General features: G+C 65.4%; 55 protein-coding genes, 1 tRNA gene and 4 pseudogenes (2 of these 60 running past the window's edge). 32 read left to right on the top strand and 28 right to left on the bottom strand.

Going from position 1 to position 57671, the window contains the following annotated elements; genetic code table 11:
- The 4 genes from drmA to ACOOGG_RS12430 all read left to right on the top strand — a co-directional run.
- Positions 1–1942 carry the 3' portion of a DISARM system helicase DrmA gene (gene drmA, locus ACOOGG_RS12445; RefSeq protein WP_420435483.1) on the top strand. The gene continues 1694 nt to the left of window position 1, outside the view, so the window shows 1942 of its 3636 coding nt (coding positions 1695–3636); its start codon lies off the left edge, out of view; its stop codon occupies positions 1940–1942.
- Positions 1939–3828 (top strand): DrmB family protein, encoded by a 1890-nt coding sequence (drmB, locus tag ACOOGG_RS12440; RefSeq protein ID WP_420435481.1) that lies wholly within the window; start codon positions 1939–1941, stop codon positions 3826–3828. Before drmA ends, drmB begins: the two co-directional genes overlap by 4 nt.
- A 131-nt stretch (positions 3829–3959) precedes the next feature.
- On the top strand, positions 3960–4652 hold the full coding sequence (locus ACOOGG_RS12435; RefSeq protein ID WP_420435479.1) for a DUF433 domain-containing protein: 693 nt from the start codon (positions 3960–3962) through the stop codon (positions 4650–4652).
- 43 nt (positions 4653–4695) lie between these two features.
- Positions 4696–5046: a hypothetical protein gene (locus ACOOGG_RS12430; RefSeq protein ID WP_420435477.1), complete on the top strand. Its 351-nt coding sequence runs from the start codon at positions 4696–4698 to the stop codon at positions 5044–5046.
- A gap of 31 nt (positions 5047–5077) precedes the next feature.
- Here ACOOGG_RS12430 and ACOOGG_RS12425 read toward each other — a convergent pair whose 3' ends face one another.
- Positions 5078–5509: a Zn-ribbon domain-containing OB-fold protein gene (locus tag ACOOGG_RS12425; protein WP_420435475.1), complete on the bottom strand. Its 432-nt coding sequence runs from the start codon at positions 5507–5509 to the stop codon at positions 5078–5080.
- An 87-nt stretch (positions 5510–5596) separates the two neighbouring features.
- Between ACOOGG_RS12425 and ACOOGG_RS12420 the strand changes: the two genes are divergently transcribed.
- Positions 5597–6862 carry an MFS transporter gene (locus tag ACOOGG_RS12420; RefSeq protein ID WP_420435473.1) on the top strand — a complete coding sequence of 422 codons (1266 nt, stop codon included), beginning with the start codon at positions 5597–5599 and terminating at the stop codon, positions 6860–6862.
- Here the strand turns inward: ACOOGG_RS12420 and ACOOGG_RS12415 are convergent.
- Positions 6840–8009, bottom strand: a complete 1170-nt coding sequence (locus ACOOGG_RS12415) for a thiolase C-terminal domain-containing protein (RefSeq protein ID WP_420435471.1) — start codon at positions 8007–8009, stop codon at positions 6840–6842. The genes ACOOGG_RS12420 and ACOOGG_RS12415 overlap by 23 nt on opposite strands.
- Before the next feature lie 38 nt (positions 8010–8047).
- Here ACOOGG_RS12415 and ACOOGG_RS12410 point away from each other — a divergent pair, with 38 nt between their 5' ends.
- Complete coding sequence (locus ACOOGG_RS12410; RefSeq protein WP_420435469.1) at positions 8048–8842, top strand: hypothetical protein; 795 nt, start codon at positions 8048–8050, stop codon at positions 8840–8842.
- A gap of 5 nt (positions 8843–8847) precedes the next feature.
- Here ACOOGG_RS12410 and ACOOGG_RS12405 read toward each other — a convergent pair whose 3' ends face one another.
- The gene (locus ACOOGG_RS12405) at positions 8848–10158 is read right to left on the bottom strand and encodes a hypothetical protein (protein ID WP_420435467.1); all 1311 of its coding nucleotides are present in this window, start codon (positions 10156–10158) and stop codon (positions 8848–8850) included.
- A 76-nt stretch (positions 10159–10234) separates the two neighbouring features.
- On the opposite strand from ACOOGG_RS12405, the gene ACOOGG_RS12400 reads away from it, so the two are divergent.
- Complete coding sequence (locus ACOOGG_RS12400) at positions 10235–10393, top strand: hypothetical protein (RefSeq protein WP_420435465.1); 159 nt, start codon at positions 10235–10237, stop codon at positions 10391–10393.
- Positions 10394–10544: 151 nt separating this feature from the next.
- On the opposite strand, the gene ACOOGG_RS12395 is transcribed toward ACOOGG_RS12400, so the two are convergent.
- The 3 genes from ACOOGG_RS12395 to rpmB form a co-directional block, all read right to left on the bottom strand.
- Positions 10545–11174, bottom strand: a complete 630-nt coding sequence (locus ACOOGG_RS12395; RefSeq protein ID WP_420437603.1) for an HDIG domain-containing metalloprotein — start codon at positions 11172–11174, stop codon at positions 10545–10547.
- Positions 11175–11320: 146 nt separating this feature from the next.
- Entirely contained in the window at positions 11321–11482 is a 162-nt protein-coding gene (rpmG, locus tag ACOOGG_RS12390) for a 50S ribosomal protein L33 (RefSeq protein ID WP_419847506.1), read from the bottom strand.
- 5 nt (positions 11483–11487) lie between these two features.
- A complete protein-coding gene (gene rpmB, locus ACOOGG_RS12385; RefSeq protein WP_420435463.1) occupies positions 11488–11724 on the bottom strand; it encodes a 50S ribosomal protein L28 in 237 nt (78 codons plus the stop codon).
- Between the two features lie 96 nt (positions 11725–11820).
- Here rpmB and ACOOGG_RS12380 point away from each other — a divergent pair, with 96 nt between their 5' ends.
- The 6 genes and pseudogenes from ACOOGG_RS12380 (at position 11821) to ACOOGG_RS12355 (ending at position 16798) form a co-directional block, all read left to right on the top strand.
- Positions 11821–12843 (top strand): LLM class F420-dependent oxidoreductase, encoded by a 1023-nt coding sequence (locus ACOOGG_RS12380; RefSeq protein ID WP_420435461.1) that lies wholly within the window; start codon positions 11821–11823, stop codon positions 12841–12843.
- A gap of 64 nt (positions 12844–12907) precedes the next feature.
- Positions 12908–13498 (top strand): annotated as a pseudogene (locus ACOOGG_RS12375) (hypothetical protein); the annotation flags it as partial.
- 76 nt (positions 13499–13574) lie between these two features.
- The gene (locus tag ACOOGG_RS12370) at positions 13575–13976 is read left to right on the top strand and encodes a hypothetical protein (protein WP_420435459.1); all 402 of its coding nucleotides are present in this window, start codon (positions 13575–13577) and stop codon (positions 13974–13976) included.
- Entirely contained in the window at positions 13973–15052 is a 1080-nt protein-coding gene (locus ACOOGG_RS12365) for an HTTM domain-containing protein (protein ID WP_420435457.1), read from the top strand. The genes ACOOGG_RS12370 and ACOOGG_RS12365 overlap by 4 nt, the downstream gene beginning before the upstream one ends.
- A gap of 14 nt (positions 15053–15066) precedes the next feature.
- Entirely contained in the window at positions 15067–16233 is a 1167-nt protein-coding gene (locus ACOOGG_RS12360; protein ID WP_420435455.1) for a hypothetical protein, read from the top strand.
- A gap of 13 nt (positions 16234–16246) precedes the next feature.
- On the top strand, positions 16247–16798 hold the full coding sequence (locus tag ACOOGG_RS12355; protein WP_420435453.1) for a hypothetical protein: 552 nt from the start codon (positions 16247–16249) through the stop codon (positions 16796–16798).
- Positions 16799–16816: 18 nt separating this feature from the next.
- Here ACOOGG_RS12355 and ACOOGG_RS12350 read toward each other — a convergent pair whose 3' ends face one another.
- A complete protein-coding gene (locus ACOOGG_RS12350; RefSeq protein ID WP_420435451.1) occupies positions 16817–17308 on the bottom strand; it encodes a pyridoxamine 5'-phosphate oxidase family protein in 492 nt (163 codons plus the stop codon).
- Positions 17309–17461: 153 nt separating this feature from the next.
- Here ACOOGG_RS12350 and ACOOGG_RS12345 point away from each other — a divergent pair, with 153 nt between their 5' ends.
- Genes ACOOGG_RS12345 through ACOOGG_RS12320 form a run of 6 tightly spaced genes read left to right on the top strand, consistent with a single transcriptional unit; the run spans position 17462 to position 25674 of the window.
- Entirely contained in the window at positions 17462–18898 is a 1437-nt protein-coding gene (locus tag ACOOGG_RS12345) for a DNA polymerase Y family protein (protein WP_420435449.1), read from the top strand.
- A gap of 52 nt (positions 18899–18950) precedes the next feature.
- The gene (locus tag ACOOGG_RS12340; protein ID WP_420435447.1) at positions 18951–22094 is read left to right on the top strand and encodes a DNA polymerase III subunit alpha; all 3144 of its coding nucleotides are present in this window, start codon (positions 18951–18953) and stop codon (positions 22092–22094) included.
- A gap of 53 nt (positions 22095–22147) precedes the next feature.
- Positions 22148–22813: an SOS response-associated peptidase gene (locus ACOOGG_RS12335; protein ID WP_420435445.1), complete on the top strand. Its 666-nt coding sequence runs from the start codon at positions 22148–22150 to the stop codon at positions 22811–22813.
- A 16-nt stretch (positions 22814–22829) separates the two neighbouring features.
- A complete protein-coding gene (locus ACOOGG_RS12330; RefSeq protein ID WP_420435443.1) occupies positions 22830–23429 on the top strand; it encodes a hypothetical protein in 600 nt (199 codons plus the stop codon).
- A gap of 7 nt (positions 23430–23436) precedes the next feature.
- Positions 23437–24771 carry a hypothetical protein gene (locus tag ACOOGG_RS12325; protein ID WP_420435441.1) on the top strand — a complete coding sequence of 445 codons (1335 nt, stop codon included), beginning with the start codon at positions 23437–23439 and terminating at the stop codon, positions 24769–24771.
- A gap of 42 nt (positions 24772–24813) precedes the next feature.
- Entirely contained in the window at positions 24814–25674 is an 861-nt protein-coding gene (locus ACOOGG_RS12320) for a phytanoyl-CoA dioxygenase family protein (protein WP_420435439.1), read from the top strand.
- Positions 25675–25712: 38 nt separating this feature from the next.
- Here the strand turns inward: ACOOGG_RS12320 and ACOOGG_RS12315 are convergent, their stop codons facing one another.
- The 5 genes from ACOOGG_RS12315 to ACOOGG_RS12295 all read right to left on the bottom strand — a co-directional run bounded on the left by ACOOGG_RS12315 (position 25713) and on the right by ACOOGG_RS12295 (position 30925).
- Entirely contained in the window at positions 25713–26546 is an 834-nt protein-coding gene (locus ACOOGG_RS12315; RefSeq protein ID WP_420435437.1) for an MOSC domain-containing protein, read from the bottom strand.
- Positions 26547–26566: 20 nt separating this feature from the next.
- Positions 26567–27736, bottom strand: a complete 1170-nt coding sequence (locus ACOOGG_RS12310) for an ATP-binding protein (RefSeq protein WP_420435435.1) — start codon at positions 27734–27736, stop codon at positions 26567–26569.
- A gap of 153 nt (positions 27737–27889) precedes the next feature.
- Positions 27890–28771 (bottom strand): SDR family NAD(P)-dependent oxidoreductase, encoded by an 882-nt coding sequence (locus ACOOGG_RS12305; RefSeq protein ID WP_420435433.1) that lies wholly within the window; start codon positions 28769–28771, stop codon positions 27890–27892.
- Between the two features lie 51 nt (positions 28772–28822).
- Positions 28823–30088, bottom strand: coding sequence for an alpha/beta fold hydrolase (locus tag ACOOGG_RS12300; RefSeq protein WP_420435431.1), 1266 nt, complete (start codon positions 30086–30088; stop codon positions 28823–28825).
- Between the two features lie 33 nt (positions 30089–30121).
- Positions 30122–30925: a maleylpyruvate isomerase family mycothiol-dependent enzyme gene (locus ACOOGG_RS12295; protein ID WP_420435429.1), complete on the bottom strand. Its 804-nt coding sequence runs from the start codon at positions 30923–30925 to the stop codon at positions 30122–30124.
- A 77-nt stretch (positions 30926–31002) separates the two neighbouring features.
- On the opposite strand from ACOOGG_RS12295, the gene ACOOGG_RS12290 reads away from it, so the two are divergent.
- From ACOOGG_RS12290 to ACOOGG_RS12275, 4 genes are read left to right on the top strand one after another with little or no spacing between them, the layout of a single operon-like run.
- Positions 31003–31278: a DUF1971 domain-containing protein gene (locus tag ACOOGG_RS12290; protein ID WP_420435428.1), complete on the top strand. Its 276-nt coding sequence runs from the start codon at positions 31003–31005 to the stop codon at positions 31276–31278.
- Complete coding sequence (locus ACOOGG_RS12285) at positions 31259–31762, top strand: MaoC family dehydratase (protein ID WP_420435426.1); 504 nt, start codon at positions 31259–31261, stop codon at positions 31760–31762. The genes ACOOGG_RS12290 and ACOOGG_RS12285 overlap by 20 nt, the downstream gene beginning before the upstream one ends.
- Before the next feature lie 2 nt (positions 31763–31764).
- Entirely contained in the window at positions 31765–32976 is a 1212-nt protein-coding gene (locus tag ACOOGG_RS12280) for an acyl-CoA dehydrogenase family protein (protein WP_420435424.1), read from the top strand.
- 9 nt (positions 32977–32985) lie between these two features.
- Positions 32986–33471: a MaoC family dehydratase gene (locus ACOOGG_RS12275; protein WP_420435422.1), complete on the top strand. Its 486-nt coding sequence runs from the start codon at positions 32986–32988 to the stop codon at positions 33469–33471.
- 25 nt (positions 33472–33496) lie between these two features.
- On the opposite strand, the gene ACOOGG_RS12270 is transcribed toward ACOOGG_RS12275, so the two are convergent.
- Entirely contained in the window at positions 33497–34444 is a 948-nt protein-coding gene (locus ACOOGG_RS12270) for an HpcH/HpaI aldolase/citrate lyase family protein (protein WP_420435420.1), read from the bottom strand.
- A gap of 35 nt (positions 34445–34479) precedes the next feature.
- Positions 34480–36072, bottom strand: a complete 1593-nt coding sequence (locus tag ACOOGG_RS12265; protein ID WP_420435418.1) for an FAD-dependent monooxygenase — start codon at positions 36070–36072, stop codon at positions 34480–34482.
- 94 nt (positions 36073–36166) lie between these two features.
- Here ACOOGG_RS12265 and ACOOGG_RS12260 point away from each other — a divergent pair, with 94 nt between their 5' ends.
- From ACOOGG_RS12260 to ACOOGG_RS12230, 7 genes are all read left to right on the top strand, one after another.
- Positions 36167–37732 carry an acetolactate synthase large subunit gene (locus ACOOGG_RS12260; RefSeq protein WP_420435416.1) on the top strand — a complete coding sequence of 522 codons (1566 nt, stop codon included), beginning with the start codon at positions 36167–36169 and terminating at the stop codon, positions 37730–37732.
- An 89-nt stretch (positions 37733–37821) separates the two neighbouring features.
- Complete coding sequence (locus ACOOGG_RS12255) at positions 37822–39075, top strand: cytochrome P450 (protein WP_420435414.1); 1254 nt, start codon at positions 37822–37824, stop codon at positions 39073–39075.
- A 3-nt stretch (positions 39076–39078) separates the two neighbouring features.
- Positions 39079–40671 (top strand): class I adenylate-forming enzyme family protein, encoded by a 1593-nt coding sequence (locus ACOOGG_RS12250; RefSeq protein ID WP_420435412.1) that lies wholly within the window; start codon positions 39079–39081, stop codon positions 40669–40671.
- A gap of 49 nt (positions 40672–40720) precedes the next feature.
- Positions 40721–41077: an aspartyl protease family protein gene (locus ACOOGG_RS12245; protein WP_420435410.1), complete on the top strand. Its 357-nt coding sequence runs from the start codon at positions 40721–40723 to the stop codon at positions 41075–41077.
- A 129-nt stretch (positions 41078–41206) separates the two neighbouring features.
- A complete protein-coding gene (locus ACOOGG_RS12240; protein ID WP_420435408.1) occupies positions 41207–43639 on the top strand; it encodes an efflux RND transporter permease subunit in 2433 nt (810 codons plus the stop codon).
- 127 nt (positions 43640–43766) lie between these two features.
- A complete protein-coding gene (locus ACOOGG_RS12235) occupies positions 43767–44060 on the top strand; it encodes a hypothetical protein (protein WP_420435406.1) in 294 nt (97 codons plus the stop codon).
- A gap of 93 nt (positions 44061–44153) precedes the next feature.
- Complete coding sequence (locus ACOOGG_RS12230; RefSeq protein ID WP_420435404.1) at positions 44154–45335, top strand: DUF1214 domain-containing protein; 1182 nt, start codon at positions 44154–44156, stop codon at positions 45333–45335.
- A gap of 50 nt (positions 45336–45385) precedes the next feature.
- On the opposite strand, the gene ACOOGG_RS12225 is transcribed toward ACOOGG_RS12230, so the two are convergent.
- Genes ACOOGG_RS12225 through ACOOGG_RS12210 form a run of 4 tightly spaced genes read right to left on the bottom strand, consistent with a single transcriptional unit; the run spans position 45386 to position 49748 of the window.
- Positions 45386–46051, bottom strand: a complete 666-nt coding sequence (locus ACOOGG_RS12225) for a potassium channel family protein (protein ID WP_420435402.1) — start codon at positions 46049–46051, stop codon at positions 45386–45388.
- A gap of 28 nt (positions 46052–46079) precedes the next feature.
- Positions 46080–46955, bottom strand: a complete 876-nt coding sequence (locus ACOOGG_RS12220) for an ABC transporter permease (RefSeq protein ID WP_420435401.1) — start codon at positions 46953–46955, stop codon at positions 46080–46082.
- On the bottom strand, positions 46952–47902 hold the full coding sequence (locus ACOOGG_RS12215) for an ABC transporter permease (protein ID WP_420435399.1): 951 nt from the start codon (positions 47900–47902) through the stop codon (positions 46952–46954). The genes ACOOGG_RS12220 and ACOOGG_RS12215 overlap by 4 nt, the downstream gene beginning before the upstream one ends.
- 46 nt (positions 47903–47948) lie before the next feature.
- Positions 47949–49748, bottom strand: a complete 1800-nt coding sequence (locus ACOOGG_RS12210; protein ID WP_420435397.1) for an ABC transporter substrate-binding protein — start codon at positions 49746–49748, stop codon at positions 47949–47951.
- A 1059-nt stretch (positions 49749–50807) separates the two neighbouring features.
- On the opposite strand from ACOOGG_RS12210, the gene ACOOGG_RS12205 reads away from it, so the two are divergent.
- Complete coding sequence (locus ACOOGG_RS12205; RefSeq protein ID WP_420435395.1) at positions 50808–51101, top strand: nucleotidyltransferase family protein; 294 nt, start codon at positions 50808–50810, stop codon at positions 51099–51101.
- Between the two features lie 101 nt (positions 51102–51202).
- Positions 51203–51466, top strand: a complete 264-nt coding sequence (locus ACOOGG_RS12200; RefSeq protein WP_420435393.1) for a DUF86 domain-containing protein — start codon at positions 51203–51205, stop codon at positions 51464–51466.
- Positions 51467–51500: 34 nt separating this feature from the next.
- Here ACOOGG_RS12200 and ACOOGG_RS12195 read toward each other — a convergent pair whose 3' ends face one another.
- The 10 genes and pseudogenes from ACOOGG_RS12195 to ACOOGG_RS12150 all read right to left on the bottom strand — a co-directional run.
- Positions 51501–51803: a hypothetical protein gene (locus ACOOGG_RS12195; protein ID WP_420435391.1), complete on the bottom strand. Its 303-nt coding sequence runs from the start codon at positions 51801–51803 to the stop codon at positions 51501–51503.
- A gap of 89 nt (positions 51804–51892) precedes the next feature.
- On the bottom strand, positions 51893–52552 hold the full coding sequence (locus ACOOGG_RS12190) for a hypothetical protein (RefSeq protein WP_420435389.1): 660 nt from the start codon (positions 52550–52552) through the stop codon (positions 51893–51895).
- A gap of 173 nt (positions 52553–52725) precedes the next feature.
- Positions 52726–53619, bottom strand: coding sequence for an IS3 family transposase (locus ACOOGG_RS12185; RefSeq protein WP_420435387.1), 894 nt, complete (start codon positions 53617–53619; stop codon positions 52726–52728).
- Positions 53616–53933 (bottom strand): transposase, encoded by a 318-nt coding sequence (locus tag ACOOGG_RS12180; protein WP_420435385.1) that lies wholly within the window; start codon positions 53931–53933, stop codon positions 53616–53618. The genes ACOOGG_RS12185 and ACOOGG_RS12180 overlap by 4 nt, the downstream gene beginning before the upstream one ends.
- 226 nt (positions 53934–54159) lie before the next feature.
- Complete coding sequence (locus ACOOGG_RS12175) at positions 54160–54945, bottom strand: hypothetical protein (protein WP_420435383.1); 786 nt, start codon at positions 54943–54945, stop codon at positions 54160–54162.
- 286 nt (positions 54946–55231) lie between these two features.
- Positions 55232–55366: pseudogene (locus tag ACOOGG_RS12170) on the bottom strand (IS3 family transposase); the annotation flags it as partial.
- Positions 55367–55380: 14 nt separating this feature from the next.
- Positions 55381–55965: a tyrosine-type recombinase/integrase gene (locus ACOOGG_RS12165; RefSeq protein WP_420435381.1), complete on the bottom strand. Its 585-nt coding sequence runs from the start codon at positions 55963–55965 to the stop codon at positions 55381–55383.
- A 171-nt stretch (positions 55966–56136) separates the two neighbouring features.
- Positions 56137–56211: transfer RNA gene (locus ACOOGG_RS12160), tRNA-Arg, on the bottom strand.
- Positions 56212–56595: 384 nt separating this feature from the next.
- Positions 56596–57177, bottom strand: a pseudogene (locus tag ACOOGG_RS12155) (thiamine pyrophosphate-binding protein); the annotation flags it as partial.
- A gap of 403 nt (positions 57178–57580) precedes the next feature.
- Positions 57581–57671 (bottom strand): annotated as a pseudogene (locus tag ACOOGG_RS12150) (4Fe-4S dicluster domain-containing protein); its annotated part runs 356 nt beyond the window's last position; the annotation flags it as partial.

Here is a 57671-nt window from a genome sequence, read left to right as displayed (position 1 = left end):
AGCCAAGGAATGGGTAGAGGCTCAGCGCAGCAAGAGCAAGGGCTTTAGCGGCGCCAGCACCCCGCTCCAGCTCACCGAGTGTCCGTGGTGCGGCTACGCGCTCAGCGGTGGCCAAGATTGCCGCTACGACGAGCCACACCAGCGCTTTCTGGTGTTCTGCGGTGATCTGGAGTGCTCGTTCACCGCCAAGCAAGCACCGGGCGAGGGCATTCCGGTGGTGACTGTGGATACCCAGGTGTACCGGCTGCTGCCCGCATTCGTGATCGCAACCATCGACAAGTTCGCGCAGCTTCCCTGGAACGGGGCCCTGGCCACCCTGTTCGGCCGCGTGGACCAGCGATGCGAGCGACACGGCTATCGCAATCCCGACCTCGACCAACGCCACCGGAATCACTGGCAAGAGGGCAACAAGCATGTGGCCCGCGGGGAATTGCCCGCGGCGTCGACTGTCGACGTTTCACCTCGCTTGCGACCCCCGGACTTGATCCTCCAAGACGAATTGCACCTGGTGACCGGACCGCTAGGCACGATGGCCGGGCTGTATGAGGCTGCCATCGACCGTTTGGCTACTTGGAACTACGAAGGCCGGAAGGTCCGGCCCAAGGTGGTGGCATCTACCGCGACCGTCCGGAGGGCCGGCCAGCAAGCCTGGGCGCTGTTCTGGCGGAAGCTGCGGGTATTCCCACCTCCCGTGCTCGATGTCCGGCGGTCATTCTTCGCCGAGCAGGTCGACCCTACCGATGAGGCACCGGGACGGCTTTATCTGGGCGTAAGCGCCCATGGGGAGCGGCTCAAGCAGGTGGAGTTGCGGGTCTTCGCCTCGCTCATGGCCTCAGCCCAGGCCATGTACGAAGAACTGGGCGATGAGGGTGAACGGGTGGATCCGTGGATGACTACCGTCGGCTACTTCAACGCCGTTCGAGAACTGGCAGGAATGCGCCGAATGGCCGAAGACGAGTTGCGGTCGAAGCTGCGGCGAACCCGATTCACCCCCGGTCTAGCTGATCGCACCCGGGTTATCTTGGAGGAGCTGACCTCTCGGGTTTCGTCGGAGGACATAAAGCAAATCCTCCGCCGACTCTTCAACACGTTTGATCCCAGGCGGGAGGACGAAGAGTATCCTCAGCGCCCACTCGACCTTTTGCTCGCCACAAACATGGTGTCGGTGGGGGTGGATGTGCCCCGGCTGGGCTCGATGGTGGTCGTGGGCCAGCCCAAGGCCACTGCCGAGTACATCCAGGCCACCTCTCGCGTTGGCCGCAGCGACGATGGACCTGGACTAGTCATAACCTTGTACAACTGGGCCCGACCGAGAGACCTATCTCACTACGAAACCTTTTCCCACTTTCACGCCACCTTCTATCGCCATGTGGAGCCGCTGTCTGTGACCCCGTTCTCCGAGCGAGCCTTGGACAAAGGCCTTACCGGCGTGCTGGTGGCGTCTATCCGCCAAAACGACACGATATGGAACCCCAACGACACCGCTCGCTTGCTCGAACAGGACGACCCCCGCATCTCCACCCACGTCGCCGACATATCCGAGCGAGCCGAAGCGGTGGCCAACAGCCCAAGCGCTGGTGAGTTGGTGCGGGTGATGGCCAGCCAGCGCCTGGATGAGTGGGAACGGGAAAAAACGCGTCGACCGTACCTTGCCTATCAGGCACGCCTGCGCGACGAAGTGTCGCTCCTGAAGGGGCCAGAGTCCGGCGGCTGGACCATTTGGACCTGCCCCAATTCATTGCGCGACACCGAGTCCCAGATCAATCTGCAAATCGAGACTGAAGACCCCACCTACGAGTCGGTAAGCCAGCCGGAGATCATCCTTGGCCAACCCGAGCCCACTGACCTTCAAGTCCGCAGCCCAGTGGCCGAGGATGATGAAGTAGATGAGTCTGTTGCCGCGGCGCAGCCCCTTGACGAATCCGCCAACGCTTCCCCATGAGCCAGACCCGCTCACCGTCAGGACGTGCGCCGGAGCCCACGCGGATCGGCAGCCTACGCCCCTCCCAGATGATCCACACCTTCGGCCCCGGTGCTGTGGTGGACCTTCCCTCCATGTCCGTTGTAGTTGGTGGAATCGACGGCTGGAACATTCACGACACCGCCCTCATCGCCGAAGCCCGGTTGCTGGACAGCGTCAGATCGTTGCCGGGGTGTGCCCGAGTGAGCGAGTTGCGGGGCCCGCCGTGGATGGAGGAGTCGCCGAATCCCTATCAGCAGTGGGCATGGGTCGGGGTACCTGTTTTCCCGTTCCCCCGCTGGATGCGATGCACGGGGTGCAGCCGACTAGCCCCAGTGGACTTTCGACTCTTCTCGCTGGAAGTGAACCGCTACCGGCCCGACCGCTCGTACTGGTACCACGACATGTGCCACGGCCGCCGCCCCCATGTCGTGCCCACCCGGTTCATGGTGGCCTGCACCAACGGGCATCTCGACGACTTCCCCTGGGTGGAGTACGTCCATCAAGGCAGGTCGTGTCCTAACGGTGCCCCAGTGTTGGAATTGCGGGAGGCCGGACAGGCCAACCGGGCTGCCGATGTTCGGGTGATCTGCAAGACCTGCGACGCCCAGCGGATGGCCCACGAGGCCTTCGGAGACCAAGCGTGGCGAAACCTTCCCCGCTGCCGGGGTCGCCACCCCCACCTCCACCAGTTTGAGGACGGCTGCCGGGAGCCGCCCCGGGCGCTATTGCTGGGCGCGTCCAACTCATGGTTCTCGATTTCGCGCTCCGCACTCACCATCCCGACCGATTCCAGTCAAACCGGCGAGATAGACCGGAAAGTAGAGGAGCGCTGGGACGATCTACTCGACATAGAAGAGCGGGTAGTGCTCGACTACGTGATCAACCGCCTTCGAGCGGGCCGGGGCGAGGAGCAGCGCCGCTGGCTGCTGGACTACGACCCCGACGATATCTGGGAGACCATTGAGCGCCGCCGCCTTCGTATGCCCGGAACCGAGGACAACGAGGACGAAACCGAGGAGGCAGACTTGCGGGGGCCGGAATGGCGGGCCTTCGCCGCCCTGGAGCCATTGCAGACAGACGATTTCAAGGTTCGACACCTTTCGGTGCCCGATGGGTTTAAGAGCACCTTGAACACGCCCATGGCGGTAGACCGGCTGCGGGAAGTGATCGCCCTGTGCGGATTCACCCGGATCGACGGGCCAGATGATGCTGGCGTTGCGAGACGTATCGCACCACTGTGGAACGAGTCTCCGACATGGCTTCCGGCTGCGGAAACCCGGGGGGAAGGGCTGCTGATCCGATTGTCTGAGCCGCAAGTTCAAGCCTGGGAAACCAGTCTTGAGAAGGATCGCCGCTACCAGCAGATTGTGGAAGCTCACCGGGGCTGGCGGGCACGTCGGGGGCTGGAACCCCAGCTAGCCGAGCCCCGGGCCCGCTTCCTGCTGCTGCACTCGCTGGCCCACATGCTGATCCACCAGGTTGCGCTGGACTGCGGCTACTCCACCGCATCGCTCCGCGAACGGCTCTACAGCTGCACACCCGACGAGGGCGACCCCATGGCTGGCGTGCTGCTATACACCGCCTCGCCCGACAGCGAGGGCACATTGGGCGGGCTGGTGGCGCTAGCCGAACCCGACCGCCTGGCCGCCACCTTGCGCGACGCCCTAAACCGAGGCGGGCTGTGCTCCACCGATCCCATGTGTGCCGACCATCTTGCTGACGAAGCCCAGGACACCCTCCACCACGCCGCGTGTCACGCCTGCATGTTCGTCCCCGAGACATCCTGCGAATACGGCAACCGCTACCTCGACCGCGCCACCGTCGTCCCTACCCTCAGCACTCCAAACCTGGCGTACTTCGCTTAGAAAGACTGGCGTATTGGGAGGTCCTGGCCACGAACTGGGAATCAACCCACCGCCATTCATCTGTCGGACTCCAATATGGTGGTTATGAAAGGAGGCAGGCCCTGAGACTCGTAAATGACACCCGTTTCGACGTGCCGCTGTACACCATCGGAGAGGCTGCACGGATTTTGGACGTCCCGACCTCGACTCTGGCTAGTTGGGCCAAGGGGTACGTCCGGCGCTTTATCGACCGGTCTGATGTGACCGGCGACCCTGTGCTCACCTACTTGCCGACCAAAACATTCCGGGGGCCCACGATTCCATTCATCGGCTTGGCGGAAGGACTAGTGCTCGCTGCCATCCGACGCAGTGGAGTACCAATGCAGAGAGTTCGTCCCGCGCTAGATGAGTTGCAGCGGCAGATGGGAGTTGACCATGCCTTGGCCTCTAAACGGCTATATACCGACGGTGCTGAACTTCTGTTCGACTACGCCGAGCAGAATCAGGAGGCTGGTCGAGGGCCAAGAACAGGAGACTTGGTGGTCGTCCGCAATGGCCAAAGAGTGTTCGCGGAGATCATCGAGCAGTACCTCAAACTCATTCGCTACGGATCGGACGGGTATGCCTCCATCATCCAAGTTCCGGCATACCGTGAAGCCGAAGTTGTAGCCGACCCTGGCCGGTCGTTCGGCTCTCCTGTCTTTAAGCGCGGTGGAGCGCGAGTTTCTGATGTGCTCGAACGATTCTGGGCCGGTGAATCCCTCAGTGAATTGAGTGAAGAGTTCGGCGTTCCGCCCCACCAGCTCGAGGACGTCGTCCGTGCCACATCCCGACGGGCTGCCTGACCTCTTTCTTGATCGAAGCTTGGGACGGATCAAAGTCCCTGATTTGCTGCGCGCCGCTGGCCTCCGGCTACTCACGCTGGCTGAGCACTATGGGATCCCAGCTGACGAGGATATCGACGACGAAGACTGGCTGAGGCTGGCTAGCTCGCAAGACTGGGTCGTGTTCATGAAGGACACTCGGATCCGCTATAACCGGCGAGAGCGTGATGTGGTAACGGCTCACTCGGTCCGCTGTTTCTGTCTGTCCAGCCAGCAGCTCAAGGCCGACGATATGGCGGCTCGTTACTTGGGCAACCTCGACGCGATAACCCAGGCCTGCCAAGAGCCCGGACCCTTCATCTACGCGGTCCACAAGAACCGGATTGAACGTCTCCCCTTGGGAACAGACAACTAGATTGGATGAGCCGGGGCTTCCCGTGGGCGGCTTAGGTAGGGCGCCAGGCTAGGAGGGTGAAGGGGCCGTCGTCGTCGGTGTGGGCTTCGAAGGCGATCTGGATGGACTGGCCGGGGGTGGGGTCGGCGTCGCTTTGCCAGGTGGCGGGCAGGCAGAGGTCGTCTTGTTCGTTGAGGCGGCCCAACACCACGGTGTAGGGGGAGGCGAATCCGGGCAGGAAGGCGTGGTGGTTCACCACCCAGCTCTCCACGGTGGCTCGGCCCGACAGCGGCACCCAGGTGAACTCGAAGGAGGCGCAGCGACCGCACATGGCCCGAGGAGGCCACCGCCACGCCTCGCACCGGTCGCAGCGCTGCAATTCGAAGCGGTGCTGGTTGACTCGCTCCCACCACGGCGCCGAGTCCCGTTCCGGATAGGGGCGGGGCTTGGGGACTTGGTCGGCGGAGCGGTCGACAACAGCCATCATCACCAGACTGTCACAGTCCCGACCTAAAGTGACCCGAGACCAGCCGACAAAGCTGGACACCTACAGAGCATGAGCAGGCCAGAGATGACGGTAGATCGAACAGTGGCCTTTCAGCGGGCAAGTAGGACGCTGATGGCCTCGGTGGTCCCCACTTCGGCCGCTATGGCCTCGGGATTCGCGGCGGCTGCGGTGCTAGCCAAGGAGATCACCGACAGCGAGACGTTGGCCGCCCTGGCTGCTGCCATGATGCAGGTGGGAAGCGTAGTGACCACGGTTCCTCTAGCTCGCCGGATGGCCCGTCTCGGTAGAAGGCGGGGCATGGTCGCGGGGTGGTCGATAGGAACAGTCGGGGCCACGCTGGCTTTCTTGGCCGCAGTGGCCGACTTCTATCCCCTGTTGGTGGTGGGAATCATCGGAATCGGCGCCGGCAACGCCACTAACTTGGCGGCCCGATTCGCCTGTGCCGACCTGGCCCCAGATGACCGCCGGGCCCGAGCCATCGGAATGCTGGTGTGGGCCACGACTTTTGGAGCAGCACTGGGACCGACCATCGCGCTGGGTCCCGCAGCGGCGGTGGCCCGGTTCTTGGGCCTTCCTGAGCTGTCCGGCCCCTACCTGCTGTCAACCATTCTTTTTATCATCGGCCTCACCACCACCCATGTGTGGTTGCGCCCCGACCCGCTGGAGGTGCTGGGCACGGTGGGCAAAGCCGCTGCCCGTCCGGCGTCGCTGCGAGTGGTGGGGAGCCGAATTGCCACTGTGCCCGCGGCCCGGCTGGCGGTGATCGCCATGCTCATGGGCCAGGCGGTGATGGTGGGAGTGATGACCATGACCCCGCTGCACATGGACAACGGCGACCACCAACTCCGAGTGATCGGCTGGGTGATCTCGGTCCACGTCATCGGGATGTTCGCCTTTTCGCCCATCGTGGGTTGGCTAGTCGACCGAATCGGCCCTTATCTAATGGTCGGGCTGGGTGGTGTGATTTTGTGCATCGGCGCGGAGACCGCGGCTCACAACAGCGCAGAAGACAGCGCCGGGATGTTCGCCGGCCTTTTGCTAGTTGGTTTGGGCTGGAGTTTCGGGCTGATCGCCGGGAGTGCGCTCTTGATCGGTGCCTTTCCGGTGGACCAGCGGGTGGAGGTACAGGGGGGTGCCGATCTCTTGATGACCGGTGGGGGGGCGATTGCCGGTCTGTCCTCCGGTGTGGTCATGGAGCGCTTCGGCTTTCACTCGCTGAGCCATTGGGCCGGGCTCAGCGCATTGGTGCTGGTGGTAGCCGCGGCAGCGGCCTGGTACAACGCCCGCCTCCGCCAAACTGAGCCGGTCAGCTATCGCGGCGCAGGATGATGGCCGACGAGTTGCCGGCCACATAACCGGGCTGGCCGGTGGACATGGCTAGCTCCGCATTGGGCACTTGGAAGCGCCCGGCAGTGCCCCTGACCTGGCGGACGGCCTCGTGCAGGTTGTTGAGGCCGTGGACATAGCCCTCCGACAAGAACCCGCCGTGGGTGTTAACCGGAATGCGGCCGCCGGGGGCGGTTCCACCGTCGGCAATGAACGCGGCGCCCTCGCCTTTGGGGGCGAACCCGTAATCCTCCACCTGGACCAGCACCAGATGGGTGAAGGCGTCGTACAGAGAGGCGTACTGGATGTCTTCAGGACCGACGCCGGCCATCTCATATAACCGGCGGGCCATTTTGGCGGCAATCGAGGTGGTCCAGTCGGCCTGCACCCGGTTGCTGTGCATCATGTGGCCACCACCCCAGGTCATCCCGGAGATCAGCACCGGGGGCTGGCGCAGATCGCGGGCCCGATGAGCGGTGGTGATAACCACTGCGGCGGCGGCGTCGGTCTCCAAGCAGCAGTCGAACAGCCGGAACGGCTCCACGATCCAACGGGAGGCCAGATAGTCGTCCATGGTCATGGGGGCCCGCATCATGGCCCGCTCGTTGTGCACGGCGTTGGCCCGCTGCTGCACCGCGATGCGGCCGAGATCCTCAGAGGTGGTGCCCCATTGGTTCATGTGAGAGCGGGCGAACATGGCATACCACTGCGGCGGGGTCACCCAGCCGATGGGGTGCTGGTATTGGGTCTCAACGATGGCCGGAGGCGGACGGCCGGTGCCGCCCATTCGGTGCTCGGAGCGGGCGTTGATCGACCGCCAAACCACTATGTGGCGGGCATGGCCCAGCGCGGCTGCGCCCGCGGCATGGCCGACCACCGAGTGAGAGGTGGAGCCGCCACCGAACTGGTCGCAGTACCACGACAGGTCGTCCACACCCAGGCATTGGGCCACGATGGAGGCGGTGACCGAATCTTGCACCTGATGGCAGGCCACCCCGTCGATGTCCTCCCGGCGCAGCCCGGCATCTTCTACCGCGGCCATGATGGCTCGCAGCGCCAGGGTGAGCGTGCTCGCACCCGAGTTCTTGGACAGCTCGGTGATGCCGATCCCCGCGATGGCCGCCTTGTCGCGAAAGGGATGTCCGCTCACCTTCGCGAGACTAGGGCGCTGCCGCTAAGTTCGGCGGCGTGAACGACTATCCCATCCACGTTGGCAGCATGCTCTTCACCCTGGTGGACCCGAATCCGGGCCACGAGAAGGAGTACAACCGCTGGTACGAGCGAGACCATTTCTACGCCGGGTGCATGATCGGCCCCTGGATGTTCGCCGGCTCCCGCTGGGTGGCCCCCCGAGCGCTGAAGGACATGCGCATAACCGACGGCAGCGGCGAGATTTCGCAGGCCGGCAATGGCTCGTTCCTGGCGGTCTATTGGGTGCTCGACGGCCACGACGAGGAGCACTGGGAGTGGGCCAGCGACCAGGTCCACTGGCTGTACACCAACGACCGGGGGTTCGCAGAGCGCACCCACCGCCACACCATATTGGCCGACGTGGGCTGGGCCGCCTACCGAGACGACGACCCGGTGCCCCTCGAGCTGGCCCTCGACCACTGCTACGCCGGGATAGGGGTGGTGGCCATGGACCGGGCCGACGGCGTGAGCGAAAACGAGCTGCACGCTTTCTTGCGGGACAAGGCAATGCCCGAGATGATGGCCGGCTCGCCGGTTGCCATCGGCTCGACTTGGAAGCCCCGCCAGCGCGATGAGATCACCTCCAACTCCCCTATGGACTTGGGCTCGGGTACCGGCACCGAAGCCCGCACCCTCCAGATCTTCTTCTGCGACGAGCAGCCCGACGGCTGCTGGGACTCATTCCAGTCGTACGTGGACGCCATCAACAGCTCTGGTCTGGCCAATGTCTGCTGGGCCGGGCCCTTCTACAAGACCGTGGTGGGCACCGACACCTACGTCGACCAGCTCTAGAAGCCCTACTGGAACGATACGAACACCGGCGTTGGATCAAGTCGCAATACTTGATCCGGGGTTGCGATGGTGAAGTCCTCGTCGAAGAAGTTCTTCCAACCCCAATAGAACTGATCGGCATCGGGCTGTCTGGTCAAGAAGTTCCAGGTGTTGATCTTATCGGGGACCGGGCCCTGGCCGTCCATATGGACCACCACCGCCAACTCGGGAGGAGTCTCGACCCGATGGCGGTTGGTGATCATCTCCAGACGGAACTGGTGGAGGATGAGCAGCTTCTGGGGAAGGGCTTCCTCGCGGACGATGCTGGCCAGCCAATCGACCACCTGGTTGATCTCCGCTGCGTCCACTGTGCCGATCTGGCGCATGTGGACTTCGTTCGGCCTGAGCCTCCACTCAGGGTCTAGCGCAAGTCCGACGTGGGGAAGGCGCAGGAACTCCTCGTAGATCTTGGCCTGCGACAGGTAGTGGGATCGCCCTGGTTGCAGGTCCAGCACCACGTAAACGTCGTTGGCGGCCGCTAGCTCTACCCATGGCCTGATCACATCCCGGGCGGTCTCAGCCGAATAGTCCCCGTCTTCGCCGGCACCGGCCGAGGCAACGGTGGTGATGATCTCGAAGGTGGGCAGCACGATCGAGCCGTCCGCATCGTAGCCCTCGGCGATGGACCGGAGCCGCACGACGCCCTCTTCGGCACTCTGTTCTCCCAGCACCCCGAGACCCGGCCCCGATGGATGGCCGTAAATGGCCACCAGGCGGCGGTTGATACCGCCATCGAACAGGAGCAGGCCGCCGCCGGGCAGTTCTTCGCCCCGGCGGACCACGTCCAGCTGCCAGGCAGCATCGCCGCCGAATTCTGAGAGCAATTCCACCTGGGGGGTGTCGGCGAGCGCACGGCGGACCTGCGGGGACAGGGCTCGGAGGTCGCCGGACAGGGCGTAGGTGCCTACTCCTATCTGGTGGCCGAGAGCTCCCAGCGCCACGCCCTGCTCAGCATCATCGACAAGCCACACGCGGCTGCTGGAGAGCCCCTCATGGGAGAAAGTTGCCTGCCCATCAACTGCGATCTGCTCGTAGGCGAAATCGGCCAGGGCATATCGAAGGGCAACCGGGTCGAATCCGGCGGTCACAATGCGGTCTGGAGCAAGGCGCCCAAGCTCGCCCATCAACGGTAAGTCGAACCAAGGGCCAACCAGCAGCAGCGGGCCTTTGATGCCGAGCGCCATCAGCGTGGAGATCGCCGCGGGATCGTCAGCGAAAGCCAGGCCGACTTCTTCGGCGCAGCCATACAGAGCCTGCGAAATCTCGATGCTGGTCACCGCAAGAGACGTGTGGGAAAGCTGAAGATCGTCGGGTATCAAAGGCGAGCATTCGCGCTCAGGCTCAGGAGTCGCGGTGGGCTCGGGAGTCGGGGTGGGCTCGGGAGTCGGGGTGGGCTCGGGAGTCGGGGTGGGCTCGGGAGTCGGGGTGGGCTCGGGTACCGGAGCGGCGGATGCAGTGGGAGTAGGACTCGATTCGGAGGGAACCGGAGTCTCAACGGCGCTAGTTGGCTGAGAGTCTGGTATATCCGCCGAGTTTTCAGAACAGGACGACACCAGCAGCAAGACCACCAAGAGAACAACGAATCGACCGGGCAATTGACAACTCCATGTCGGAGGCTAGCCCGACCGAAACTCTCTGTTGTGTCAGTCTCTGACCTGGGTATTTATCCCTTTTCGGCCCACCATTGGTCGAGTCGTACCTCGGTGGCGGCCCGGTCTAGCTCGGGCTCGGCCCGCTTTAGCTCCAAGAGGAACTTCAGCGCCGCACCCACTTCGGGACCGGGTCCGACGCCGTAGCGCTCCATCACCTCGTTGCCATCGATCAGCGGCCGTTCCGCCGCCCGGCGCTCCTCCTCGGCCAGCCGGGCGATCCGGGCCTCCATCTCGTCCACATGGTGTTGGAGGTCGGCCGCCTTCTGGCGATTCCTAGTGGTGCAGTCAGCTCGCACCAGCTCATTCAGATACCCCAGCAAGGGGCCGGCCTCACGGGCGTAGCGGCGCACGGCGGCATCGCTCCAGCCGTCGGCGTACCCCTTGAATCGGCCCGACAACCGCACCAGCTCGCTCACGTCGTCCACCAACTGCTCGGAATAGCCCAGCGCGGCAAGCCGCTTGCGGGTCATGCGGGCCCCCACCGCCTCGTGGTGGTAGAAGGTCACCGCGCCCTGCTCATAAGAACGGGTGCGGGGCTTGCCCACATCGTGGAACAGCGTGGCCAGCCGCAGAATCAGATCAGCGCGGGTCTTGGCCACCACCGCGATGGTGTGGGCCAGAACGTCCTTGTGGCGGTGGATGGGGTCTTGCTCCAGGCGGAGCGCGGGCAGCTCGGGAACTATCTCGTCGGCGAGGCCAGAGTCAACCAGATTCCATAGCGGCGGGGCAGGGTCCTCGGCCAGCAGAGCGGCCGTCAGAATCTCCCGGCGCTCGTCGACGGTGGCAGCTACCGCTCCTCCTTGAACACGACGTGCTTGCGGGCCACCGGGTCGTACTTCTTCAGCTCGATCCGCTCCCGGTCGTTGATCCGGTTCTTGGTGGTCACGTAGGTATAGCCGGTTCCCGCGGTGGACTTAAGCTTGATGATGGGACGCTTGTCGCTGGCCATGGCAATCAGACTTTCTCGCCGCGTTGGCGCATCTGGGCGATCACCTTCTCGATGCCGTGCTTGTTGATGGTCTTAAGGCCCTTGGCCGACACGTTGAGGGTTACCCAGCGCTTCTCCGACGGCAGCCAGAAGCGATGCTTGTGGACGTTCGGGTTCCACCGGCGCCGCGTCTTGCGGTGCGAGTGGGACACGTTATTGCCGAAGGATGGGCGACGACCGGTCACCTGGCAGACCTTGGACATAGGTGTCCATGTTACTGGCCCCGCTACGGCTACCGGCAAGCGGGATAAGCACTGACGACAAGGATCACGACAAAAGGTCGGGATAGGGTCGCCGCCATGAAACTCGGACTGGTCTGGGGATATTGGGGCCGCGGGATACCCGAGGGCTTCGTGCCGCTAACCCAAGAGGCAGAGCGTTTGGGCTACGACTCGGTGTGGACGGCGGAGTCGTGGGGCTCCGATGCGTTCTCGCCGCTGGTATGGCTGGCCGCCCACACCGAGCGAATCCGCTTGGGCACCGGCATCGTGCAATTGGCTGCCCGCACCCCCACCGCCACCGCAATGCACGCCGTCACCGCCGACCACCTCTCCAACCAGCGCCTCATTCTGGGGCTGGGAGTGTCCGGTCCCCAGGTGGTGGAGGGATGGTACGGCCAGCCCGGCAACCGCCCCCTGGCCCGCACCCGGGAGTACGTGGAGATCCTTCGTCGGGTGTTCGCCCGCGACGGCTATTTGACCTTCGAGGGCGACTACTACAACCACCCCTACAAGGGCGAGGGCGACACCGGCTTGGGCAAGGCGCTCAAGATCATGACCCATCCTCCCCGGGCCGACATCCCCATCTTCATCGGCGCCGAGGGTCCCAAGAACATCGCCCAGACGGTGGAGATCGCCGACGGCTGGCTGCCGCTGTACTACTCGCCGTTCCGCCCCGAGGTGTACGCCGATTCGATCGCCGGGCGATCAGACGACTTCGAGATCACCGTCCACACCACCATCAAGGTCACCGGCGACTCGCCCGAAGAACTGGCCGAGGCGCTGTTCCCCACCAAGGCCTCGCTGGGCTTCTACATCGGCGGGATGGGGGCCAAGGGCCAGAACTACCACACCAAGCTGATGGCCCGGATGGGCTTCGAGGAGGAAGCCCACCACATCCAAGACCTGTTCTTCGAGGGCCGGCGAGAGGAAGCCATCGCCGCGGTGCCCGACCAGTTCGCCGACGAGATCTCCCTGGTGGGCTCGCCCGAGCGAATCCGCGACCGGCTGGCGGGCTGGGAGGAGAGCCCGGTTACCGGCATCAATGTGGGGGCTCGCAGCGCAGAAGAACTTCGCACAATCGCCGAGGTCATCCTCGGTTAGGGATAATGACCCCATGAGCGAGCCCATCACCTTTTACTTCGACCCGCTTTGACCATGGTGCTGGCAGACAGCCCGTTGGGTTCGTCAGATTGAAGATGCCGGTGAGGTGAGCATCACCTGGGGTCTGTTCTCGTTGGCCATCGTTAACTTTGACAAGCCCATGGACGGGTTCGACCCCGACCGGGGCGTGGGGGTGCGCTCGCTGCGCACCGCGGTGAAGGCCCGCGAGGTGGGCGGCAACGACGGCATCGGCGCCTATTACCAGGCCATCGGTCGCCGGGCGTTTGACTTGGTGGAGTCGGTGGACGAGCTAGACACCATCCGGGCTGCCGCGGTGGACGCCGGATTCGACGCCAGCCTGGTGGACGACGCCCTGGCCGACGACAGCACCTGGGAGACGCTGAAGTCCGAGCACGCCGTCTTGTGCGACGAGACCCGCAGCTTCGGCGTGCCCACCATCCGCTTGGACGACGGCCAAGGCCCGGCGCTGTTCGGCCCAGTTATCAGCAACCCGCCGGAGTCCATCGAAGAGGCGGTGGAGTTGTGGCGCCATGTGCGCTGGCTGACCGCCTACGACAACTTCGCCGAGCTAAAGCGCGACCGTCTGCCGCCCGATCTGGAGGCCTATAGACGGAGGTACAGCGACGACGGCTGACGCTTCCCCGGAAGCGGCTGCGTCACCCCGCCCGCTTTGGCGGCGGCGGGGCGCGCGGTGGTTCGCTGCCGCAATAGTGGTTGCACAGCTCGGGCTGGTGGCCAACGGCTACCGGGACCCGCACAACTACTTCGCATTCCAGCCCTTCAACGAGTCGAGCACCTATGCGGTGGAGTTGGTGCGGGTGCTAGGTGACGGCGAGCGGTTGGCGGTTCCCCACGGGCGCTGGGAGGGCTACGACTGGGACGAGCTGATCGGTTGGCGGGCGTTGCAGGGGCCCTGGCGCCAGCGCCACGCCTTCTCCGGGGTGGACGCGGTGGTGGACTACCTGGACCACGCCCTGGACTGGATGGCCGACAACACCCCCAACGACACCCAGACCCTCTACCTTGAGGCCACCGTCACCTACTACCGCAACGCCCGCGGCCCCTACGTCACAGTGATCCACAGCCACAACCGGGATCTGGGTGGCCCATGACGGCTGCGGTTGCTCCCCCGGCGAGCGCCGATCGGCGAACCCGGTGCCGCCAATGGCTACAGGAGGCGTTCGACGAGCCAGCCAGCGTGCGGGGGGTGGCCATTGTGCGCATCGTGCTAGGGCCGTCGGTCATCTGGCACCTGCGACCCTTCCTGGCCGACGCGCTCAACGGCGTTACCTACCTCGATGTCTTCCAGCAGAAGTGGTGGCCGTGGGTGCCCAATGCGCCTGCCGGGCTGTATATGGCGCTGTTGTGGATCGGTGTGGCCGCCGCGGTGCTGATGACCGTGGGCCTGTGGTCGCGAGCCGCTACTTGGGTGACCTTGGCGGTGGTGGCCTACAACTTCTTCTTGTCGGAGACCCACTTCCGCCACAACCGGGCCTTTTTGATCATTCTCTTGGCCGGTGTGGCCCTGTGCGACAACGGCCGAGTGCTCTCGCTGGACGCCCGGCGCCGCCAACCTCTTGATGACCGGGCCTTGGTGTGGCCGGTGTGGCTGCTTCGGTTCGAGGCCGCCGCCATCTACTTCGCCTCGGGATTCTCCAAGTTGATCGACCCCGACTGGGTGGGTGGCCGGGTGATGCACGACCGCACCCTGCGCTACCAGGACGATGCCCGCGAGGTGTTGGGCGACACGCTGGGCGACCCCCTATTGGAGGTGTTGACGGCCCGGGCCTTCCAATGGGTTCTGTCGCCGGTGGCGGTGGCCACCGAGCTGTTCATCGCCTTCGGCCTCTGGTTCCGCCGCACCCGGCTGGCCGCTGTGTGGGTGGCGGTGGCTTTCCACGTGGGCATCGAGGTGAGCGCGCAGGTGGAGGTGTTCAGCGTGATCGCCATCGGAGCGCTGGCCATCTGGGCCACCCCGTCCACCCGCGACCGCACGCTGGTCACCCCCAGCCGCTGGGTTCGATGGCTCGATTGGACGGCCCGGTTCGACATCACCGTTGCGCCGGGGGCATCGTGGCGCATGGTCGATCGCGACGGCACCGTGCTTGAGGGCCAAGCCGCCCGCCAGTTTGTGAGGACCCGGCTGCCGGCCACGTTCTTGTTCTCCCGGTTCTGGCGGTACCCGTGAACACTCTGTCGTGGATGCGGTGGCTGCCATCTAGCAGGGCCACGCGCCGAGTCATCGCATGGGCGGTGCTGTGGGTGCTTGCTGCCGGGCTGTTGCGGGTGACGCTGGCCGCCCCCGAGGTGTGCCCTGCGTTCACTCGTGCCGATACACAACAGTCGATCGACGCGGCAGCCGATTGGATCGTCCGCACCCAGGAGCCCTCTGGGCGCTACCTGTATGAATACAACCGGAGCACCGAGTCTGCGGTGCCGGGCTACAACCTGGTCCGCCATGCCGGGGGAACGCTGTCGCTGTATCAGCTGGCCATAGTGCAAGAGGGCCACAACCACCAGGTGGTGGAGGCCGCCGACCGGGGCATGAACTACCTGCTGGATCGGGCGGTGGATACCGGAAATGGGGGCATGGGGCCGGCCCTGTCGCCCCGGGGGCCGGTGAAGACAGGGACTGCCTCGCTGACTCTGGTGTCGCTAGCTCACCGGCGCATCCTCACCGGCGACCAGAGCTTCGACGGGGAGATGCGAGCTCTGGGTCGGTTCCTCATGGGCCAGCAGCTGCCCGACGGCGGGATGCTCAATTTCTGGGACCCTAAAACGGGGGCTCCGACCCCGGATATAAGGTCTCGCTTCGCCACTGGCGAGGCAGCCTGGGGGCTGGCGCTGATGCACGAGGCCTTCCCCGACGAGGGATGGGACACCCCGGTTTGGGACATCATGGACTATCTGGCCACCGACCGGGACGAGTTGGAGGAGCTTTGGCCCCCTCCCTGGCCCGACCAATGGGCCGCCTACGCCTTGGCTGAGATGGCCGAGTGGGGCCTCGAAGAGCACCACCTCGACTACGCCCAGCGCCTGGCCGGGCGCTTCGGCCAGATGATCCGCTGGGACGCCCAGCGGGAGGGCGTGGCCGAGATAACCCACCTGCCCATGCCCCGGGGCGGCGGCTACGGGACCATCCTGGAGGGGCTGGGCGCACTGGAGTGGCTGTGGCTGAACGAGTCTCGCCTGGCCAGCGCCCCGCTGCGGGAGCGTTTGGAGTGCGGGGCGGTTCGCCTGGCCGAAGCCCAGGATGCCGACGGTGCTTGGTATTACGACGATCTGACCAGGGTGGACGACCAGCAGCACGCCGTCTCCGGCCTGTTGATGGCCGCGTATCAATTCGACCTGAGAGGAATGAAACCATGAAAGCAGAAACACCATGAGCGGGCTCGGACCGGTGATGTTGATGGTGCTGGCCGCGGCCAACCCGGCCGCGGGAGCGCTGAGCGTGGCCTGGCGCCCCTCCAATCGGGATCAATGGCGGCCCCGGGTGGCGCTGGCCGTGGCCGCCGCGGTGGGCGCACTGTGGGTGGTGGCCGCGCTGGCCGACCCCATCCTCGACGCCCTGTCGGTGACGACCGGCACCTGGCGACTGGCCACCGCCGTGCCGTTCGCAATAGCCGGAGTGCGGTGGATGGTATTCCCCGCCCGCCCCATCCACGACGAGCCCCGGGCCGGTACCCAGATGGCCCTCATCGCCCTAACCTTGCTGTTCACCCCCCAGTTGGTGGCCGTGGTGCTGGCCACCGCTGCCCAAGACGGAACCCTCCGCACCATGGCCGGAGTGATCCTCGCCGCCGCCCTCACCGCCGCCCTCCTCTGGTTCCGAGCCACCCCCACCCCCCTGCTGTCAGCAACCGCCCGCCTCCTCGGCGGCCTAGCCATTGTCCTCGCCATAGCCCTAGGAGTAGACGGCACCCAGACGATCTGAGCACCGCAGCCAGCCAATTCAGCTTTGGCGGAACTCTCGGAGGCCGTCGGCCGGGGTCCAGGTCTCGATCACCAGTTCTCGTCCCTCGACGCGGGTCAGCGTGGCGCGCGATATGCGAGCAGTGAACAGGGCCATCGTGTCGTGTGGGTTGTCGATGGGCATCCGGTGTCCGGCCACGAACAGGTCAACTTCCTCAGGGGTGGCAACCACCGCCTGGCCATCGATGCGGGCATCGCCGAGCGGCAATTCCTCGGTGTCCGGCGAACTGTGCAGCGAGAACCTCGGGTCGCGTAGCAGGTCCGCCGCCTTGCGCGAACCCGGCATCATCCCCAGCCACAGATGCCCGTCTCGGATCGGCACCTCCATCCCGGACAACCGAGGAGACCCATCCCGACGCAACGTGGCCATCACCGCATGAACATGGCTCTCGAACCGCAGCCGGATCCGCTCGGCCAACTCAGGAGCCTGCACCTCAATAAGATCCCAGGGAACGGGCATCGGATCGCTCACTGGCACCACGCTAGATGGCGTCGTCTGCCTGAGATGGCAAGCGCGCAAAGTACCGGGCATGCCATCTCGGGTCGAATGTGTCACTGGCGTCAATAAGGTTGTCCTGTGTAGTTGCAGCGAGCTTTGCACGGGTGCCCTGTGAGGGTTGCCTGTGTGCTGGCCACGCATTTGAGGGCAAAGGTGGAGATGAGCCGGCATCGCCATCTGGCCGACAGGCCCGTGCTGATCGTCGACGGCGATCCGTCGACGGCGAGGACTCTGGTTGTCGATCACTTCCCTGCCGCGGTTGGGGTGAGGGAGGGCATGACCCTGGAGGAGGCGATGTCGCACCACACCGGCGCCGTGGTGCTGGACGCCGACGAGCCCTGCTATCGCCAAGTTTTCAGCCGCATGGTTGCTGCGTTGCAGCAAGTGAGCGACCGGGTGGAGGCGGCTGATCTCGGCACGGCCTATGTCCGGTTGGACGGGCTGGAAGGGCTGTACGGCAGCGAAGCGGGCGCGGTCTCGGCGCTGATGAGCGCGGTTCCCGCCGAGCTGAGCCCTCGGGCGGGGACAGCAGACGCCAAGTTCCCCGCCTTCGTCGCGGCCCGCACCCGCCGCGGCCCGGGCGCCTGCGGAGTGGGCGACGATGTGGGCGCTTTCCTCGCCCCGCACAGCATCGACCTGCTTCCCGTCTCGGCCGCCATGAGGGGCGACCTGCACCGGTTCGGCCTGCACACTATGGGCGCTGTTGCATCGGTGAGCGGGCATTTGCTCTCCGACCGGTTCGGCCTCGAGGGCTTGCGGGCGTGGTCGCTGTGCAACGGCATCGACGACACCCCCGTGGTACCGACAACGTGCGAGGAGCCGGTAGTGGAGCGCATCTCGCTGCCGCTGCACTCCATAACCCTGGAGGCTCTGTTGATGGCGGTGGAGACCCTTTTGCTGCGGGCGTTCGCCCGGCCGGAGGTGAACGGCCGCCACGCCGGGTCGGCACACCTGCTGTGCGAGGCGCCGGGCTGGCCGGCGTGGGAGCACAGTGCCCGGTTCAAGCAGCCCGTCGGCGAGTGGGAGCGGGCCTCCGAATTGGTCCGGCACCGGTTGGAGGCCGATCCGCCCCGTCGTCCCGTCGAAGACGTGACGCTCACCCTGTCGGACTTCACCGGCCAATCGGTCGCCCAGCTGACGCTGCTGAAGGACGCTCGCCGCGACCGGCTGGGGCGGCTCGTAGAGGCCGATCGCCGGCTGCGACCGCTGATGGGAGGCGGCCATGCCCTGTACCGGATCGCCGGTGTGGCGCCGTGGCATCCGGTGCCGGAGATGCGGTTCCTCCAGATGCCCATCGACCCGTCGGCCCAGGACATCATCAGGCCGCTGCTGACGCCGAGACCGGTGGACGTGCGCGAGAACGCCGACGGCGAGCCGCGGTCGTTGCGGGCGGGCCGGTGCTGGACGGAGGTGGCCCGCATCGACGACCGGTGGACATTCGACCTGTGGTGGCTTCCCAAACCGGTGGCCCGCTCCTACTACCGGGTCGACCCCGGCGACGGGCAGTTGATCACCTTGTTCCAAGACTGCGTCGAGAGCCGCTGGTACCGGCAAAGCGTCTGATTGCGAGTTGATGGATTGAGGACTGGGCGGCTGATTGGATGAGCGACTTCTAATGGCGAACTGGGTGGAGCTTCGGGCCAAGAGCTTCTTCTCCTTCGGGGAGGGGGCGTCGCATGCCCACGAGCTGCTGGCGCAGGCCAAGCAGTTCGGCTATCCGGCCCTAGCCCTGACCGACACCAACCTTTGCGGGGCGCTGGAGTTCGCCCGCCTGGCCAAGAGCCTGGGCACCCAGCCCATCACCGGTGGGGAGCTCACGCTGACCGACGGCTCGAAGCTCGCCCTTTTGGCCGAGACCCGGGCCGGGTACTCCAACATCTCGCGCCTGTTAACCTTGGCCAACGCCGCCGACCGCCGGGACCCGAAGCTCGACCCCGCATACCTGCCCGACCACTGCGAGGGCGTGGTTCTTTTGACCGGCGGGCGCGACGGCCCGCTATCCCGGCTGGCAGAAAACGACCGCATCGGTGAGGCCCACGGCCTTTTGCGGCAATACCTCGACTGGTACGGGCCGAATTCGGTGTACGTCGAGCTCCAGCAGAACTTTTTGGCCGGCGACACCGACCGCAACCGCAAGCTGGTCAGGCTCGCCGCCGAGGCTGGCACCCGGGTGGTGGCCACCAACGACGTCTGCTACCACTCTCCGGAACGGGCCCGGCTCCAGCACGCGCTGGTCGCCGCCAAGCTCAACACCACCATCGATCAGGCCCTGCGGTACCTGCGGCCCAACCACCATCTGCACCTGAAGCCCCCGGCCGAGATGGAGCGGCTCTTCGCTGAGTGCCCGCAGGCGGTGGCCAATACCCTTCGCGTCGCCGAGCAGTGCTGCTTCGACCTCAGCACCGACCTGGGCTACGCCTTGCCCGATGCCGCAGTGCCCCCCGGCGACACGCCTTTGAGCTATCTGGAGCAACTCTGCCGGGAGGGTGCCGTCCGGCGGTACGGCAGCGTCACCTGGGAGGTGGAGCGCCGCCTGGCCGAGGAGTTCGGTTTGATCGAGCGGCTCAACCTGGCCGGGTTTCTGCTGCTCTACCGCCAGATCGCCCTTTTGGCCCAGCAGATCCTGGTGGAGCGGGGCGAAGTCAGCCCCGAGGTGTCGATCGAGGAGAGGCCGCCGGGACGGGGGCGGGGCTCGTCGGTGGCCCTGCTCGTCGGATACCTCATCGGCATCAGCCATGTGGACCCCCTGAAGTGGGACCTCACCCTGGAGCGCTTCATCTCCGAGGACATGACCACGCTGCCCGATATCGACCTCGACTTCCCCCGAGGGCTGCGCGACGAGCTGATCGAGCGGGTCCACGCCCATTTTGGGCCCGAGCACGCCGTGTTGGCCGGAGCCGTCACCACCTACAAGGTCAAGGGCATCATCCAAGACCTGGGCAAGGCCCTGGGACTGCCCCCAGAGCGCCTGTCGCTGCTGTCAAAGCGGCTGGGTTCCCACCACGCCGCCGACCTGCGCCAAGAGATGACTGAGCTGGCGGAGTTCAAAGACAAGGTGGGCGCCCCCCGATGGCGAGACCTGCTCGATCTCGCCCCCCAGCTGATGGGCGCCCCCCGGGGGCTGAGCCAGCACGTGGGCGGCATGGTGCTGAGCAGTTCGCCCATCCCGGAGATGGTCCCCATCCGGGCCGGGGCCACCGACGGCCGCTACATCATGGACTGGGACAAAGACAGCGTGGCCGACGCCAACTTTGCCAAGATCGACATCTTGTCGCTGCCGGTGCTCGACCAGATCGACGAGGCCCTCGACCTCATCGAGGACCGGGAGGGCCACCGGCCCGACCTGGGCCGGATCAGCCCGGAGGACCCCAGCGTCTACGACATGATCAACGCCGGCCTGTGCAAGGGGGTGTTCTTGCTCCAATCCCCCGCGCAGCTGAAGATGGCCCAGCGGCTGAAGTCGCGCAACCTCCTCGACCTGGCCTATCAAGTGGCCCTCATCCGCCCCGGCGTGGGCACCCAGGGCAGTGCGGTGTCCCAGTTCGTGGAGCGCTACCGCCACGGGGCGGAGTGGGGCTACGACCACCCGCTGGAAAAGCGCGCCCTGGAGCGGGGATACGGCATCATCGTCTGGCAGGAACAGGTGGTGCAGCTAATCGAGGACGTGGCCGGAATGACCGCGTCAGAGGCCGACGAGGTGCGCCGCTCCTTCGCCCGGCCCAACAACGAGCGCCTGATCGCCATGCACTGGGAGCGCTTCGCCGAGGGCGCCCGCCAAAACGGTGTCTCCGAAGCCGCCGCCGAAAGGATCTTCTCCAAGATCAACGGCCACTACATGTTCCCGGAGTCGCACTCCCACGCCTTCGCCGTGACCGCCTACCAGGCAGCATGGCTGAAGCGCTACCACCCGGTGGAGTTCTTTGTGGCGCTGATGAACAACCAGCCGATGGGCTTCTACCCCATGGAGACGCTGAAACAGGACGCCCGGCGCTTTGGCGTGGCGTTTCTGAACCCGTGCGTCAACCGGAGCCGAGCGGTGTGCTCGCCCGAGGGAGGCTCGGTGCGGCTGGGGCTTCAGTTCATCAAGGATGTGGGGGAGGAATCGGCAAAGCTCATCGTGGAGGAGAGGCAAAGGCAAGGCCCCTACGCCACCGCCGGGGATCTGGTGCGCCGGACAGGGTTGAAGCCCCAAGCCGTGCTCTCGCTGGTGGAGTCCGGGGCGTTCGACGCCATCGCGGCAAACCGAAGGGAGGCGCTGTGGGAGTCGGGGCTGCAAACCCGGCCCTCAAGAAACGGCCAAACTGCCCTTTCGCTGTCGACCGAAGACCGCGTGCCCCAGCTCGACGACTTCACCGAGGGGGAGAAGATGATGGGCGAGTACCGGGCCATGGGCATCTACCCCCGAGGCCACCTCATGGAGTTCCTCCGGCCGACCCTCGGCCCCGGTGTGCTCCCCACCGCCGCCGTGGAGAAGTGCCGCGAGGACGATCTGGTCACCGTCGCCGGCTGGCCGGTGGCCAGACAGCACCCTCAGGGGCGCGACGGCACGGTCTTCGTGACCATCGAGGACGAGACCGGCGACACCCAGGCGATCGTCTATTCCGACTTGTTCGCCCGCCGCCGCCGAGAGCTGAGCAGCCAGGTGGTCGTGATCACCGGGCGCGTTTCCACCTGGGACGGGACCGTGAACTTGGTGGCTACCGACCTGCGCGGCATCCACTCGGGCGTAGCCATGCCGCCGTCACACGACTGGCGATGAGACGGTGCCGGGGATTGGTCGGTGGTCCCGATCAGGCTCATAATGGGATCGAGATGTGCGGCCGGTACAGCCTGACCGCCAGCCTGCAAAAGCTTGCGGAGCGGTTTGAATTCGATAGCGAACAAGAGATCTTCCAGCCCAGATACAACATCGCCCCCACCCAGCAAGTCTTCACCGTCATCGGCGGCGAGACTCGTCGAGCCGGCTTCATACGCTGGGGGCTGATCCCATCGTGGTCGAAAGGCGGCCACCTCGGTCGTACCATCATCAACGCCAGAGCGGAAACGGTGGCCGAGAAGCCCACTTTCCGCGACTCGCTGGGGCGTCGGCGATGTCTCGTGCTGGCTGATGGCTTCTACGAGTGGCAGCAGGTCGGCAGCACCAAGCGCCCCATGCGGGTGACAATGCGGTCCGGTGAGCCCTTCGCCTTCGCCGGACTCTGGTCGATCACCAGCGACCCCGACGGCAACCGAATCTCTTCGTGCGCCATCATTACCACTGAGGCCAACGACCTGCTCAGACCCATCCACCATCGGATGCCGGTCATTCTGCCTGAAGAGGCGGAGGACATCTGGCTGGATCGCACCCTCGACGACTGCGACGCGTTGACACAACTCCTCGAGCCTTACCCAGACGACCCCATGGAGGCGTTTGAGGTCTCTAAGCTGATCAACTCGGCCTCCAACGACATCCCCGAGGTTGCTGCACCAGTCCAATGAGCACGAAGTCTCCCCTATGAGAACCGCCCAGAGTGGCACGACCCGGTTGGTTTGCCTGCTTGCCTCGATCGCCCTAGTCATGGCCGCTTGCGGTGGCGATGACACTGGGGTCTCGCCCTCCGCAACCGCTGAGGCCACGGCGGCTCCCACAGTCGAAGCCACCCCGATGGCCACCTCGTCGATCACTCCTTCGCCCACCGCGGAGCCGACTGCCGCGACCACGTCTCGGCCCACCGAAGCGCCGACACCCGAGCCCACGCGGCCTGAGCCGACTCAAGCACCCTCAGCCACTCCTGTTTCCACCCCCGATCCGACGCCCGAGCCCACCCCCGAACCCACGCCGACCGCCGATGCAGGCACCACCATCGAGTTGGAGGTGGCCGGAGGCAAGCCGGTGGACGGTGTGCAGCGCCATCGGATCGACGCCCGAGAATCCGTCACCATCATCGTGTTTGGCGATACCACCGACGAGCTCCACATCCACGGCTACGACCTGGTGGTGAGGTTCTCCCCCGGCCGGCCTGGAACTATCACCTTCGAGGCCGACATCCCCGGTATCTTCGAGGTGGAGACCCACCACCACGGAGATCTGGTGATGGAGCTCCAGGTGGGATAACTCTGGCGTGACCATGCTCAACACCGTCTTAGCCCACGGGGTGGGGTCGCGGGGCGATCTGCCCCTGCCGTTCTATCTGTTCGGCATCGGCGCGGCCGTGGCCCTCATGGCCACCTTCGTCAGCTTGAGCTTTTTCTGGCATCGGGCCTGGCTGCCGACGGCTGCCTCAGGCCGGAATCTGGGCATGGCCTTCGGTCGGGTGCTCGATGTGGTGGCGGTGCCGGCCCGTTTGGCCTCACTGGCGCTGTTCGTGCTGGCCCTGGCCAGCAGCGTCAGCGATTCGCAGGTCGGAAGCCAGCGGTTCGGACCCCTCACGGTATATGTGGCCCTTTGGGTGGGAATGGCGATGGTGGCCGCGGTGTTAGGCGACGTGTGGCGGGTGCTCAACCCCTTCGAAACCATCGCCGGAGCCATCGAGTGGGCCGCGGGAAAGCTGGGCCTGCCCCAGATCGACGACACCGGCGAGATCCCCGGCGGCTACTGGCCGGCGGTGGTGGCGCTGGGATGGTTCATGTTCTTCGAGCTCTGCTACCACGACGGCACCACCAACACCGCGGTCGGCGGGGCCATGATCGCCTACACGGTGGGGATGGTCGGAGGATCGGCAGTGTACGGTCGGCGCTGGCTGCGCCAAGCCGACGGGTTCGGAGTGCTGTTCTCGCTGCTGGCCCGAATGTCACCGCTGTACCGGGACGACACCGGTGCCATACGACTGAGGCCTCCCCTGTCGGGGCTGACGACCCTTGCCCCCCGCCTCGACCTGCTAGCCGTGCTGTTAGTGGTGCTGGGCGGGACCACGTTCGACTCGCTGGCCGGCAGCACCCTGTGGCCCGATCTGGTGGGCACCCACCGAGGATGGACCGCCACCGGGATCAACACCTTGGGGATGATCATCGTCATCGCCATCATGGCGGCGCTCTACTACCTGGGGTCGCTGGCTGTGGGCTGGTTCACCAACCAGACCGCAGCCGAGGTGGCCCGGCGCTTCGCCCACTCCCTGGTACCCATCGTGTTGGGATACACCGTGGCCCACTACTTCTCACTGCTAGTGCTCGACGGCGGCCAGAACTTCCTGCGCCTGCTGTCCAATCCGTTCGACCGCGGCTCCAACTGGTTCGGAACCGCCGACTGGGCGGTGAACTTCTTCCTGGTTTCCACCGATGCCATCGCCTGGGTGCAGTTCTCAGCCATTGTCGTTGGCCACATCGCCGCGGTGCTGGTGGCCCACGACCGCGCCGTGGAGACCAGTGACGCCAGTGAGGCCACCTGGGCCCAGCGGCCCATGCTCCTGGTCATGGTGTTTTACAGCGTGGTCGGCCTCTGGCTCCTCCAAAAGGCCTGAGCGAGCACGACCGAGGCGCCCAAACTCAGAATACAGTGGGGCATGGCAACCCAAGCCGAATTGGTCCACCTGAAAGACGATGAGCCGCTGGAGCACGTGCTGGAGGTGCTCGGTGCCGACGGAGCCGTGATTGTGGAGGAGTGCTTCAGCAACGAGGTGATCAATGAGATCCTCGCCGAGCTGATGCCCTATGTCGAGAAGCCCGACTCCAACCGGACTCACATCAGCCCGACAATCGCTGCTTTTTTCGGCGAACACACCCGCCACGTCACCGGGCTGGCCTCCAAATCGCCCACCTTCGTGGCCGAGGTGCTGTTGCACCCGCTGATGCTCGACGTCGCCGACGCGGTGCTGGGACCCAACTGCGCCGACATCCAAGTAAACGTGGCCCACATGCTGATGGTGGGACCGGGGGCCCAAGCCCAGTTTCCCCACCGGGACGAGGACGTGTGGGTACACATGCCCCAGCCCAGCCCGGAGATGGAGCTGTCGTCGGTGACCGCGCTGTGCGATTTCACCAAGGAAATCGGCGCCACCCGGGTGGTGCCCGGCAGCCACTGCTGGGAGATGGACCGCCAGCCCGAGCCCCACGAGTTCGCCGATGCTGAGATGCCCGCCGGCTCCCGGGTGATCTACCTGGGTTCGACCATCCACGGGGCCGGCACCAACTCCACTGCCAACCAGCACCGACCCGCCTTCCACCTGAGCTACATGCTGGGCTGGCTGCGCTCGGAGGAGAACAACTGTCTAGCCACACCCCCTGACATCGCCCGCACCCTCCCCCGCCGGGCCCAAGAGCTGCTCGGCTACGACGTTCACTATGCCATCAACGACGGTGGGGGCTACCTCGGCGCCCTAGACATGAAGATCCCCGCCGACATGCTCGCATCGGGAGAGCTCTAATCGCCCACCGAAGCAGGCGATTGTCACAGGACTAGCAATCAGTCGGGGACGGTGAGCGTGTCGCCGAGGCTGATGGTGCCCGCCATGGTGATCTCGGCGTTGGTACCGAAGCAGGCGAAGGCCCCGAAGTCGAATTCCTTGCGGGCGGTGGCAGCGAGCACTTGCAGGACGCCTTTTGCCTGTTCGTAGGCCGGCTGGGCCAAGGTGGTCATCACGCAGCGGGGGGTGGCGTCGCCGATCCGAAGCTCAGCGTCGCCGATCTTGATGTCGAGATCTCTCCAGGCCAGATCAGCGAACTCCCCAGAACCGGTGTCGTCGTGGGCGTCGAGCACGATGTTGGGGCGAAATCGCTCGACACCGAGCGTGACGCCGTCCAGCAGGGATGCAAGGTGCACCATCGACTGGTTGACGATGATGTGGACAGCGGCGGCGTCGACAAACGAGGTCTTCTCGGTGAGCGCAGCGACAGGCAGATCGATCTCCACATCGGAGAGGACAGTGCCTGGAATCTCCGGCCACTCGCTGGCGTAGGTCTCCTCGCGGCCTTCTTCGACTTCGACCACTTGGATGGGTTCACCGAGCGCCTCGCTCAATGCGGCATCAAGCTCACCGCTGCCCACGGCGAACTCCCGGCCGTCGGGCGCGACGGCAACCAGCCCGCCATCGGCCAGGGTCTTGGCGCTCCATGAGAGGAGATGGCCGTAAGGTCGGGGCCGTTTGGCACTGGCGATCTTGCCGGTTTCGGTATTGCGCACCGCCCACCGCCTATCCCCGACAACCGCGCTAGTCCGAAGCTCCAGGCTCTCCACCCTCTCCCCGCCCATCGACTTGACGGGATACCGCCACAGCTCAGATATCGAATAAGTCGTCATACAGAGCTTCCAGCAGGATTCTAAAGGTCTGCTTCGTGCAATTGTGCCCAGGGAACCAAGCTCTCCTCGCTTCGCTCTTGAAGCTGGTCACCTCCGTACACCGCAGTCAGGTCGCACGAGTGCAGGCCTTGAAGATGGGCAGCAACCCGACGGGCGGTCTTGAGAAAGCTGGTTGACGGAGTGGCAGCGGACTTTGCCTCGATCAGAGCGACTCGCTCAGGGTGCTCGATTACCAGGTCGACTTCGGTCCCGCTGCGATCGCGGTAGAACGACAGGCCCCGGGTCAGCCCTTGATGCGTACGCTGCTTGGCAATCTCTGAAACGGCCCACGTCTCGAAAATCGGACCCCTGAGCGGGTGCGAGACGAGCTGCAGGGGGGAGCGGATGCCCAGGAGGTGGCAGACGAGGCCAGTGTCGTAGAAATACATCTTGGGCATCTTGACCAGGCGCTTTCGCTGGTTGGAGTGAAACGGCGGGAGCAAGAACACCACGAAGCTGGCTTCCAAGATGCTGAGCCAGGCTTTTGCCGTCGGCTGGGACACCCCGCAGTCGTCGGCCAACGACGAGAGGTTGGCCAGCTGCGCGGTGCGACCGGCACAAAGCTGGACGAACCGTGCGAACGCTGAGAGGTCTCCCACGTTCCGCAACGTTCGCACGTCGCGCTCGAGGTAGGTGGCGATATACGAGCTGATCCACTCGGTTGGATCGAGGCCTCGGTCATAGATACGGGGATAGCCCCCGGTGATGAGCGCCTCCTCCAAGCTCTGGGGGTAGCGGGGAAAGCGGATCGCCTCGCCGCGGCTGAGCGGCAGCAGGTGGTGAACCGAAGTACGGCCAGCCAGCGACTGATTGACCGACTCAAGCAGAGAGAAATGCTGCGAACCGGTAAGGATCCAGCCTCCTGGTGCCGGATCGGCGTCGATGAGACCTTGGAGATACGACGGTAGGTCGGGTGCCCTCTGCACTTCGTCGATGATCGCCCCTGTTGGGTACTGGGCTAAGAACGCCCTGGGATCATCAGTCGCAAACGAGCGAACATCGGTCGCCTCCAGGCTGACATAGGGATGGTCGGGAAACACCGACCGGCAGAGGGTGGTCTTCCCGCTCTGGCGTGGACCCGTGAGCGTGATCGCTGGCGCATTCCGCGCTGCCTGCTCCAGTCTCGGGGCCAGATCCCGGTCGATCATCATGATCTCAAGTCTAAACAAAGTTGGCTGATTCAAAATTCAATTTTTAATCAGCCAACTAGACAGTGAGGTTCGCGCTGGACAAACAGCTTCGAGAGTCAGAACTGGACCTCCCTTCGAGGGCCACCACACTCCGTACTAGAGCTTGCTCTCGGGTCAGTCGGCTAGTTGCTCCAAGAACTGGGCGAAAGTTCTGTTGAGGTCGTAATCGGCGGTATCGATTTTGGACAGTCGGTCGTAGGCCTCGGCCATGTCGCTGGCCCGCTGCTCGGCGTAGGCGCGTGGGTGATAGTGGGTGGGAATCAGGAAATGTCCCTCCGCTAATCCGTCGAAGGCTCGCTGGGCGACGGTTTCTGCGCTCATGCCCATCTGCTCCATGAACGCCCCCACGCCCGGGTCGTTGTCTGCGCTGCCGCCCAAGTGATCGGGGCGCTGGCGGGTGGAGTTCCACAGAAGGCTCGAGGTGAGACCGGGGCAGACCAAGCTGACCCCGACGTGGTCGGGCAGCTCGGCGCGCAGCACGTCGCACAATCCCAGCAGTGCATGCTTCGAGGCGGTGTAAGCACCGGCATTGGGGTGGGGAACGCCTACGGAGTGCTCTGAGCCGGTGGTCATGAGCCAGCCCTGTTCTGAGCTGGCGGCCATGAGCCGGCCGAAGCTCTGGAGCGTGTTGACCGTGCCCAAAATGTTGACCCTGACCACCCACTCGACATCGCTCGAAGCGGTATCCAGCAGCGGCGCCAACGCCGACATCACCCCGGCATTGGCACACACCAGGCCTGGGACACCGTGGTCGGCGGCGATTGCCTGGGCCAGCTCTTCGGTTCCCGCAGTGTCGGTCACGTCGCACCGGAGGGCTGCCGCGGATCCTCCATTGGCGACAATGCTGTCGGCCACGGCCCCGGCAGCCTCGAGATCCACGTCTGCAACCGCGACATGGCCGGCGCCTCGGTTTGCGGCCTCCAGCGCCAAGGCCGCTCCGATGCCGCTTCCTCCGCCGGTGACCACCACCGGCCTTCCCTCGATTTGAGCTCCCAAGGACTCCTCCTGTTCTGCTGGTCCTGTTCTAGCGGTTTTATCCTGGCGGCGTCAGTTCTCCAGAGCTTCGATCTGATCCAGTATTGGCAGCAGATACCGCAGAAATGCCTCAGGGTTCTCCTGCATCGGGAAGTGTCCCACATCGGCCATCTCGGTGTGGGTGGATCCGGCGATGGCCAGATGGGCCTCCCGGCCAGCCTCGACGGTGCCGGTGTAGTCGTATGCGCCGTTCATGATGTGGACCGCGGTGGCTGAGGTGTCTATCTCGCCGGCCCGGTCGCGGATGTCGTAGTCCTCCATGTAGTAGAAGAGGTCGCCCGAGAACGCCGGCGGCCACCCGGCGGAATACACCTGCGACACCTCCTTGACGTACGGCTCAGGCGAGGTGGGCGAGCACAGCCCCTCCATCATTCGGGCCTTGGAGTGGTTGCTCACTTGCGGGTGCCAGAAGCCGAAGAAGTCCTCCCGGTTGCCGCCGATGTGAAGCGTCCCTTCGAGGGCGATGACTGCCCGGAACTCGCCGGGATGGCGAAGCGCCAGCTCCAGGGCCAAAAGCCCTCCCACCGAGCAGCCCATGAACACCGGCTGATGCAGCCCCAGGGCCTGGGCCAGCGCCAAGGGCACCTGTCGCAGGAACTCACCGCGCAGCTCATACTCTTGCTCCCACCACCGGGGCTGCACAGGCGGCACCGACTTGCCGTGGTAGGGAAGGTCGTAGGCGATCAGGCGGAAGCGGTCGGTGATCTCAGCCGCCTCGAACAGATGCCGGTACTGGAGGCTGTTGGCCCCTGCGGTGTGCTGGCACAGCAGGGGGATGCCCGAACCCGCCTCCTCGTAGTAGATGCGGTGGTCGACACCGTCGATCTCAAGATGGATGTATCTGCCCACGGGGCTGTCGTGTCGGGGCAGGGGGCCGCTCTCGTCTACCTTCGTCGGCCGGTCGCCGCCGGGCGCCCGCAACAGCTCGCTGGCCCGCTCCACCGCAGGCAGGTACTGCCACAGCAAAAGCGGGTCGGTCTGGCCCCGCTGGAGACCCATATCGCCGAGGGCCAGCAACACCGAGATCTGGGCGTACCTGGGCGGCACAGGCTCCATAAGGGGGGCCCAAAGCTCCGCCGGCCCCGTGATGGCGATCACCCCGTCACCCTCGGCGGGCACCCCTGCGGTGATCTCGCCGTCCGCCACCGTGAAGCCGGTCCACGCCTCGCCGATGCCCAACCGCAGCCCGCCCGTCCAGTAGCGGACAGCCAAGCGCATCTCGCCATCGGCTGCACAGGCCGCAGCGAATTCAATCGGGTCAGGGGCGATGGTGCTCATCAGACTGGTACTCCGGCTGCTTCTAAAGAGCTGTTAAACGATGTCCAGGGTAGACAAGAAGGCTGTCGCCGCCGCCATGTTGCCCTCCACTTCGCATGCGGTGTGCCACGCTGAGCGACCCGTGCCCCACGATACGAAATCGACTGCGGTCGAGGTGACGACCACCTCACCGCCGCCACCGGATTCCACCACCAACCCGCCCGCCGGGTCGGGCCGTCGCACAGTCCACTCGCTCGCGCCGGGGCCTGTAAGGCAGATGGTGGTCGGCGCCAACAGCGAGTCGTCTAGCTCGGGCCCCTGCATCTGGGGCAGTCCCCACATCATCCACTGCACCACCGGCAGCATCTCTTCGTGGGTCGGTGCGGCCAGCTCCCGCTGGATCGGGCCAGCGGGCCCAACAATGTCGTGGTAGAGGTGGCAGAAGCAGTCGAAGGCCAACCCATTGGCCACAGCGTGCATGGGATAGGTGCCCAGCCCCGGAACCTCAATCTCGGTGGAGGCCAGCGGTTCCTCTTGAAGCCCCGGTAGGCGCTCCAGCCGCTCGGCGCCGAACCGCTCGAACTCGTCCATCACCTCGGCGACCGTCCAGCTTCGGCGGATGTCCACATGCACATCGTGCTCCCGTTCCCGGTTGGCGGGCAGCGGCAGTCGCTCCTCGGGCATCGGGAGCGGATCGATGATGCTGCGCGCCCCCGCCCCGATGTGGGCGATCACATCGCGCACTCGCCACCCTGGGCAGGCCGAGGGCGCCATCCACTCTTCCTCCGAGAACGTCTGGGCAACCTCGACGATCCTGTTATGGAAAGTCCGTAGTGCGGCAACACCCTCTATGGTCACCGGCTTATGCTTTACCTCTAATCGCTGCCTGTCAAGAGGCAGGGCGGCCAGTTCGGCAACGGGAGGCGGCATCGGTCGTGACTGCGGATCCAATCGAAGTGCCCCAGGCGGCCGTTCCCGGCCGGCGCACCCCGAGTTTCACGGCGGAATCGATGCCGCCCGCGCTCGGCCGTGCGCACCTCACCTCGGTGTGGGCCGAGCTGGTCGTCGAAGAGGGATCGGTAGAATTCGCCGACGAGGCGTCTAGAAGTGTGACTGTGACCGCGGGGCGGCGCGTCGCCATACCTCCCGATGTCAGCCACCATGTCGAGCCAGCACAAGATGCGGTGTTCCATGTCCAGTTCTACTCCTGACTTCGACAGCTTTCCCGCGGTTGTCCACGGCCATCAGTTCGAGGACTTCCCCGAGGGGCGGGAGTTCGCCCACCACTGGGGCCGCACCATCACCGCCGGCGACAACGCCTTGTTCTCCACGGCGACGTGCAACTGGAACCCCATGCACCTCAATGCCGAGTTCGCCAAGGCCCACGGCCACCCCGATGTGGTGGTCAACCCGATGCTGGTGCTGTGTACAGCAGTCGGCCTGTCGGTGGAGGACTTGAGCGAGATCGGCGGGCCGTTCTTGGGCATGGAAAACGTGAGATTCCACCACCCGGTGCATCCCGGCGACACGCTCACAGCCTCCTCCCGGGTGATCGAGGCCCGCAGCTCTGACAGCAGGCCCCAGACCGGTATCGTCACCTGGCAGACCGAGGCCCGCAACCAAAACGGCGAGTTGGTGGTCGAGTTCCAGCGCACCAACCTGGTGGCCAAAAGGCGCCCCCCGAGGAGCGATTGACGGTGCCCCGCACTCTGGTCGACCCCCGTCCGCCAATCCCGGCGCCCTACCGCACCGAAGATCGGGTGGCGATTCAGGAGATGGCCCGCGACTTCGCCATGAGCCGGGTTCTCCCCGTCGCCAACCGCCTCGACCCCGAACACGGTCTCATACCCGACGAGCTGCGCCAACAGCTTGGCGAGCTGGGGTTCTTCGGCATCATGGTGCCTGAGCGCTACGGCGGCCTCGGTCTCGGCGTGTTCGAGTACGCCCTCATCACCGAGGAGCTGTCCCGAGCGTGGTTGAGCGTGGCCAGCATCATCGCCCGCTCCGGGATGGCCCTGTCATTGGATCCCACCCAGCGCGAGAAGTACCTGCCGCTCGCCGCCAAGGGCGAATGGCTGGGCTGCTTTGCGATGTCGGAGCCCGGCGCCGGATCCGACATCGCCTCGATTCGCACTCGGGCCCAAAAGACCGACGGCGGCTGGCTGCTCACCGGCCAGAAGATGTGGTGTACCTTCGCCGACCAGGCCGACTGCATCCTGGTGGTGGCCCGCAACAAGCCTTACGACCCCGCCCACCGCCACTCCGGCATCCGCCAGTTCGCCGTCCACAAGGCGCCGGGGGCGTTTCCCGAGGGGGTGTCGGGCAGCCCCATCAGAAAGATCGGCTATCACGGGTGGCGAACTTTCGAGCTGTCATTCGACGAGTGCTTTGTGCCCGACGACTGCCTGGTGGGCTCCCAGAAGGCCGAAACGGCTGACGATGTCGGCTTCAAGCAGACCGCAGCGGCCATGACCACCCCGCGCATTCACACCGCGGCCCGCTCGATCGGCCTGGCCCGGGGCGCGCTGGAAGACTCCATTGCCTACGCCCAGCAGCGGGAGCAGTTCGGGCGGCCCATCGGCGACTTCCAGGTGACCCGCTTCAAGATCGCCAAGATGGCCTCGGAAATCGAGGCATGCCGGGCACTCATGTACCAAGTAGCGGCCAACGCCGACGCCGGTGAGAAGTCCGACATGGGCGGGGCGATGGCCAAGTACCTGGCATCGGAGATGTCGGAGAAGGTGACCTCAGAGGCCCTCCAAATCCACGGCGGCGCCGGCTACACCACCGACTTCCCCATAGAGCGCTACTGGCGCGACGCCAGGCTCACCAAGATCTTCGAGGGCACCAGCGAGATTATGCAGCGGATCATCTCCGACCACCTGCTTCCCTCCTCGCCGTTGCGCTAGAACTGGGCAATGGCCGCACCCTCCGATCTCACCGGCTCGAATAACTACTTCGAGGATTTCACGGTGGGCCAGCGGATGCGCCACGCCCGCTCGGCCACCATTGACGAGGTGGAGAACAACTACATCTCCAAGCAGGTGATGAACACCGCGCAGTCGCATTGGAACGAGGAGTATCTGGCCGGATCACCACTGGGCGACGGCCGACTGGTGTTCGGGCTCATCACAGGCTCGATGACAGTGGGGCTCACCAGCCAGGACACCGCCGAGAACGCGCTCTGCGAACTCGGGCTCGACGCGGTGCGGTTCAAAAAGCCGGTGCATCACGGAGACACCATCACCGCCTACACCGAGGTGCTGGAAGCCTCCGACGCGCCCGACCGAGACGATGCTGGAATCGTGCGCTTCAAGCACTGGGGCCGCAACCAGCACGGCGATGTGGTGTGCGAACTGGAGCGCCTGGTGCTGATCAAGCGCGCCAGCCACTGGCAAGCGTGAGGCCGCAGAACCGACAGAAACTGTTTCAGTCGATGAGCCCGCATTGGCGGGCGCGGTCGAGGGTTACCTCGAACAGGCGGGTGGTGGCGGCGTCGATCATCATGCCCTTGTAGTTGGCCGCTCCCTGGCCCTCGGCCTCGGCGGCGCGCACTGCGTCCACCACCCCCTGGGCTTCGGCGATCTCCTCGGTACTGGGGGCGAACACCCGGTTGGCCACCTCGATCTGGCTGGGGTGGATGCACCACTTGCCCACCCCGCCCAGCATTGAGAACGTGGCCGCGCTCCGCTCATAGCCGTCCGGGTTGGCGAAGTTGGCGTAAGGACCGTCGATGGCATCGAGCCCCGCAGAACGGCAGGCCACGATCATCCGGGTGCGGGCGTAGTGCCACACATCTCCCGGATAGCGCAGGGCGGCGTCGCCGTCGGTCACCCCGATGTGGCCCAGGCGCATCCCCTGGCTGGCCGACAAGTCGCCCACCCCCAAGGTGAGGGCTTCGAGGCGGGGGCTGCACCGGGCGACCTCGTCCACGGTCTGGAGGGCCTCCACCTCCTCCACCAGGCACTCGATGCCGATGCGGCCCACCTCCAGGCCCAGCTTCAGCTCCAGCTGGGTCAACATGTCGTCCACGAACCACACCTCGCGGGGCCCTTTGATCTTGGGCACCATGATCACGTCGATGTTGGCCCCGGCGCCGGTCACCACCTCGGCGATGTCGTCGCAGCACCACTGGGTGTGGACGCCGTTGATCCGGTAGGAGCGGATCTTGTCGCCCCAGTCCAGCTCGTTCAGCCCGGCGATGATGTTGCGGCGGGCGTCCACCTTGGCCGAAGGTGCCACCGCGTCCTCAAGATCCAAGAACACCATGTCGGCGTCGCTCTGCGCCGCCTTGGCGATCATCTTCTCGGAGTGGCCTGGAGTGGAGAGCTCCGACCGCCGCACCCGCACCGGCCTCTCCCTCTCATAACTGCTCATGTATCCTCCTTTGATAATTGGCGCGCGCCGACAGATCAGCCGGTGCGATTCGGCAGATAGGCCGGGAGCTCCGAGGGGTCGGGCGAACCGCCGGAGTCCGTCCCGTGGCAAGCGATGATCCCGTCGGGCCGCACAAGCACCCAGGCGTCGGCTTCGTACGGGCCGGAGGAGATGCCGGCTGGGAGCTGGCGCACCGCAACCGGCACGCCGCCCGATGGCAAATCGGCGAGGGCGGCTTGCGATGCGGTAAGGGAGCACTCCGCCCCAACCAGCAGCACGTAGGACGATCCGTACCAGTCGAGCACGGACTCGGACTGATCGGCGTCGACCCACACATGGGGGGCGCGGCGTCCCGAGCGCACCAGCGGGGTGAAGCCGGTTTTCGGGTCTTCGAGTTGCGGTGCGGGCTCGGCGTTGGGGGCGATGAGATCAGACGACATCTCGAAGCCGAGCAGCAAATGGTCGTAGTCGGCGTACTGATGGGTCGCCTGGATGTGCTCGGTGATGTCCTCTCCTCGCCGGCGGCCGGCCATCATCAGGCCCATGTAGTCGGTGGTGCTGACCCCCCAGTCGATTCGCTCGACCGCGATGGGCCGATGCTCGGCTTCGTAGGTCTCCAGAATCGACTCGGGCGCCAGACCCCGCACGACATAGGCCAGCTTCCAGGCCAGGTTGCGGATACCGGCGAATCCGGTGTTGTTGCCCATCCCCCCCGTGGGAACCGAGACATGGGCGGCGTCGCCGGCCAAGAAGATGCGGCCTTGCGAGAACCGGGTCACACATCCCGGAGTGGGCTGCCACATGCGCATGCTGATGATCTCGAACCCGACATCGTCCTCGGTGCCCAGAGCCGCACGGATGCGATCGCTGACCGCCTCCTCGGAGATCAGATTCTCGTCGCCCACAACGATCTGACAGCGCCAACGCCGACGCCCGTCGAGAGCTTGGAAGATCACGAGGCCCTTGGGGTTCGTGGTGTACAGCAGCGAACCCTTGCGCTCCCCCACATAGGCATCTAAGTCGGCGTGGAAGATCACATCTTGGGAGTGGATCGGCCGCGGCTCGGCCTCGAGATGGGTGCCGATCACCTCGCGGGTTCCGCTGCCCGGCCCGTCGGCGCCAATGGTGTACTGCGCCGTCACCGGCTGTCGCTCATCGGTTCTGGTGTCGCGCAGGGTCAGCTGGGTGGCGTCGTCGGTCTGGGCGAGGTCGATGGCCTCGGTGTCGAACCGGACCGTGATCATCGGGTCCTCCACAACCCGGGTCATCAGCGCGGCCTCCACCTCGTCCTGCACCGTCATCACGGGGATGCACGGGCTGTTCGGCCCCGGAACGCTGAGGAAGGTGGGGCTTGGAATGTTCGCGTACGGCTCGTCGGCCAAGGTGTCGGACCACCGGTTGTAGGCCGTCCAGGCCGGCCCGAGGCCGGTGGCCTCGACCGCTTTCTCGATGCCGAACTCGCGGAACAGCTCCATGGTGTTGGTGTCGACGAAGCGGGATCGGGGGTGGTTGTTGAGCTCGCTGCGCCGCTCCACCAACAGCGACGGCACGCCATGGCGCGACAGCAGCAGCGCTCCGGTGAGCCCGATCGGGCCGCAGCCGATGATGCAAACAGGAACCTCAGCCATCGCTCTCCCCGATCCAACGCCTCATTGCATGACTCTACGTCACGATACAATCATCGCTTGGCCAGTGGTCCGCCATGGCAGAAAAGGAGTGGTCATGCAGCCTTCTGCGTCTTTGACCGGTGCCCAGGCCCTCGTTGGCACCCTGGCCGACCACGGCGTCACCGCGTGCTTCGCCAACCCGGGCACCTCCGAGATGCATACGGTCACCGCGCTTGACGGCGAACCGCGGATCCGCTCGATCCTCGGACTGTTCGAAGGCGTCGTGACTGGGGCGGCCGATGGCTATGCCCGCTTGGGCGGCAACCCGTCGATGACGCTTTTGCACCTCGGCAGCGGCTATCTCAACGGGGGCGCGAACATCCACAATGCCCGGCGGGCCCGGTCCCCGATGATCAATGTGATCGGCGATCACGCCACTTACCACCTCACCAACGACGCGCCGCTGACTTCCAACATCGGGGCGATGGCCGAGCCGAACTCCACATGGCTGAGAACCGCAGCAGCCCCTGAGGACGCGGGGCCACTGGCGGCCGAGGCATGGCATGCCAGCCTCAGCGCCCCTGCCGGGCCGGTCTCACTGATCCTGCCGGCCGACGTGGCCTGGCAGTCTGGAGCGTTGATCTCCGAGCAGCTCTCCGCGCCAGTGCGTCGCGGACCCGGCGCCGGCGCGGTCGAGCGCGCCGCCAGAGCCGTGCGCTCCGCCCGAAGCCCCGCTGTGTTGACGACCGGCTCGGCGCTGACCGGCGCTGGCCTAGAAGCAGCCCGGCGCCTCGCCGGCACCGGTGTGCGAGTGCTGTTCGAGTTCTTCTTCCCCCGGCTCCAGCGCGGCGCCGGTCGCTACGCCCCCGAGCGCATGCAGTACTTCGCTGAGCGTGTCGTTGAGAGCCTGGACGGCACCGATGTGATCGTTCTCGCCGAGGCCCAATCGCCGGTCGCGTTCTTCGCCTATCCGAACCATCCCTGCGAGCTGACCCCTGACAGCTGCGAGGTGATCTCGCTGGGCGGCCCCGAAACCGACAGCGCCGAGTGCCTGGCCCAATTGGCCGACGCTCTCGGCGCCACCGAAGCCGATGGTGCTCGCGTTTCTGATCTCGTCATACCCGACGCGCCCTCGGGCGAGCTGACCATGCAGAGCATCGGGCTGTCGATCGCCCGCCACCTCCCGGAGAACGCGTTCGTGTCCGACGAGGCCGGCACCAGCGTAGGCCCGACCTGGGCAGCCACCGCATCGGCCGCCCCGCACGACTGGATGCCCTTGACCGGCGGAGCACTCGGCCAGGGGCTCCCAGTCGCCCTCGGGGCGGCCATCGCCGCTCCTGAGCGCAAGGGCCTCTGCCTGGTTGGCGACGGCTCTGCCATGTACACCAATCAGGCGCTGTGGACGATGGCGCGCGAGGGCGCCGACGTGGTCACGGTCGTGTTCGTCAACCGGTCCTACCGCATCCTCAACATCGAGCTTGCCCGCACCGGCGCCGGCGCTCCCGGCCCAACCGCACAGCACCTGCTGTCGCTGAGCGACCCGCCGATCGATTACACCGGGATGGCCCGCTCGATGGGCGTGCCCGCCACCACCGCCAACACCGCCCACGGGTTCGACGACGCCCTGGCCGCGGCCTTCGCCGACGACGGTCCGCACCTGATCGCCGCAGAGATCGCATAGCGCCGAGCGCGATAGGCTCCCGCCGATGCGGGGTGGTCAAATGCGCCCTGGCCCATTACAGCAACTCATGACAGCGATTGGAGATTGCCTTGACGCTCAACCCCGGTGACATCAACCTCGCCAGCAGCGGCGACATGGTAAAGGCCGGCGGAGTGCCCTTCGAATACTTCGCGGTGCTTCGCCGAGAGGCGCCGGTGTTCTGGAATCCTCCCCCGGCCGACGGGGCCTACCTCCGAGACGTGGAGAAGTACGAGCCCTGCGGCTTCTGGGTGCTCAGCAAATACGAGGATGTCGCGGCAGTGTCCAAGGACACGGCGCGCTTCTCCTGTTGGGAGAACACCATCTTGTGGATTGACGTCAAGCAAAGCCCGATGGCCTTGGCGGCCCAGCGAGCGGGCTTGATGGGCATGGACCCGCCCCAGCACACCCAGTTCCGGCGACTGGTCCAGCCGGGCTTCACCCCCCGGTCGGTGGCGGCGATGGAGCCCCACATCCGCGAGGAGGCCGCGAAGGTGGTCAGCGAGTTAGCCGAGCGCGACCGGGCGGAATTCGTGTTCGACGTTGCCGCCGAGCTACCCATGATCCTTTTGTGCGAGCTGATGGGCGTGCCCCAAGACCGGCGCAACGAGTACCTAGAGCTAGGCAACGCAACGGCCAGCTTCGAGTTCAACGACGACTTCGTCGAGGATCAGATCAACCTGTTCCTGCTGCTCGACGATATTGTCAAATCCCGCAAAGACGCTCCCGACGAAACGCTGATCTCCAAGTACGTCCACGGCGAGGTGGACGGCCGCAAGCTCAGCGAGGGCGAGATCACCCAGTTCTTCCAGACCTTGTCGATTGCGGGCCACGAGACCACCCGCAACACAACCGCCCACTTCGTGAGGCTCATGGACGAGCACCCCGACCAGAAGGCTCTTCTGCTCGAAGACCTAGAGGGCCGGCTGCCGAATGCCATCGAAGAGGTGCTCCGGTACTCGCCGCCGGTCATGCAGTTCTGCCGCACAGCCACAGAAGACGTCGCCATCCGCGGCGTCGACATCGCCAAGGGCGAAAAGGTCTACATGTCCTACATCTCCGCCAACCGCGACGAAGACGTCTTCGAAGATCCGGAGAGGTTCGACATCCTGCGGCCCAACGCCGACAAGCACCTCGCCTTCGGCACCGGCGCCCACTTCTGCCTCGGCGCCAGCCTGGCACGGCTCCAACTGCGGTGCATCCTCCAGGAGCTATACGCCCGGCTTCCCGACATCGCGCTCGCCGATAAGCCGACGCCGATGTACAGCTCCTGGTTCAATGCGCTGAACGAGATGCCGGTCCTCACCTGCCCTGTGGCCCACTAGGCGATGGCGTCGGCGTTCGATCCGGCCGACTTCGACCGGTCGTTCCTTCCCTTCATTGACGAGGCATTCCAAGAGCACGCCGACAAGGTCTGCGCGGTCTTCGAGGGCCACCAGCTCACCTACGCCGAGCTCGATGCCATGTCTGCCCGCACCGCCAACGCGCTGCTGCGCGACGGATTCGCCCCCGGCGACCTCGGAGGGGTCTACAGCGCCAACAGCATCACCGCGTTCGCCGTCGCGCTCGGCATCCTGCGGGCCGGTGGGGTGTGGGTCCCCCTCAACCCGCGCAACACACCGGCCGCCAACGTCGAGATCCTGTCGCGCTTCGGTTGCCGGGCACTGTTCCACCAGCCGGTGTTCGCCGATGCCGCGGCCGAGATGGGCGAGATGGCCGAGACTATCGGCAACGCGATCCTCGTCCCCACCGACGATGCACCGGCCAACTCGCTGCAAGCCTGGCTCGACGACGTCTCCCCGATTGCGCCGAGCGTCGAGCGCGACGGCCGCGACACTCTCATGCTCCCCCAGACCGGCGGCACCACCGGAACCCCGAAGGGGGTGATGCTCAGCCACCGGAACTTCGTGGCCATGGCGTGGGCCGGCCGCCAGCGCTGGCGCGGCGGGACCCGCGTGGTGCTGTGCGCCGCGCCGATGACCCACGTCGGCGGGCGGGCCGCGGTCATCTCGCTGGGCACCGGCACCCGGCTGGTCATCTTGGGCGCGCCCGACCCAGCCTCGATACTCCAAGCGATCGAGCAAGAGCGCGTCACCGACGTCTTCCTCCCTCCGACCGCCATCTACAGCTTGCTCGACCACCCGGACGCGCCGGCCACCGACTTCAGCTCCCTGCGCCGCTTCAGCTACGGATCGGCGCCGATGTCGATCCCGCGCCTGCGCCAGGCCTTCGACATGTTCGGCCCGGTCATGGTAGGCGGGTTCGGACAAACCGAGAGCCCCATCTTCATCGCGCAGCGCGAGACCGCCGACCATTTTGTGGACGGCGACGTCAACGGCGAGCTCCTCAACGACGCCGCCCTGCGCTCGGTGGGCCGGAGCACGGTCTTGTCCACCGTCGCCATCGTCGACGACGACGCTAACCCGCTCCCGGCCGGCGCCCGCGGCGAGATCGCGGTCAAGGGACCCATGGTGTCGGAGGGCTACTACCAGAACCCGGAGGAAACGGCGAAAATCCGGCGCAACGGCTGGCACCTCACCGGCGACATAGGCGTGATGGACGACGACGGACGCATATACGTGATCGACCGCAAGAAAGACATGATCATCACCGGCGGGTACAACGTCTACTCCAGTGAAGTCGAGCAGGCCCTCCAGAACATCGACGGCATCGCCGAAGCAGCGGTCATCGGGGTGCCCAGCGACCGCTGGGGCGAAGAGGTGAAGGCCGTCGTCTGCCTTCACCCAGGCGCGGGCCTCGCCGAAGCCGACATCATCGCCCAGACAAAGCAGGCGGTCGGGTCGGTCATGGCCCCCAAGTCGGTGGACATCGTCGGCGAACTGCCCCGAACCCCCATCGGCAAGATCGACAAGAAAGCCCTGCGCGCCCCCTACTGGGACAACGCCGACCGCACCATTTGAACCCCGCCCGCCCCCGTTGATCCGCATATCCGCCGGGTAGGGTTGGACTATGGGAACGTTCACATGGCCGATAAGGCTCACGCCAATGGGCGGCGGTCGATCGCTTGAGACCGAGGCCATGGTTGACACTGGTGCCACCTACACCACCTTGCCGCGCCGCAAGCTCCAAGAGCTGGGAATCGAGCCCATTGCCCGACGCCGGTTCCTGCTGGCCGACGGGAAGCCGGTGGACATGGAAGTTGGCCAGGCTTGGATAGAGATCGACGGCGAGAGCGTGGTGACCGTGGTGGCTTTTGGCGCCGACAACGCCCCGGCCCTTCTGGGCGCCTATACGCTGGAGGGCCTCGCCCTGGCCGCAGACCCCACTTCCCAGCGACTCGTTCCCACCAACCTCATCATGTACTAAAGGTCTTGGCCGTACTCACCCGCACCGGTACGTGACTGCACCCGGTTCCCGAACATGGGGCCTGATCCATTAGCCTGAGCTAGTGCTGAAGGCGTTTGGCAGGACTCGACAGGTGGAAGGCGGGCGGGTGTGAGCAGATTTTTCGGCGTGTACGGGCGCTGGGTGGGCAACCGGCCGTGGACGGCGCTGGCGGCAATGCTGGTGGTGACCGTGGTGGCGGTGGTGGGTTTCACCAGAACCACCGACACCGCGGACGTGGCTGATGCGTTCCTGCCCGAGGGCAGCGAGCTGGTGGAGGCCATCGACAACTTGGCCGAGAGCTTCCCCGACTCCGCAGAGCTCGAGGTGATGCAGGTGGTGCTGCGGGGCGATGTGCTGAGCCCCGCGGGCGCCTCTGACGCCCTAGCGGCGACCGGTGCCGCAGCAGGCCATCCCGATCTGGCCGGCTTCCGGTTCCAGGATCGGCCGCCCACTTCGCCGGGCCACGTGCTGGCCGCCATGCTGGCCGGCCCCGGCGGCGACCCCCGCAGCGTCGATCTGGCAGCGGCATCCCAAGGCGAGATAGACGCAGCCATCGCCGACGAGTCCAACGCCGCACTGGCCGAGCTTCTGGACGAGATCTTGGCCCGCGACACGGCGGGCAACGTGATCGGAGGCATCGGCATCGTCACGGTGAACGCGTACGGCGATCCCGACGGGCTGGCCGAGGCGCAACTGGCCGTGGACGAGGCGGTGAAGCAGGTGCCGCTGGCCGAGCTGGAATCAGCCCGCGCCGCCTCTCTGGGCAAGAGCGACAAGGAGTCCGACGATTCCAGCCAGAGCTCCACCCGCAACCTCATGCTGGCCGCGTTTCTGGTGATCGCTGTGCTGCTGGTGCTGTTCTTCCGCCAGTTGTCCGATGTTCTGCTGTCGATGGGCGGGCTGATCCTCACCATCGTGTGGGCGCTCGGCTTCCAAGGCCTGCTCGGCCCCGACGGGCTCGACCTCATCGGCGCGCCCAGCGTTTTGGCCCAGATGGTGCCGGTGATGCTCATCGGCCTGTGTGTGGACTACGGCATACAAGTCACCTCCCGCTATCGAGAGGTGCGCGCCGGGGGCGCCGACACCACCGAGGGCATCTCCAAGTCGGTGGCCGGCGTGATGCTGCCGCTCGGCTTGGCCGGGGTGACCACCATCGTCAGCTTCCTGACCAACCTGTTCGGCGACATCTCGGGGCTGGCCGACTTCGGCGTTGTGGCCGCGGTGGGCGTGTTCAGCGGCCTGGCCGTGTTTTTGACCGCGGTGCCAGCGGCGCGCTCGCTGTTGGACCGCCGAGGCGAGGCCAAGGGCAAGACGCCCCAGATCCGGCCCATCGACCAGGCCATTCCCGGCGCGGGCAAGCTGGTGCAGTCCATCGGCGGCGCCACCGTGCGCCGCCCCTCGGTCATCTTGGCGGCCACCGGCATCGTCACCGTGTTCTTCATGGCGCTCACCACTCAGCTCGGCACCGAGTTCAACTCCTCCGACTTCATCCCCGACGGCACCGAGAGCAAAGAAGACGCGGTGTTCATGGCCGAGAACCTCGGCGGCAACACCGAGCCGGTGACCGTGCTGGTGGAAGCAGACATGTCGAACGACCGCACACTGCGCAACATATTGGACTTCTCCGCCGCCATCGAAGACCCCTCTCAGCGGCCCGAGGCGGTCAGCAGCGCCATCACCAACTCGATTGGCACCTACTTCGCCGACTTGCCCGCCGACGTTCAGGCCCAAATCCAACAAGAGCTGGCCCTCGGCCAGACCGGCCCACTGGTAATCGAAGACGCCGCCATCGACCGGGTGCTCGAGCTGATGCGCAGCTATGACCCAGAGCGCTTCGACTCGGTGGTGGCATTGGGCGCGGCAGGCAGCGACGACCGCACCATCTTGCAGTTCAACGCCCTCACCGGCAACGCCGACCGCACCCGAGAGCTGTTCTCCGACGTGGACGGGCTTTGGTTCGGCGACGACCAAGACATCACCCCGGTGGCCAACGAGATCACCTCGCTGGAGGTCACCGACAGCCTCACCGAGAGCCAGGTCACCTCCATCATGTTGACCATCGTGGCCGCTTTGGTGGTGCTGGTCTTGTTCTTCTGGATCACCGAGTTCCGGCCCATGCTGGCCATATTGTCGGTGCTGCCCATATTGATGGTGCTGGTGTGGGTGCTGGGCACCATGGTGCTCTTCGGCTACAGCTACAACGTGATCACCGCCCTCATCACCGCGCTCTCCATCGGGATCGGGGTGGATTACACCATCCACGTCACCCACCGCTTTATCGAAGAGGTGGACCACGGCAAGTCGATCAGCGAGGCCATCAACACCACCATGAGCACCACCGGCGGAGCCCTTATCGGCTCTGCTCTCACCACGGCTCTGGGATTCATGGTGCTGATGTTCAGCCCGATCGCACCGATGGGCCAGTTCGGCCTGCTCACCGCGGTCACCGTCATCTACTCCCTGATCGCAGCGGTAGTGGTTCTGCCCCCCATGCTGGTTATCTGGGCCGCCTACCACCGCTGGCGCCAAGAAGCCCACTGAGGCCGCCCTGGCTGGATGTCGCCCCTTGAGGGGTGGGATAGTGCGTTTTGGGGCGGGTACGCTGTTGTGAGGGGATCAGCAAGCACTCGCACCCCCCCCCCGGTCGGGACTGTCGGGGCCGCTGACCTTGAGCGTGACCGACGCCTCGGCCAACGAAGGCGACTCCCACGGGCTGCGCTTCGTCGCGACCCTCTCCAGGGCCAGCGACCAGGAAATCAAGCTGGGATACGGCGCGTTCGACATCACCGCCGAATACAGCCAGGACTTCACGATCCCCTACCGGGTGTTCACGATCAGCCCGGGCGAAACCGAAGTCGAGATCGTCGTGCCGTTCGTCGACGACAACACCGCCGAAGGTCCCGAGACGCTCAGAATGTACGCGTACAACAGCACCTTCACCGCCATCTCGGGCTTCACATAAGCCACCGGTACCATCACCGACAACGACTAGCGGGGTGTCACGGCGCCTCAAGTCCATAGGGGAAGGGGCGGCAGAATTCGGTACCGTTGCTGTGTGGACCATGAACAAACAGTGGGGCCAGCCGCGGCATGGCGGGAGTTTTGCGACCGGCTGAAGGCGTCGGGAGACCGCCTTGTGGGAGATGGTTTTCCCAGCGGGGCCTCCGACCAGGCCGAGGGCTATCGGCACTTGAGCCGACTGCTTATCCGGGGGCTGCTGGAGCAGGTGGAGTTTGCCGATCCGGCGTTGCCCTCCTTCTACCGCCACAACGACGACGTGATGTGCTGGGGCGGCCCCAACGTGGACAACACCTACTGGCGGGCACCGGTCAGCGCTGATCACGTCTACCGGATTGACGGGTGGCTGCCGCCCGGGGCGCTGTTTGTGGTCCAAAGCGCTCACGGGGAGATGCACCAGGGCACCATGGGGATCACCGCGGAGCGCTCCAGCGACGACTTCGATGTGGAAGCCGACGGCAGCTTCAGCTTCGAGGTCAGCGCCACCCACCGAGACGGCAACTGGCTGCCCATAGATGCCCACACCGACCACATCTCGATCCGGGAGTATGTGGCGGACTGGGCCAATGACGAGCCCGGGCGATTCTTGATCGAGCGCTTGGGCAGCAATGGACAGCACTCCGAGCCGCCGGTACCCGGCGAGCTGGCCGAAGCACTCCTGCGGGCCGCGGCCTGGGCTGACGATGGCCTGGTGTTCTGGAACCAGCTCATGGAGGGCGGCCGCCAGAACTCGACTCCCAACGAGTTCTACGGCCCGTTCTCGTCGGCCGAAGGGGCGGCGGCTGTCGGATACGGCGGGTGCGACTTCAAGCTATGCCCCGACGAGGCGATGGTCGTCACCTGCGATGTGCCCGAGGCCCGGTACTGGTCGTTTGTCGTCTACAGCTATGGGTGGTTCGAGTCGCTCGATTTCGCCAACCGCACGGTGAGCCTCAACAGCGCCCAGATTGCCGCTGATCCCGACGGCCGGTTCCGGCTGGTGGTGGCCCACCGCGACCCCGGTGTGCATAACTGGCTCGACACCGAGGGCCGCTCAGAGGCATTCATCGCCTTCCGCTGGGTGATGAGCGCCACCATGCCCACCCCCGAGGCCCTAATGGTGCCTTTCGCTGAGATCGACCAGCACCTCCCGGAGTCAACCGCGCGATCCACCCCCCGACAGCGGGCCGACCAAATCGCCGTCCGCCGCCGATCCCGAGCACTCCGCTTCCGCCGCTAGGGACGTTTCTTGGGCTTCGCTCCCGTGGATTGCGACCGCGGTGGGATTGTTCAGTCGTCTTTCTTGGCGGTGGCCATTCCGGCTACCAGGCGGGCGACGGCGATGGCGATGTAGAACTGTCCGGACATGGCTTCGAGGGTTACCAGCGTTCTGCCGCTCGACGCCGCGGGGGTGAGGTCGCCGAAGCCGAGCGTGGTCAGGGTGACGAAGCTGAAGTAGACGGCCGACTCCGGTGTGAGCGCCTCGCCCGACGACAAGAACGCGTCGGCGGCGATGCGGTCGATCAGCATGTAGAGGCTGGCGAACGAGTACCCGATCAGCAGGTAAGCGCACGCTGAGGCCGCTATAGAGGTGGTGTCGGGCAAGGGCCGCGACAGCACCTGCCTGCTTATGGTGATCACGGCAACGATGCCTATGGCCGTGACGATCGCCGGGCTGACGCGGGCATCGTCTGGGCCTACCACCGCGAGCTCTATCGCAGTGGCGCACCCCAGCCCGGCCAGCAGCGCCCACGCCTTGGCCCGGCTGACGGCCAGCGCAGACGACTCGATGAGCGTGCCGGTGATGAGGGCTAGGCCGACGATGCCTGAAGCGGCCGTCAGGGCGTCGATGCCTGCGGCCGACAGCGTCACCATGGCCACGCACAAGGCCAAGATGACGTCGTAACGTTCCTCGGCGAGAATGCGAACGAGGCGGCGAACGGGAGTCCTCAACATTGTCTCAAGTTAGCGGTGCGCCGCAGGGTCAGATGCGGGCTTCGCGGACGTCGAGGCGGCGGAGCAGGTCGTCGCCTACGAAGTTGAGCGCCATCAAAGTGGCGAACATCACCCCGCCGGTGGTCAGGGCAATGTGGGGGGACTCTTCGAGCCTTCCCCGCCCGGCAGCCAAGATGTTGCCCCAGGTGATGCTGGGCGAGCCCACGCTCACCCCGATGAACGACAGGCTTCCCTCGGCGATGATCACGATTCCCATGGCCAAAAAGGCGATCGAGGCCAACGAAGGCACCACATTGGGGAGCACTTCTCTGAACAGCAGGCGGGGCCAGCGCGCACCCATCACGTTGGCCACGATCACGAACTCCCGGGCGGCGAACCGCAGCGCCTGAGCCCGGGCAATGCGGGCGATGGCGGGGATGGTGAGGATGGTCACCGCGATGGTGACGTTCCAGAAGCTTTGGCCCAGCATGGTCACGATGAACAGGGCGAACACCAGCGTAGGCAGCGCCAGCGCCACATTGACCACGCTGCTCACCGCGAGGTCGACCCATTTCCCGAAGTAGCCGGCGACCACCCCCAGCACACCGCCAATCACAACCCCCATGCCCACCGCCGGTCCGGCAATGGACAGCGACAGCCGACCGCCCCACACCGAGCGGGCGAACATGTCCCGGCCGAGTTGGTCGGTGCCGAACCAATGCGACCACGATGGGCCTTCCTCGGGCTGTCCTGACAATGGCTGGTGAGGATCGTCGAGGAAGCTCAGCCAGGGGGCCAAAACGGCGCTAGCCACCACCAAGAACAGCCATCCAAACGACAGATACAGGGCGAGATGGGGGCGGGGGCGACGGGACGCGGCCGCCCTGCGGCTGGCGCGGGTCAACGTGGTCATGGCGGCGGTCATCGTCGTCGCACCCGGGGGTCGAGCGCGGAATACACCAGATCCACAATGGTGGTCACGGTCACGAACACCGCGGCTATCAGCGCTACCAGGGTCTGGACCAGCAGGAACTCACGGGCGGCCACCCAGCTAACCAATAGAGAGCCGACCCCGTCGAGATCGAAGAGGAACTCCACCACGATGGCCCCGTTCACCGCTTGCGCGGCCTGGATGCCGAAGATTGTCAGCAGCGTGAAGCTCGACGGGCGCAGCACATGGCGCAACAGAACCATGCGCACCGGCAGGCCCTTGGCCCGGGCCGTGCCCACGAAGTCCTCCTGGAGCGTGCCGATGACATCGGTTCGCAGCAGCCGCAGATAGATGGGCAAGAGCCCCGCGGCCAGCGCGACCGAGGGAAGGAACATCACCTTGAAGTGCGATACCAGCCCCTCGGATATCGGCTGGTAGCCGCTGAGGTCGAACCAGTCGAGCTTGACAGCGAACAACAGGATCAGCACCAGCCCCACAACGAAAACTGGGGCGGACAGCAGCGCGAAGGCACCGCCGGTGATCGCCCTGTCTCCTACACTGCCCTGCCGATAGCCCGACCACAATCCCAGGGGAATGGCCAGGCCCAGGGCCAAGAGCTGCGAATAGGCCAGCAGCAGCAGTGTGCGGGGCAGCGCGTTGGAAATGGCCTCGCCGAAAGTCCGCCCGGTGAGATACGACTTGCCGAAGTCGCCGGTGAGCACGTCGCCGCCCCACTTGGCCCACTGCACGATTACCGGATCGCCCAAGTTGCGGTCCTGTTCGCACTCGGCGATCTGCTCTTGGGTGGCCGCGCCGCCGAACGCAGCCACGCACGGGTTGCCGGGCAGCAGGTTCAGCATCCAGTAGAACAGCAGCGTTACCGCCAGCACGACAACCGCGAGCTGTGCCAGCCGCGTTCCTATGAACCGAAGCGCCGACATCTTCTGGGATGACCTGCGTGCCGCCGGGCGGAGCCGGAATCGCCTGCTACTGCTCGATCCAGGTCTCGGTGAAGAAGACCCTTCCCGCGAACACCTTCACATGCTCCACCCCCCCATCGAGGGTGAGGTTGTCGATGCCGTGTACGTGGGGATGGGCGGCGATCAGCCAGTTGGAGTGGTAGAACCAGAGGTTGTGGACCCCTTCGGCGAACGCCCGGTTCACGTCCTCGGCAAGCTGTCGGCGACGCTCGGGGTCGACGACGGTTAGAGACTCGTCCAGCGCGGCGTCGATAGCGGGGTTGTTTATCCGCCCGAAGTTCAAGGCGATGCCCTGGCCGAACTTGCTGTGCCACCAGATCCGCTCGGGGGCAACCCCATAGCTCGGGTGGTTGCGCCACAAGAACGCGGTGAAGTTTCCGATCACCGCGTTGGTGATCAGCTCGGCCTGGTCCACCTGGGTGATTGACACATTTAATCCGCAGTCTCCCCACATGGCGGCGAGCAGCTCGGTGTTCAACAAGTTGGCTGGGTCGTTGGTGGTGCCGAGTTCCACATCGGACACGCCGAGGCGGGCAATGGTGGCGCGGCCTGCATCGGGGTCGTAGCCCGGGAACCCGGAGTCGGCCAGATAGCCCGGGGTTCCCGGCGAGAACGGTCCGGCAGCCGGTGGCTGTCCGTCCCAGCGCAGCGTGTTGAAGGTTTCTCTGTCGGTGCACTGCGCCAGTGCTCGGCGGAAGTCCACATCGTCGAACGGGGGCCGCGAGTTGTTGAACATAAGATAGGTGGTCTCGGCGTACGCATCCCCCTGCCAGAACGTCTTGAAGTCCTCGTTGTAGTCGTCAACCCTCAAACCGGTGTTGTCGAGACTGGCATCGAGGTCGCCGGAGCGCAGGGCCGCGAACCGGGCATCGCTGTCGGGGATGGGCCGGAACTCCAAGGCGTCCAAATAGGGGAGCTGGCGGCCCTCTGAGTCGGTGCGCCAGTAGTTCGGGTTGCGCACCATCCGGGTCACATCATTGGGGATCCACTCATCCAACATGAACGGTCCAGTGCCGATCGGATTGCGGGCCGCGCCCTCCTGGCCCAAATCGTGCATCGATGGCGCCCCGAAATAGCCCAGATGGCTGCTCAGATACTTGGGAAACGGCGCAAACGGCTTCCCCAGCACGACCGTTACCGATAGATCGTCCACTATCTCTATCGACTGGATCTCCCAGTCGCTCACCGAGATGCCGGTCAGCGTGCCCTTGGCCTGCTCCTCGAAATGGCGCTTGAGGGCGGCTGAGTCCGCTGGCGTGCCGTCGTGGAAGCTGATCCCCGGGCGAAGCGTCAACGTCCACTCGGTGTAGTCGTCGTTGGAGCTGAAGCTCTCCAACAGATTCGGCACCGACTCGCCGTCAACGCCCTCTATAGTCAGCGTGTCGTAAAGAGCACGGAACAAGATGAGCCCCGACACCGCGGCCTGGGCATTCACCGGGTTCAGGCCATTGGTGGTCTCGCCCTCCAGCCCGACCACCAGCGTGCCCCCGTACTGGGGCTCCATAGCAGTCTCAGGGGCTTCGGTGGCCACAGGCTCAGGGGAGCCGGCCCCGTCGGACGCCTCTGGTTCCTGGGCCCCGTCATCTTGGGCCGCCGGTTGGTCGCCGTCCCCGCCGTCTGTGCTGGGGGAAGGTGCATCATCCTCTCCCGAGGGCGCCTCGGCGGCGGCAGTGGCCTCCGCAGCGACGCCACCGGCGTCGTCATCGTCGTTCCCGCCTCCGCAGGCTGATGCCACCAGCGCTACCGCCAAAAGCAGTGCCATCCACCGCCACCACGCCCGCTTCGAATCCCGCCGAATGTCTGCCATGACACAAACCCCCTTTTACCCAGACTCTACACCGAAGTCATATTGACCGGTTACCCGATCGAGCCCAAGGCTCGTTTCGGCACCTGGACTATAAGACAGCGGAAACCAGGGTCCGCTCCGTCGGCATTGTCAAATGCGCGGATGAGAACGCGCCCATCGCCAAGGGACTCAATAATCCCAAGTAGTCGGCGGCGTATGTAGCACCTCGTCGGCCAGAACATGCTCTTCGAACTCCTCCTGCCATTGCTGCTCGGCAAACGCCTAGTCCACGGGAGCTTGCTCGCAGTCCTGCTGCGAGTGGGAAGAGCATGAGGCAAAGAGGATCCCTGCCGCCAACAAGACGGCGGGGAATCCCGCGAAGATGTTCTCCACTATGAAGGAGAGTCGTTCGGCAGGGGGAATGCTTCCCTTCCCCAAACGATCCACGCGAACCAGCTTCCCTAACTGGGACCATCGAGCAACTACTGAGAACACCCGGAAGCGCCCCCGCAGGATTCGAAAGCCATTTGTTGTCCCAGGTCATAAGCCTGGAACACTGGATTCCGCTGGTGTGTCCCACAATCTGTCCCACACGGTCGTCGGGACGCTGGCCCGATCCACTCCCTGGCCGAGGCCATAGGGCCGTCTTCATGCTCGTCGCGTGGCGCATGTCTTGTGCTCAAGCGCCCAACGGTCCGTCGCCGCTCTGGACCACACCTCAGCCTCACGACCCTGGCGGCACGGTCGTGCGATAAAGGAGGGTCGTCTTCGTTCGAGTGTCCGGGGACAGCCTGCTCATCGAATCGTGGACACCGGCCGCCGAGCGTGACGCGCTGCGGATCCTGTTACCTTTAGTGATATTCCCTCCAACCCTTATAAACAAACTCTCCACGATTAGGGGGGAAGCTCACGTCGCCGGTTTTCGCGCCGGTTGGGGCTTTGGGGTGGGCTGTCCCACTGCCCCGGTTTCCGCCTCCTAGCGCGGTGCCGCCGAAGGGCCCGACGGTCGGCGGGATCGCGTGTTTGCGTCGGCGCTTGGGGCCTTCCCGGTTCGAGGGCCGAAGCGTCTATCATGAGGCCATGGGAGCGCGCCGCGATGCTGTGTTGAGAGACCACCGCACGGCCATACGCGCGGCCGCGGCCCGGAACAAGGCCGACTCGATAGCGCTAGTCGGCTCGGTGGCGCGCGGCGACGACACCGACAGCAGCGACTGCGACTTTTTGGTGCGGTTCACACAAGGCGCCTCGCTGTTCGACCAGGCGGGGCTGAAGCTGGACCTGGAGAAGCTGTTGGGCTGCGATGTGGACGTGATCTCGCTGGGCGGGCTCAAAGACAAACACAGCGGCATCCTCGCCGACGCCATCTCGCTGTGAACAGCCGCGACCGCGACCTGTTGGAGCACATCGTTTTGGCAGCGCAGCGCCTCAACAGGATCGCCGGGGCCGGCCGGGACCAATTCTAAGCCAGCTAGGTGGTGAGAGCCGCCGCGGAGCGCCAACTGGAGATCATCGGAGAGGCCGCCGGCAAGCTTTCAGAGGAGTTCGCCCACCAGCACCCGCATCTGCCGCTGGCCAAAGCGCGGGCAATGCGCAACTTCATCGCGCACGACTACGACGACATAGACCGGGACTTGGTGTGGGAAGCCGTCTGCGCAAGCGCTCCAGACCTGGCCCGCGCAGTGGCCGACCTCGCCGACGACACCCAACAGAGCAGAAACCGGCCAGGCATCGAGATGTAGGGGCACTACCACCCCCGCCCGCCGCAGCCGGCCGCTAAGAAAGGCGACGCGGCGGCCTGGACCGGATGGCGTCGAGTCGGCGTACCGTGATGCGGGCGGCGTCCGCGACCGCGGCGCGACCACAGCCCGCCTCGAGCGCTTTCTCGATCAGCTCGGCCCGAAAAACCCAGGCGTCGTCGAGCTGGTCCCGAAGCTGAACAACGGCCTTAGCGTTGGCGTCCAGCGCCCGCAGCTCCGGCCACGCCTCCAGCCGTTTCTCCCGCGCCCGTCGCTCCACCTCGGCGACCGCGGCCTTCAGCTCAGAGTCCGACAGCGACCGCGCAAACTCTGCTCCCACGAACAAAGAGCATAGCTATACGCTGATGAGCAAAGCGGGGCCTGGACCTGTAGGCCCACGCCGGTCGCCGCGTCATCGAGTCCCGCTGGCTACGGCCCCCCGTCTGCGGGCATCTGCTTTAGGCGCACCCTCGCTGCCGACCCCTGCACCACAGGAAATGGGGCTGTGTCGGCCACCTCATTGGGCCGAACCGAGTGGGCCAGCAGGATGCCCCCTGCCAGCGACGCTAGTGGGCCAGAGAGGATCAATAACCTGCCGCTGCTGTTGGTGGCACTGCCTTGCATCAGCGATGCAGCAACTTCCATCCCGGCAAGAAGTGCAATGGCGCTTCCCGATGCTTGACAGGCAATCAGAATCCCCTGTCTCCCACCTGCCTTACCGCCCTTGACCCTTGCCAGGATCGCTGAGAGCAGCACTGCCGACCCCAGAATAAGGATCGGGTAACCAGTAATGAGCTCGGTGCTCAGACCATCTGCCAAGATCTCAAACGGGTGAAGATCCAGTTGAAGCGATGAGCCTTGGATTAAGCCACCCCAAGCAAGGAACAGCGGGCCGACCACGGCCATGGTCGCACCAACTAGCGCCGCAGGCCATTCGATCCCCTGTCCAGGGCTGAAGTCGGATCCCGGCAGAAGCAAGACCGACCCGAACAAAGCGATTACCGCACCAGTCAGGGCGATCCATGCGCCCGTGGCCAGCTCGGGACCATTCTCAGGAATTGTCTTGATGCGCAAAATGAAGATCAACACGGCAACGAATCCACCAAGCGCCCTCCCCAACACAACCCCCGGTCTCGTCGGTCGAAAGAGGAAAGACAGCCCAGAAGCCAGCACAACCAGCCCCACACCGCGGGTTACCGGTCCAGCCCCAGCAAAACTCGGGCGAGTCGACTGGGCTTCCCCCTGTTGGCTGGTCACTTGTTTTATGCGGCTTGGTTTAGTCGTTGCCGGTGGTGGTTCTCCCATTCTGTGGGGGTCTGGTAGTGGAGGGTGGAGTGGATCCGGCGTGTGTTGTATCGGCCGATCCAGGAGAAGACCTCGCGGCGGGCCTGGTCTCGGGTCGCGAACCGGGTCTGTGTGACGAGCTCTCTTTTCAGGGATGAGAAGAACGACTCGGCGACGCTGTTGTCCCAGCAATTTGCCACCCGGCCTGCGGATTGGCGCATGCCGTGGCGGGCCAGCGCCGACGCGAAATCGCCGCTGAGATATTGCGGGCCCCTGTCGGAATGGAAAATCACCCCGCCGGTGCGGCCGCCTCTGGACGCGGCGGCAGTGTCCAGCGCGTCTACCACCAACCGGGCCGCCATGTCGGCGGCCATGGAGTAGCCGACCACCCGTCTGGACCCTAGGTCCAACACGACGGCGAGGTGCAGCCATCCCTGGCCGGTGGGGATGTAGGTGATGTCGCCGGCCCACACCTGGTCGGGCTGGCCGGGCCGGAAGTCGCGGCGCACCAGGTCGGCTGGCGCCGGGCGGGAGCCGCCAGCGACCTTCCAGCGGGGCTTGCGGCGCTTGTGGATGCCGCAGATCCCGTGGAGCCGCATGAGCCGGCAGACGCGCTTGGGATTCACCCGCCGGCCCTGTCGGCGCAGCTCCGCGGTCACCCTCGGCGACCCGTACGCGCCGCCGGAGTCGGCGTGGATGCTGCGTATCGCGGCGACCAGCTCGGCGTCGGCTGAGGCTTTGGCGCTGAGCCCTGAGGCCTGCTGGCCAGACCAGTCGTAGAACGCCTGGCGGCTCACACCGGCGGCCCGGCACGCTTTTGTGGTCGGGAATCCCTCGGCCTTCCGGGCAGCGACCCACCTATAGCGGGTCACTGTCCCGACTCCTGAACCCAGAAGGCCGTCGCTCGTTTGAGCAACTCACGCTCCATCCGCAGCTTCGAGTTCTCCCGGCGCAACCGCACCAGCTCAGAGCGCTCCTCAGTCGTCAACCCCGGTTTCTCCCCGCGGTCGATGCGGGCCTGGCGAACCCAGTTCCCCAGACTCGTCGCCCCGATGCCCAGATCATGGGCCACATGGGCGATCGGCCTTTCCCCGTCCAACACCAACGCCACCGCGTCAGCCTTGAACTCCTTGGTGAAACGCCGCCTAGCCCTGCCCGGCGGCCTCTCCTTTTCCATCAATGACATGATTACCTCCTAATCGAGGTGACCGGCCAAAGGGGGGATGCTCAGACAGACCTGCCTCCACCCAACTCATCAGGGCGGCAACAACCATGATGATGCCGCCGATCTTGACCACCAGAGACTCTTCTGAGCGTGGGGTCGTCAACCTTGTCAGCAGGGCACTTGTCTCTCCTGCGTGTACGCCGTCTGTGCCGGTTCGGATGTCAGCTGGTTCGCTCACGGTCAACCCCTAAGCCGACCGAGCGGGCTGGATTGAACGGATCATCACGACTCCACCGGCTAGGGCCACAATGGGCCCAGACCAGATTGTATTCAAAACAGGATCGATGCCTCCCATAACCCTGGCTGCGATTTCCATCCCAGCCAGCAGGATGATTGCAGGACTTGCCACTTGGATGCAGACCGCCGGCGCCTGCTTCGACACGCCGCCTCGAACGTTGTTGGACATTGCGACCAAGACGGCAAGCAGCGCGAGGGACCCGAGAATGATGATGGGATAGCCGGTCATGATGCCTGTATCCAGACCATCGGTGTGGAGCTTGCCGGATCGACCCAGCACTCTGCGGAAAGGAAACCCATAGTCCCAGGTCAGCAAGACTGGGGCGATCACGACCAATACCGCCCCAGAAAACGCTGGAAGCAGTTGCAGATTCTGACCAGGAGGATCACCGGCTTTCCTTAGATCCCATGCCGCGCCGATCAAAGCAACCGCGGAAGCAACAACCCCGATCCAAGCCCCCACCCCCACATCTGGAAACAGCCAGACAAGCTCAATCTCGCCTGATTGCCGGACGTCGCCGATGGTCTCCGCCCGGACTATGAAAATCAACGCCGCGGTGAATCCTCCCAGCGCCGCTCCCAATGCGGCCACTGTTTGCAGGCGCCCCAACAGAAGCAGCAATCCGACAACAAACACCACCAAACCTGCCCCCGCCGTCGTCGGACCGATGCCCGCGACATTGGGGCGGGCATCTGGATGCGACTCCAGCCAACTCATCAAAGCGGCGGTGACCATGACAGCCCCCCCGACCCTGACCAACAACACACTCCAACCAGGCAGCGATGCCATCACACCCTTCGGCTCCGAATCCAGGGCCTCGGCACCGGACCCTCCAGAACCGGACTGGTTGTCGAGTGCGTAGCTGATGGCCGTCCCCCCTCTGCGCAAGGTGTGCCCGCACCCCTTGATATCACCTGTGAACCTACCCGGGTATTGCACAGTCTCTGCGAAACAGCAAACCGACCTGGTCTTCCTGAAGGTCTTGGGGTTCTCTGGGTTTGGTAGAGGCGTGATGTTGGATTCACGCTGGCGGTGGTTGTTGATGTCGAGCTTCGAACCGGATCGGTGCCATCATGTTGCAGGCGGTGTGGCGGCGTTGCCGGTTGTGCCGGCTCTCGATGTACTCGAAGATCGCGTTCGCGATCTCTATGCGGGTGTGCCGCCGCCCGCCTATGGCCGCTTCAGGCAGATGGCCCATTGGTCCATGAGGTTGCGGCGTTTGGTGTAGGCGTCGCCTCGGGTGTAGGCCTGTTGGGTTGAGTCGCCGAGGGTGTGGGCGAGTGCGGCTTCGGCGACTGCCCAGGGGGTGTCGGTTTGCTCCAGTGCCCAGGTGTGGAAGCTGGCTCTGAATCCGTGGACGGTGGCCCGCTCGGCCAGGCCGGCGTCGCGAAGGATTTTCGTGAGCGTCATGTCGCTGAGGGGGCGGCCCGGCCTGAGGGGGGAGGGGAACACCAAATCGGAGCCGTCGTGGTTGTCTTTGGCGCGGTCGAGCACTTTGAGGGCGGCGTCGCTGAGGGGCACTCGGTGCTCGGTTGCGGCTTTCATCTTGTCGGCGGGGATGCGCCACTCGCGCTCGGCGAAGTCGATCTTTGACCATGAGGCGTTGCGGGCCTCGCCGGAGCGGGCCGCGGTCAACACGGCGAAGCGCAGGCACAGCTTGGCCGACGCAGACGCGCCGGTGCGGTCCACCACGCCGAGCGCGTCGGCCACCTCGCCATAGGGCAGGGAGCGGAAGTGGGCCTTCACGCGCGGCATCGGCGGCCGCGCGCCGTCGATGGCCTCGCCGGCCGCGTTCCCGGTGACATAGCCGTGGGCCCGGCAATAGCTGAGAACAGCCTACCACCCCAAACTGACAGAAACGGTCTCTATACTGGGGAAACAGGTACCAAATGGGACCATCGAGCAATTGCTGAGAAAACCCGGAAGCGCCCACGGCAGGATTCGAACCTGCGGCCTTGGACTTAGGAGGTCCCTGCTCTGTCCTTGCTGAGCTACGTGGGCGGGTGTGCGGACAAACAGCCCACAATCCGTTGAGTATCGAATTCTAGGTGGCTGGAAGGAAAAAGCGGCTGGATTGCCTACACCACAGGCTCCAACACCGCGGTGCCCCGGACGGCGATGATGGCGTCGGGGACATAGGCACCCTGCCTTCTAGACGTAGTCCTCATATTTGTCGAGGTGGCGGATGGGGCGGCTCAGGGCGTCCTTGCGGAAGGGGTCGCCGAGCTCCATGGGGCACATAGCCTCGATGACGGTGGTGCGGCCCCCGTTGATCTGGGCGTCGATGGCCTTGGACAGCGCCGGGCCCACCTCTTCGAGCTCGTTGACCCGCACCCCGTCGGCACCCATGGCCCGGGCCATCTCCGACCAGTCTTCGCCGCCGTCGAGCTCGGCGGCCTCGTTCAGGGTGCGCTCGCCGCCCGGACCCCGGGCCAGGCGCTGCGGCTGCGGGATCTCCACGTCGATGTCGCCGTAGAAGCGGTCGCGGGGGATGTTGAGCTGCGTCGGCCCCATCTCGGAGAGGGCCCGGTCGAAGCACCGGCCGGTCAACTCGGCCATGCGGTGCTCGTTGTTGACGTGGCCCTGGTACTTGGTGAGCTCCTCGAACATCGGAAGCTGGTTGGCCTCTTGGAAACCTCCCAGGCCGATGCCCATTGTCCCGGTCTCGGGGGTGACGATCACCACCGGGCTGTGGGACCAGTACGCGGCGGCAATGGCGGTCACGCAGTTGGAGATGCCCGGCCCGTTTTGGCCGATCACCACCCCGTGGCATCAGCTCACCCGGCTGTAGCCGTCGGCCATTTGGGCCGCGCCCTGCTCGTGCACCACCGGCACCAGCTCGATGCCGGCCGGTTCGAAGATGTCCATGGCATCCATGAAGGCGCTGCCCATGATGCCGAAAATGGTGTCGACGCCGTGGGCGACCATCGGCTCCACGAACGCCTCGCTGGGGGTCATGCGGGTCATTAGTTCATTCTCCGTTGAGTGAGGATCCGGGTGCAAGAGAAAGGCCAGAGTGCATAGGCGGCGGGGTTGGGTTTGAGCGGGCGGGAATACCAGAGGGGACGGCGCAGGCCGCCACAGCGTGCCGTCGTTAGTGATGTCGGCGTCGCCACCGTTCCACGAACCGCCGCTGCCGGAATCAAGGCGCCAGCGGCCCATATGATGCGACGCGGCCACCACGCCGGGGCGGATGCCCATGGAGCCGTCGGGGTTGATGCGCCAGGACAGGTCGATCCAGAACTCGTTCTCCTCCCACACCTCGCCCGGATTGAACTCGTGGGTGCGCGATCCGTTGTCCACCTCGGCGCCGCGAATCTCGGCAAAGCGGCGCAGCACTGGCTGGCGGAAGCCGATCCAGCGTCCAGCGTGGGTCGTCGAGGTCGGCCACCCTGATGGCACGGGTTGGACACACCACCACGCAGCTCGGCTCGAGACCCTGCTCGATGCGGTGGTTGCAG

The sequence above is a fragment of the Candidatus Poriferisocius sp. genome (assembly GCF_965214065.1).
In the GTDB taxonomy this organism is placed as follows: Bacteria; Actinomycetota; Acidimicrobiia; order Acidimicrobiales; family Bin134; genus Poriferisocius.
This window is presented reverse-complemented; position numbering and strand designations above follow the sequence as displayed.

Coding starts and splice junctions, on each gene's coding strand:
- ACOOGG_RS12380 (WP_420435461.1), top strand. CDS start 11,821: ATGAAACTCGGACTGGTCTGGGGATATTGGGGCCGCGGGATACCCGAG.
- ACOOGG_RS12220 (WP_420435401.1), bottom strand. CDS start 46,955: ATGACCGCCGCCATGACCACGTTGACCCGCGCCAGCCGCAGGGCGGCC.
- ACOOGG_RS12335 (WP_420435445.1), top strand. CDS start 22,148: ATGTGCGGCCGGTACAGCCTGACCGCCAGCCTGCAAAAGCTTGCGGAG.
- ACOOGG_RS12420 (WP_420435473.1), top strand. CDS start 5,597: ATGACGGTAGATCGAACAGTGGCCTTTCAGCGGGCAAGTAGGACGCTG.
- drmB (WP_420435481.1), top strand. CDS start 1,939: ATGAGCCAGACCCGCTCACCGTCAGGACGTGCGCCGGAGCCCACGCGG.
- ACOOGG_RS12360 (WP_420435455.1), top strand. CDS start 15,067: ATGCGGTGGCTGCCATCTAGCAGGGCCACGCGCCGAGTCATCGCATGG.
- ACOOGG_RS12245 (WP_420435410.1), top strand. CDS start 40,721: ATGGGAACGTTCACATGGCCGATAAGGCTCACGCCAATGGGCGGCGGT.
- ACOOGG_RS12285 (WP_420435426.1), top strand. CDS start 31,259: ATGTCCAGTTCTACTCCTGACTTCGACAGCTTTCCCGCGGTTGTCCAC.
- ACOOGG_RS12260 (WP_420435416.1), top strand. CDS start 36,167: ATGCAGCCTTCTGCGTCTTTGACCGGTGCCCAGGCCCTCGTTGGCACC.
- ACOOGG_RS12300 (WP_420435431.1), bottom strand. CDS start 30,088: ATGAGCACCATCGCCCCTGACCCGATTGAATTCGCTGCGGCCTGTGCA.
- ACOOGG_RS12265 (WP_420435418.1), bottom strand. CDS start 36,072: ATGGCTGAGGTTCCTGTTTGCATCATCGGCTGCGGCCCGATCGGGCTC.
- rpmG (WP_419847506.1), bottom strand. CDS start 11,482: ATGGCCAGCGACAAGCGTCCCATCATCAAGCTTAAGTCCACCGCGGGA.
- ACOOGG_RS12275 (WP_420435422.1), top strand. CDS start 32,986: ATGGCCGCACCCTCCGATCTCACCGGCTCGAATAACTACTTCGAGGAT.
- rpmB (WP_420435463.1), bottom strand. CDS start 11,724: ATGTCCAAGGTCTGCCAGGTGACCGGTCGTCGCCCATCCTTCGGCAAT.
- ACOOGG_RS12365 (WP_420435457.1), top strand. CDS start 13,973: ATGACGGCTGCGGTTGCTCCCCCGGCGAGCGCCGATCGGCGAACCCGG.
- ACOOGG_RS12175 (WP_420435383.1), bottom strand. CDS start 54,945: ATGGTCACCGCCGCTTTGATGAGTTGGCTGGAGTCGCATCCAGATGCC.
- ACOOGG_RS12320 (WP_420435439.1), top strand. CDS start 24,814: ATGGCAACCCAAGCCGAATTGGTCCACCTGAAAGACGATGAGCCGCTG.
- ACOOGG_RS12330 (WP_420435443.1), top strand. CDS start 22,830: ATGAGAACCGCCCAGAGTGGCACGACCCGGTTGGTTTGCCTGCTTGCC.
- ACOOGG_RS12210 (WP_420435397.1), bottom strand. CDS start 49,748: ATGGCAGACATTCGGCGGGATTCGAAGCGGGCGTGGTGGCGGTGGATG.
- ACOOGG_RS12270 (WP_420435420.1), bottom strand. CDS start 34,444: ATGAGCAGTTATGAGAGGGAGAGGCCGGTGCGGGTGCGGCGGTCGGAG.
- ACOOGG_RS12225 (WP_420435402.1), bottom strand. CDS start 46,051: ATGTTGAGGACTCCCGTTCGCCGCCTCGTTCGCATTCTCGCCGAGGAA.
- ACOOGG_RS12340 (WP_420435447.1), top strand. CDS start 18,951: ATGGCGAACTGGGTGGAGCTTCGGGCCAAGAGCTTCTTCTCCTTCGGG.
- ACOOGG_RS12425 (WP_420435475.1), bottom strand. CDS start 5,509: ATGGCTGTTGTCGACCGCTCCGCCGACCAAGTCCCCAAGCCCCGCCCC.
- ACOOGG_RS12165 (WP_420435381.1), bottom strand. CDS start 55,965: ATGCCGCGCGTGAAGGCCCACTTCCGCTCCCTGCCCTATGGCGAGGTG.
- ACOOGG_RS12310 (WP_420435435.1), bottom strand. CDS start 27,736: ATGATGATCGACCGGGATCTGGCCCCGAGACTGGAGCAGGCAGCGCGG.
- ACOOGG_RS12250 (WP_420435412.1), top strand. CDS start 39,079: ATGGCGTCGGCGTTCGATCCGGCCGACTTCGACCGGTCGTTCCTTCCC.
- ACOOGG_RS12215 (WP_420435399.1), bottom strand. CDS start 47,902: ATGTCGGCGCTTCGGTTCATAGGAACGCGGCTGGCACAGCTCGCGGTT.
- ACOOGG_RS12355 (WP_420435453.1), top strand. CDS start 16,247: ATGAGCGGGCTCGGACCGGTGATGTTGATGGTGCTGGCCGCGGCCAAC.
- ACOOGG_RS12180 (WP_420435385.1), bottom strand. CDS start 53,933: ATGTCATTGATGGAAAAGGAGAGGCCGCCGGGCAGGGCTAGGCGGCGT.
- ACOOGG_RS12315 (WP_420435437.1), bottom strand. CDS start 26,546: ATGACGACTTATTCGATATCTGAGCTGTGGCGGTATCCCGTCAAGTCG.
- ACOOGG_RS12205 (WP_420435395.1), top strand. CDS start 50,808: ATGGGAGCGCGCCGCGATGCTGTGTTGAGAGACCACCGCACGGCCATA.